This is a genomic window from Limnohabitans sp. Rim8, from assembly GCF_943326455.1.
In the GTDB taxonomy this organism is placed as follows: Bacteria; Pseudomonadota; Gammaproteobacteria; order Burkholderiales; family Burkholderiaceae_C; genus Limnohabitans_A.
In genome coordinates, this window is sequence record NZ_CALPTI020000001.1 from 1 (window position 1) to 55,499 (window position 55,499).

55 protein-coding genes and 1 riboswitch (1 of these 56 running past the window's edge) are annotated in these 55,499 nt (G+C 58.8%); of the genes, 30 read left to right on the top strand and 25 right to left on the bottom strand.

What is annotated here, in order from left to right; translation table 11 throughout:
• From Q1M54_RS00005 to Q1M54_RS00025, 5 genes are all read left to right on the top strand, one after another.
• Positions 1-551 (top strand): AIR synthase-related protein (locus Q1M54_RS00005; RefSeq protein WP_300552168.1); only part of this gene is annotated, 551 nt, incomplete at its 5' end.
• A gap of 14 nt (positions 552-565) precedes the next feature.
• Positions 566-1,246: a cupin domain-containing protein gene (locus Q1M54_RS00010; protein WP_300552171.1), complete on the top strand. Its 681-nt coding sequence runs from the start codon at positions 566-568 to the stop codon at positions 1,244-1,246.
• Positions 1,247-1,248: 2 nt separating this feature from the next.
• Positions 1,249-1,953, top strand: coding sequence for a haloacid dehalogenase type II (locus Q1M54_RS00015; protein ID WP_300552173.1), 705 nt, complete (start codon positions 1,249-1,251; stop codon positions 1,951-1,953).
• An 89-nt stretch (positions 1,954-2,042) separates the two neighbouring features.
• Positions 2,043-2,795 (top strand): ABC transporter substrate-binding protein, encoded by a 753-nt coding sequence (locus Q1M54_RS00020; RefSeq protein ID WP_300552175.1) that lies wholly within the window; start codon positions 2,043-2,045, stop codon positions 2,793-2,795.
• A gap of 61 nt (positions 2,796-2,856) precedes the next feature.
• A complete protein-coding gene (locus Q1M54_RS00025) occupies positions 2,857-3,432 on the top strand; it encodes a carboxymuconolactone decarboxylase family protein (protein ID WP_300552178.1) in 576 nt (191 codons plus the stop codon).
• Positions 3,433-3,459: 27 nt separating this feature from the next.
• Here Q1M54_RS00025 and Q1M54_RS00030 read toward each other — a convergent pair whose 3' ends face one another.
• The 5 genes from Q1M54_RS00030 to Q1M54_RS00050 are packed head-to-tail and all read right to left on the bottom strand — an operon-like array spanning position 3,460 to position 8,150.
• Complete coding sequence (locus tag Q1M54_RS00030; RefSeq protein ID WP_300552181.1) at positions 3,460-3,954, bottom strand: cupin domain-containing protein; 495 nt, start codon at positions 3,952-3,954, stop codon at positions 3,460-3,462.
• 24 nt (positions 3,955-3,978) lie between these two features.
• Positions 3,979-4,827 (bottom strand): alpha/beta hydrolase, encoded by an 849-nt coding sequence (locus Q1M54_RS00035; protein ID WP_300552184.1) that lies wholly within the window; start codon positions 4,825-4,827, stop codon positions 3,979-3,981.
• Between the two features lie 3 nt (positions 4,828-4,830).
• Positions 4,831-6,267 carry an amidase gene (locus Q1M54_RS00040; RefSeq protein ID WP_300552187.1) on the bottom strand — a complete coding sequence of 479 codons (1,437 nt, stop codon included), beginning with the start codon at positions 6,265-6,267 and terminating at the stop codon, positions 4,831-4,833.
• A 3-nt stretch (positions 6,268-6,270) separates the two neighbouring features.
• Complete coding sequence (locus tag Q1M54_RS00045; protein WP_300552190.1) at positions 6,271-7,164, bottom strand: polysaccharide deacetylase family protein; 894 nt, start codon at positions 7,162-7,164, stop codon at positions 6,271-6,273.
• 2 nt (positions 7,165-7,166) lie between these two features.
• Positions 7,167-8,150: a tripartite tricarboxylate transporter substrate binding protein gene (locus Q1M54_RS00050; RefSeq protein ID WP_300552192.1), complete on the bottom strand. Its 984-nt coding sequence runs from the start codon at positions 8,148-8,150 to the stop codon at positions 7,167-7,169.
• Between the two features lie 233 nt (positions 8,151-8,383).
• Here Q1M54_RS00050 and Q1M54_RS00055 point away from each other — a divergent pair, with 233 nt between their 5' ends.
• The 4 genes from Q1M54_RS00055 to Q1M54_RS00070 all read left to right on the top strand — a co-directional run bounded on the left by Q1M54_RS00055 (position 8,384) and on the right by Q1M54_RS00070 (position 12,026).
• On the top strand, positions 8,384-9,226 hold the full coding sequence (locus Q1M54_RS00055; protein WP_300552195.1) for an IclR family transcriptional regulator: 843 nt from the start codon (positions 8,384-8,386) through the stop codon (positions 9,224-9,226).
• Positions 9,227-9,372: 146 nt separating this feature from the next.
• The gene (locus Q1M54_RS00060; RefSeq protein ID WP_300552198.1) at positions 9,373-10,341 is read left to right on the top strand and encodes a tripartite tricarboxylate transporter substrate binding protein; all 969 of its coding nucleotides are present in this window, start codon (positions 9,373-9,375) and stop codon (positions 10,339-10,341) included.
• A gap of 36 nt (positions 10,342-10,377) precedes the next feature.
• Positions 10,378-11,520: an LLM class flavin-dependent oxidoreductase gene (locus tag Q1M54_RS00065; RefSeq protein WP_300552200.1), complete on the top strand. Its 1,143-nt coding sequence runs from the start codon at positions 10,378-10,380 to the stop codon at positions 11,518-11,520.
• Entirely contained in the window at positions 11,517-12,026 is a 510-nt protein-coding gene (locus Q1M54_RS00070; RefSeq protein ID WP_300552203.1) for a flavin reductase family protein, read from the top strand. The genes Q1M54_RS00065 and Q1M54_RS00070 overlap by 4 nt, the downstream gene beginning before the upstream one ends.
• A 356-nt stretch (positions 12,027-12,382) precedes the next feature.
• Here the strand turns inward: Q1M54_RS00070 and Q1M54_RS00075 are convergent, their stop codons facing one another.
• Positions 12,383-13,561, bottom strand: a complete 1,179-nt coding sequence (locus tag Q1M54_RS00075) for an acyl-CoA dehydrogenase family protein (protein ID WP_300552206.1) — start codon at positions 13,559-13,561, stop codon at positions 12,383-12,385.
• Positions 13,562-13,667: 106 nt separating this feature from the next.
• Positions 13,668-14,186: a MaoC family dehydratase gene (locus tag Q1M54_RS00080; protein ID WP_300552790.1), complete on the bottom strand. Its 519-nt coding sequence runs from the start codon at positions 14,184-14,186 to the stop codon at positions 13,668-13,670.
• 147 nt (positions 14,187-14,333) lie between these two features.
• Here Q1M54_RS00080 and Q1M54_RS00085 point away from each other — a divergent pair, with 147 nt between their 5' ends.
• The 5 genes from Q1M54_RS00085 (at position 14,334) to Q1M54_RS00105 (ending at position 19,961) form a co-directional block, all read left to right on the top strand.
• Positions 14,334-15,218 carry a GntR family transcriptional regulator gene (locus tag Q1M54_RS00085; RefSeq protein ID WP_300552208.1) on the top strand — a complete coding sequence of 295 codons (885 nt, stop codon included), beginning with the start codon at positions 14,334-14,336 and terminating at the stop codon, positions 15,216-15,218.
• 171 nt (positions 15,219-15,389) lie between these two features.
• A complete protein-coding gene (locus Q1M54_RS00090; protein ID WP_300552211.1) occupies positions 15,390-16,382 on the top strand; it encodes a tripartite tricarboxylate transporter substrate binding protein in 993 nt (330 codons plus the stop codon).
• Positions 16,383-16,427: 45 nt separating this feature from the next.
• Positions 16,428-17,846 (top strand): MmgE/PrpD family protein, encoded by a 1,419-nt coding sequence (locus Q1M54_RS00095; protein WP_300552213.1) that lies wholly within the window; start codon positions 16,428-16,430, stop codon positions 17,844-17,846.
• Positions 17,847-17,862: 16 nt separating this feature from the next.
• Positions 17,863-19,077, top strand: a complete 1,215-nt coding sequence (locus Q1M54_RS00100; RefSeq protein WP_300552216.1) for a CoA transferase — start codon at positions 17,863-17,865, stop codon at positions 19,075-19,077.
• A 77-nt stretch (positions 19,078-19,154) separates the two neighbouring features.
• Complete coding sequence (locus Q1M54_RS00105; RefSeq protein WP_300552219.1) at positions 19,155-19,961, top strand: CoA ester lyase; 807 nt, start codon at positions 19,155-19,157, stop codon at positions 19,959-19,961.
• A 170-nt stretch (positions 19,962-20,131) separates the two neighbouring features.
• Here Q1M54_RS00105 and Q1M54_RS00110 read toward each other — a convergent pair whose 3' ends face one another.
• Both Q1M54_RS00110 and Q1M54_RS00115 read right to left on the bottom strand, forming a co-directional pair.
• Entirely contained in the window at positions 20,132-20,773 is a 642-nt protein-coding gene (locus Q1M54_RS00110; protein WP_300552222.1) for a 3-oxoacid CoA-transferase subunit B, read from the bottom strand.
• Positions 20,770-21,480: a 3-oxoacid CoA-transferase subunit A gene (locus Q1M54_RS00115; protein ID WP_300552225.1), complete on the bottom strand. Its 711-nt coding sequence runs from the start codon at positions 21,478-21,480 to the stop codon at positions 20,770-20,772. The genes Q1M54_RS00110 and Q1M54_RS00115 overlap by 4 nt, the downstream gene beginning before the upstream one ends.
• Before the next feature lie 184 nt (positions 21,481-21,664).
• Between Q1M54_RS00115 and Q1M54_RS00120 the strand changes: the two genes are divergently transcribed.
• Positions 21,665-22,687, top strand: coding sequence for a tripartite tricarboxylate transporter substrate binding protein (locus Q1M54_RS00120; protein WP_300552228.1), 1,023 nt, complete (start codon positions 21,665-21,667; stop codon positions 22,685-22,687).
• Positions 22,688-22,783: 96 nt separating this feature from the next.
• Here Q1M54_RS00120 and Q1M54_RS00125 read toward each other — a convergent pair whose 3' ends face one another.
• A complete protein-coding gene (locus tag Q1M54_RS00125; RefSeq protein WP_300552231.1) occupies positions 22,784-22,969 on the bottom strand; it encodes a hypothetical protein in 186 nt (61 codons plus the stop codon).
• A gap of 179 nt (positions 22,970-23,148) precedes the next feature.
• Positions 23,149-23,982, bottom strand: coding sequence for an IclR family transcriptional regulator (locus Q1M54_RS00130; RefSeq protein ID WP_300552234.1), 834 nt, complete (start codon positions 23,980-23,982; stop codon positions 23,149-23,151).
• 102 nt (positions 23,983-24,084) lie between these two features.
• Here Q1M54_RS00130 and Q1M54_RS00135 point away from each other — a divergent pair, with 102 nt between their 5' ends.
• From Q1M54_RS00135 to Q1M54_RS00155, 5 genes are all read left to right on the top strand, one after another.
• The gene (locus Q1M54_RS00135) at positions 24,085-25,071 is read left to right on the top strand and encodes a tripartite tricarboxylate transporter substrate binding protein (protein ID WP_300552237.1); all 987 of its coding nucleotides are present in this window, start codon (positions 24,085-24,087) and stop codon (positions 25,069-25,071) included.
• A gap of 93 nt (positions 25,072-25,164) precedes the next feature.
• Positions 25,165-26,037: an amidohydrolase family protein gene (locus Q1M54_RS00140; protein ID WP_300552240.1), complete on the top strand. Its 873-nt coding sequence runs from the start codon at positions 25,165-25,167 to the stop codon at positions 26,035-26,037.
• Between the two features lie 3 nt (positions 26,038-26,040).
• A complete protein-coding gene (locus tag Q1M54_RS00145; protein WP_300552242.1) occupies positions 26,041-27,504 on the top strand; it encodes a class I adenylate-forming enzyme family protein in 1,464 nt (487 codons plus the stop codon).
• Between the two features lie 38 nt (positions 27,505-27,542).
• Positions 27,543-28,688, top strand: coding sequence for an acyl-CoA dehydrogenase family protein (locus Q1M54_RS00150; RefSeq protein WP_300552245.1), 1,146 nt, complete (start codon positions 27,543-27,545; stop codon positions 28,686-28,688).
• Positions 28,685-29,548, top strand: a complete 864-nt coding sequence (locus Q1M54_RS00155) for an alpha/beta hydrolase (RefSeq protein WP_300552247.1) — start codon at positions 28,685-28,687, stop codon at positions 29,546-29,548. The genes Q1M54_RS00150 and Q1M54_RS00155 overlap by 4 nt, the downstream gene beginning before the upstream one ends.
• A gap of 44 nt (positions 29,549-29,592) precedes the next feature.
• Here the strand turns inward: Q1M54_RS00155 and Q1M54_RS00160 are convergent, their stop codons facing one another.
• Together Q1M54_RS00160 and Q1M54_RS00165 are read right to left on the bottom strand one after the other, a co-directional pair.
• Entirely contained in the window at positions 29,593-30,303 is a 711-nt protein-coding gene (locus tag Q1M54_RS00160) for an SDR family oxidoreductase (protein WP_300552249.1), read from the bottom strand.
• Between the two features lie 24 nt (positions 30,304-30,327).
• A complete protein-coding gene (locus Q1M54_RS00165; RefSeq protein ID WP_300552252.1) occupies positions 30,328-31,299 on the bottom strand; it encodes a sodium-dependent bicarbonate transport family permease in 972 nt (323 codons plus the stop codon).
• Between the two features lie 202 nt (positions 31,300-31,501).
• Here Q1M54_RS00165 and Q1M54_RS00170 point away from each other — a divergent pair, with 202 nt between their 5' ends.
• Positions 31,502-32,548 carry a class I SAM-dependent methyltransferase gene (locus tag Q1M54_RS00170; RefSeq protein WP_300552254.1) on the top strand — a complete coding sequence of 349 codons (1,047 nt, stop codon included), beginning with the start codon at positions 31,502-31,504 and terminating at the stop codon, positions 32,546-32,548.
• Between the two features lie 74 nt (positions 32,549-32,622).
• Here Q1M54_RS00170 and Q1M54_RS00175 read toward each other — a convergent pair whose 3' ends face one another.
• The 4 genes from Q1M54_RS00175 to metH are packed head-to-tail and all read right to left on the bottom strand — an operon-like array spanning position 32,623 to position 39,398.
• Entirely contained in the window at positions 32,623-33,387 is a 765-nt protein-coding gene (locus Q1M54_RS00175) for a DUF3047 domain-containing protein (RefSeq protein ID WP_300552256.1), read from the bottom strand.
• Positions 33,384-35,558, bottom strand: a complete 2,175-nt coding sequence (locus Q1M54_RS00180; protein ID WP_300552258.1) for a bifunctional TVP38/TMEM64 family protein/FAD-dependent oxidoreductase — start codon at positions 35,556-35,558, stop codon at positions 33,384-33,386. The genes Q1M54_RS00175 and Q1M54_RS00180 overlap by 4 nt, the downstream gene beginning before the upstream one ends.
• Before the next feature lie 51 nt (positions 35,559-35,609).
• A complete protein-coding gene (locus tag Q1M54_RS00185; protein WP_300552261.1) occupies positions 35,610-36,680 on the bottom strand; it encodes a DUF6352 family protein in 1,071 nt (356 codons plus the stop codon).
• A gap of 6 nt (positions 36,681-36,686) precedes the next feature.
• Positions 36,687-39,398 (bottom strand): methionine synthase, encoded by a 2,712-nt coding sequence (gene metH, locus Q1M54_RS00190; RefSeq protein ID WP_300552793.1) that lies wholly within the window; start codon positions 39,396-39,398, stop codon positions 36,687-36,689.
• A gap of 55 nt (positions 39,399-39,453) precedes the next feature.
• Positions 39,454-39,554: riboswitch (S-adenosyl-L-homocysteine riboswitch) on the bottom strand.
• Positions 39,555-39,654: 100 nt separating this feature from the next.
• Between metH and Q1M54_RS00195 the strand changes: the two genes are divergently transcribed.
• The 4 genes from Q1M54_RS00195 (at position 39,655) to Q1M54_RS00210 (ending at position 44,675) form a co-directional block, all read left to right on the top strand.
• The gene (locus Q1M54_RS00195; protein ID WP_300552264.1) at positions 39,655-41,319 is read left to right on the top strand and encodes a sigma 54-interacting transcriptional regulator; all 1,665 of its coding nucleotides are present in this window, start codon (positions 39,655-39,657) and stop codon (positions 41,317-41,319) included.
• A 248-nt stretch (positions 41,320-41,567) separates the two neighbouring features.
• Complete coding sequence (locus Q1M54_RS00200; protein ID WP_300552267.1) at positions 41,568-42,128, top strand: OsmC family protein; 561 nt, start codon at positions 41,568-41,570, stop codon at positions 42,126-42,128.
• Between the two features lie 103 nt (positions 42,129-42,231).
• Positions 42,232-43,374 carry an acyl-CoA dehydrogenase family protein gene (locus Q1M54_RS00205; RefSeq protein ID WP_300552270.1) on the top strand — a complete coding sequence of 381 codons (1,143 nt, stop codon included), beginning with the start codon at positions 42,232-42,234 and terminating at the stop codon, positions 43,372-43,374.
• Positions 43,371-44,675 carry an FAD-dependent oxidoreductase gene (locus tag Q1M54_RS00210; RefSeq protein ID WP_300552273.1) on the top strand — a complete coding sequence of 435 codons (1,305 nt, stop codon included), beginning with the start codon at positions 43,371-43,373 and terminating at the stop codon, positions 44,673-44,675. The genes Q1M54_RS00205 and Q1M54_RS00210 overlap by 4 nt, the downstream gene beginning before the upstream one ends.
• Positions 44,676-44,746: 71 nt before the next feature.
• Here Q1M54_RS00210 and cynS read toward each other — a convergent pair whose 3' ends face one another.
• The 6 genes from cynS to Q1M54_RS00240 form a co-directional block, all read right to left on the bottom strand.
• Positions 44,747-45,190, bottom strand: a complete 444-nt coding sequence (cynS, locus tag Q1M54_RS00215; protein ID WP_300552275.1) for a cyanase — start codon at positions 45,188-45,190, stop codon at positions 44,747-44,749.
• Positions 45,191-45,230: 40 nt separating this feature from the next.
• Positions 45,231-46,025 (bottom strand): ABC transporter ATP-binding protein, encoded by a 795-nt coding sequence (locus Q1M54_RS00220; RefSeq protein ID WP_300552278.1) that lies wholly within the window; start codon positions 46,023-46,025, stop codon positions 45,231-45,233.
• A gap of 70 nt (positions 46,026-46,095) precedes the next feature.
• The gene (ntrB, locus tag Q1M54_RS00225; RefSeq protein ID WP_300552280.1) at positions 46,096-46,962 is read right to left on the bottom strand and encodes a nitrate ABC transporter permease; all 867 of its coding nucleotides are present in this window, start codon (positions 46,960-46,962) and stop codon (positions 46,096-46,098) included.
• A gap of 6 nt (positions 46,963-46,968) precedes the next feature.
• Positions 46,969-48,375 (bottom strand): CmpA/NrtA family ABC transporter substrate-binding protein, encoded by a 1,407-nt coding sequence (locus Q1M54_RS00230; protein WP_300552284.1) that lies wholly within the window; start codon positions 48,373-48,375, stop codon positions 46,969-46,971.
• 161 nt (positions 48,376-48,536) lie between these two features.
• On the bottom strand, positions 48,537-49,205 hold the full coding sequence (locus tag Q1M54_RS00235) for a response regulator transcription factor (protein ID WP_300552286.1): 669 nt from the start codon (positions 49,203-49,205) through the stop codon (positions 48,537-48,539).
• On the bottom strand, positions 49,202-50,398 hold the full coding sequence (locus Q1M54_RS00240; RefSeq protein ID WP_300552795.1) for a PAS domain-containing sensor histidine kinase: 1,197 nt from the start codon (positions 50,396-50,398) through the stop codon (positions 49,202-49,204). The genes Q1M54_RS00235 and Q1M54_RS00240 overlap by 4 nt, the downstream gene beginning before the upstream one ends.
• Positions 50,399-50,618: 220 nt before the next feature.
• Between Q1M54_RS00240 and Q1M54_RS00245 the strand changes: the two genes are divergently transcribed.
• Entirely contained in the window at positions 50,619-51,386 is a 768-nt protein-coding gene (locus Q1M54_RS00245; protein ID WP_300552289.1) for a tyrosine-protein phosphatase, read from the top strand.
• On the top strand, positions 51,383-52,042 hold the full coding sequence (locus Q1M54_RS00250; protein ID WP_300552291.1) for an aldolase: 660 nt from the start codon (positions 51,383-51,385) through the stop codon (positions 52,040-52,042). The genes Q1M54_RS00245 and Q1M54_RS00250 overlap by 4 nt, the downstream gene beginning before the upstream one ends.
• A 19-nt stretch (positions 52,043-52,061) precedes the next feature.
• On the opposite strand, the gene rsmI is transcribed toward Q1M54_RS00250, so the two are convergent.
• Entirely contained in the window at positions 52,062-52,970 is a 909-nt protein-coding gene (rsmI, locus tag Q1M54_RS00255) for a 16S rRNA (cytidine(1402)-2'-O)-methyltransferase (RefSeq protein ID WP_300552798.1), read from the bottom strand.
• Positions 52,971-52,984: 14 nt separating this feature from the next.
• Between rsmI and Q1M54_RS00260 the strand changes: the two genes are divergently transcribed.
• From Q1M54_RS00260 to Q1M54_RS00270, 3 genes are all read left to right on the top strand, one after another.
• Positions 52,985-53,371 (top strand): YraN family protein, encoded by a 387-nt coding sequence (locus Q1M54_RS00260; protein ID WP_300552293.1) that lies wholly within the window; start codon positions 52,985-52,987, stop codon positions 53,369-53,371.
• Between the two features lie 95 nt (positions 53,372-53,466).
• A complete protein-coding gene (locus Q1M54_RS00265) occupies positions 53,467-54,051 on the top strand; it encodes an SIS domain-containing protein (RefSeq protein ID WP_300552295.1) in 585 nt (194 codons plus the stop codon).
• Positions 54,052-54,678, top strand: a complete 627-nt coding sequence (locus Q1M54_RS00270; RefSeq protein ID WP_300552297.1) for a BON domain-containing protein — start codon at positions 54,052-54,054, stop codon at positions 54,676-54,678.
• A gap of 83 nt (positions 54,679-54,761) precedes the next feature.
• On the opposite strand, the gene Q1M54_RS00275 is transcribed toward Q1M54_RS00270, so the two are convergent.
• Positions 54,762-55,499 carry the 3' portion of an NAD(P)-dependent oxidoreductase gene (locus Q1M54_RS00275; protein WP_300552299.1) on the bottom strand. Its footprint extends 168 nt past the window's final position, so 738 of the gene's 906 nt are visible here — the last part of the coding sequence; the start codon falls outside the window, past its right edge; its stop codon occupies positions 54,762-54,764.

The following is a 55,499-nucleotide window of genomic DNA, read 5'->3' on the forward strand; positions in this document are numbered from 1 at the left end:
CGGGCGATGTGCTGCTGCTGACCAAGCCGATTGGCACAGGCACCTTGTTTGCGGCGCACGCACGCTTCGCCGCCAAAGGCCGCTGGATCCATGCGGCGCTGCAGTCGATGGTGCTGTCCAACCAAAGGGGCGCTGAGATTTTGCGCACCCACGGGGCCACCGCCTGCACCGATTTGACCGGCTTTGGCCTGCTGGGCCACTTGGTGGAGATGACACGCCCCTCTAACGTGGATGCCGAGCTGAACATGAGCGCACTCCCCCTACTGGACGGCGCGGTGGACTGCGTCCAGGCAGGTATCGTCAGTTCCTTGCAGCCGGCCAATGTGCGATTACGCCGTGCCCTGCGCAACGCCGATGAGTTCATCAATGACCCCCGCTACCCTCTGTTGTTTGACCCTCAAACCGCTGGCGGCCTGCTGGCCAGCGTGCCTGCCGCGCAAGCTGCGGCTTGTGTGCAAGCACTCAAGGCCGCAGGCTACGCGCACACCGCCATCATCGGCCGCATCAACGCGCAAGGCGAGGCCATCGAGCCGGTTCTGCTGAAAACCTGAACTGCTCCAACGACATGACCACCGAAAACCTCACACACCCCATCAAACTGAACGCCGACCTGAACCAGCGCTGCATCGTGCACAGCCCCTCGCTCGACTGGGTGGACTCACCCGCATCGGGCGTATCGCGCCGCATGCTCGAGCGCGACGGGGGCGAAGTGGCGCGCGCCACGTCCATCGTGCGCTACGCGCCCGGCTCGGCTTTTGCCAGCCACACGCATGGCGGCGGTGAAGAAATTTTGGTGCTCGAAGGCACTTTGCATGACGAGCACGGTATCTACGGTCCCGGCACTTACATCAAGAACCCGGTGGGCAGCGCGCACGCACCGTCCTCTCCTGAGGGCTGCACCCTGTTTGTGAAGCTGCGCCACCTGGACGCACGCGACAACGAACGCGTGGTCATCGACACACACCGCAGTGAATGGCGTCAGGGATTGGTGGAGGGCCTGAAGGTTTTGCCCCTGAACACCTTCGAGACACAAAACACCGCCTTGGTGCGCTGGGCGCCACAAACTTTTTTCAACCCGCACCGGCATTGGGGTGGCGAAGAAATTTTGGTGGTCGAGGGCGTGTTTTCTGACGAACACGGCGACTACTCAACAGGCAGTTGGCTGCGCAGCCCGCACATGAGCCAGCACCAACCCTTCAGCCGCGAGGGCTGCTTGATCTTGGTGAAAACCGGGCACTTGGTCTGAACATGACATCATCCACAACCCCCATTCGCGCCGTCGTGTTTGATGCCTACGGCACACTGTTCGATGTGTATTCGATCGGCACTCTGGCCGAAAAACTTTACCCCGGCCAAGGCGCGGCCCTGTCGGTGCTGTGGCGTGACAAGCAAATTGAGTACACGCGGCTGATCTCGCTGAGCGACCCCAACCCCCAAGGCAGTCGGCATTACCTGTCGTTTTGGGACATCACGCGCGCAGCGCTGCGCTATGCACTGGCGCGTTTGGGCTTGGTGCACACCAGCCCGAATGAAGACGCGCTGATGGCGCAATACGCCCAACTCACAGCCTTCCCAGAAAACCTGGGTGTGCTGCAAGCCTTGCGCCAACGCGGCGTGGCCACAGCGATTTTGTCGAACGGCAGCCCTGAGATGCTGCAATCGGCTGTGCACAGTGCGGGCATGAGTGAGCTGCTGGGGGCCGTGCTGTCGGTGGACAGCGTGCGCCAGTTCAAGACCACGCCCACGAGCTACCATCTGGTAACTGAGCACTTTGGGTTTGAGCCAGTCGATGTTTTGTTCGTGTCGAGCAATGCCTGGGATGCACTGGGCGCCACTTGGTTTGGCTTCACCACACTGTGGGTCAACCGTCAGGGCCTGCCGCCAGAGGCCATGGGCCCTGCACCGCACCACACGGGACGCGACTTGAGCGAAGTGCTGAAGGTCTTGGGCTAAAGCCTAGGCCAGACAAATGCTGTAAGCCACTTGCACGGCTTTGATTTTGAAGATGCTAACGTGTTTCACTGCCCACCTCCCAAATGTCCATGAACACCCCGATCCAAGCTTCACTCACCCACCTTTTAGCGCCTCATGGCGTCATGCGCGTGGCCATCAACCTGGGCAACCCGGTGCTGGCAAGGCTTGATGCGTCGGGCGAGCCCTCCGGCATTTCAGCCGATCTATCGCGCAGATTGGCCAAACAGCTGGGCTTGAGCATTGAATGGCGTGTCTTCAAAAAAGCCGATGAATCGGTACAGTGCGTTCGCTCTGACGCGGCCGACATTGGCTTTTTTGCCATCGACCCGGTGCGCGGTGAGGGCCTGCATTTTTCACCGCCCTATGTGCAAATTGAAGGGGCCTACATGGTGCGCAACGACTCGCCCCTGCAAAACAACGATGAAGTGGACCAAGCCGGCCATCGCGTGACTGCAGGCGCGGGCAGTGCGTACGATTTGTTTCTCACGCGGCACCTGAAACACGCCACCATCGTGCGCGCACCCAGCTCACCCGCCGTGGTCGACATGTTCATGGCCGAGCAGCTCGATGTGGCCGCAGGCGTCAAGCAGCAACTGCAGGCAGACGCCATGCGCCTGCCGGGCCTGCGCCTGCTGCCCGGCCGCTTCATGGTCATCCACCAAGCCATGGGCATTCCTGCAACACGCAGCGCACAGGCCCGCGAGCACCTGAATGCGTTTGTCGAAGAAGCCAAGCGATCTGGTTGGGTGGCCGAGGCCTTTGTGCGGCACCAGATCCAGGGTGCAGCTGTGGCCCCCCCGGGCTATCCCGCACACGACTGATCGTCGCCAAGTCCGGTGATAAATTGAGACTTGATCTTTCAACCCCCCAAGAGACAGACCGATGACCGCACCCAAAACAGACCGCCTGCCCGAAATTCCCCGCGAACAAATGACCGAGGCCCAGCGTGCGGCGGTGGATGAACTGGTCAGCGGTCCACGGGGCAAGCTCTCCGGACCGTTTGTTCCCTTGATGCGAAGCCCCGAGCTGATGCGCCGCTTGCAAAAAGTGGGGGAGTATCTGCGTTACGACAACACCGTGGGTTTGCACAACTCGGAATTTGCCGTTCTGGTGGTGGCTCGCCACTGGTCTCAACCGGTGGAATGGCACATCCACAAACCGATTGCCATGAAGGCGGGCGTCAGCGAAGAAACCTGCGATGCGATTGCTGAAGGCCGCCGCCCGCCCCGCATGACAGACCAAGAGACCGTGGTCTACGACTTCTTGCAAGAGCTGCTGCACAACCAATCGGTGAGCGATGTGACCTGGGCGGCTGCACACCAAATGTTTGGCGATCAAGGCGTCATCGACATGACGGCGCACTGCGGCTATTACAGTTTGTTGGCCATGGTCATGAACACCACGCGCCGCAGCTTGCCGGACAACGCCGCACCGGGCATTGCGCCGTTTCCGCACTGAAGGCCTGAACGGCGCTTCAGAGCACGCTCAACCAAAGGCGTTGAGCGTTTGCCCCCCCGCCTCCACCGGGTGTGCATGCACCAGCACCACGGCCATCACACAGGTTTCAGTACCCCGGTTGATCCAGTTGTGCACCGTGCCGCGCTGCACCATGACGTCGCCAGCCTTCAGGTGGACTTCCTCGCCGGACTCCAGCTCCATGTCGATTTCACCCGACATGACCACGATGTAATCCACCGAGTCGGTGCGGTGCACCCGTTGCTGAACCCCGGGATGGAAGTCGAGGATGCGGAACACTGTACCGTTCTCGATCACCGAAAATTTGCCCTCACGCCTGCCTGCGTCCACATGGCCGTTGTTGTTGGCGGGGTTGGTGTCGGTGGTCCAGACGTTGCACACAAAGCCGTTGGGGCGGCCTTGGCGGTAACGGCTGCAGACTTCGTCGATTTCAACGATGGCTCTGCCTTGGTCGTCGTGACCGGTGACGACGCGGCGAATGGACGGGTTGATCGGGTTGGACATTCAATGGGCTCCTTGGAAATCGGTTCAGTGCTCATCATGGCCCACGCGGTCCATGAAATCGGTCATGGCTGTCGCCAGGGTTTCTTCATGTGCGGCCCAGGCAGAAAACGGCAAAGCGGGCACGTCTTCGTCCGCCACCGGCAGCTCAAACAGTTCGCAGCCGGGGATCAGGGCCGCCGCTTCGCGGCCGTGGCGGGACACATGGGTTTTGTCGTTGCCGGGCACCAACCAGGCGGGCACACGAATGGCCTGCAGGGCCTCGGTCGTCATGCCCAGCACAGGTTCCCGCGGGCCTTGCAAAAAAATCTGAAGCCAGTGGCGCATGACGGCGGTGTATTGCTGGGGGTCCATGCCCATCAGACGGCCCAGGTTGCTGGGATCGGCGGCGATCAGTTCCTGGTAATAGGGCGTGGCACACACGGCGGCCATGCCACCTTGCTCTGCGGCACGGATGAACTGGCCGTAATAGTTCTCTGGCAAGCGGGCTGCTGTGAAAGCGCCGCCCGTGATGCGCAGCAGCAGCAAGCCACGCACCACCTCGGGGTGACGCAAGCTGGTGAGCAAGGCCAGCCGCGCCCCTGAAGAGCCACCACCCAAAAACGCAGGCACCGCATTCAGGTGCTGCATCAGCTGCACCCAGTCATCGGCCCAGATGTCTTCTTCACCGCGATCGCCTGCGATCAAGACCTGAGAAGCCCCGGTGTTGCGACGATCGTGCAGCAACACCCGAAATCCCCGGGCCGCGATGCGGCGCGCCAAGGGCAGAAATTCTGCCCCACTGCGCCGTCCGCCCGAGACCAGCGCCAACCAAGGGCCTTGGTCGCCAACAAGGTCGTAATGCAGGCGCACGCCTTCGGTGTTCACAAAGTCCATGGCTCAATCCAGCAAAACGGGCAAACGCCAGCCGATGGCCGATTCCACGGCATGGGCCACCTGCAGCAAATGGCGCTCTCCGTGCATGGCAGCGCCCATTTGCAAAGCCATGGGCAAGCATTGGGTCGAGACGCCCATGGGACATGTCAAGGCGGGATGACCGGTCAGGCTGAACAATCGGTTGCAGGCACTGCGCTGCCCGGTGGGGTTGGCCATCAAGGCTTGCATGGTTTCGGGCAAAGCCTCGCGGCCTGGCCACATCAACACATCGACCTGGTCGGCTAGCAAAGCGCTGACCTGCTGTTGCCACACATCGGCCTGCACGCGGGCGGCGTGGTAGTTGTTCAAACTCAGCTGCGCTGCACCCACCAGTTTTTGGCGCAAGCCCTGTCCCAGCTGGTCCGGGTGGTTGCGCCCAATGTGCTGCAGTTGTTGAAATGCTTCGTAAGCAATCAGGGTGTTGGCCACCTGCACCACAGCGGGCTGCGGCGGCCAATCCACCGTCTCCACCGCCACCACGAGGGCGCCTTCCGCTTGCAGTATTTGCAGTGTCTCATCAAAGCAGGCCTGGATTTGCGGGTCGTGCGTGGCCTGGCCGTTTTCGGCGTTGTGCCACAGACCTGCTGGCACCCCGATACGCAACCCCTGAAGCACCGAACGCTGCACATCGGCAGTGCATGCAGTGGTCACATCGCTGCCGTGCCAGGCATCCCAGATCAGTGCCTGGTCCAGCGCGGTGCGCGTCAAAAATCCAGCCACGTCCAGGCTGGGGGCCAAAGCGATCACGCCCGACACAGGGTAAGCATGGCGCGTGGGTTTGAGGCCTACCACACCGCAGGCCGCCGCCGGGTGACGGATCGAGCCACCGGTGTCAGTGCCCGTGGCCGCCATGCACAAACCTGCTGCCACCGCCGCCCCCGAGCCGCTGCTCGAGCTGCCCGGCATGTGTGCCAGATGCCAGGGGTTGCGCGCAGGCGGAAACAAGTCATCTTCGGAGGGCGAGCCAAAGGCAAATTCATGGCAAGCCGTTTTGCCCAAACTGATCACACCCAAACGTTCCAAACCTGTCACCAGCATGGCGCTGACCGTGGGCACCCAGTCGTGCAAATGCCGCGAATGCGCGGTGGTGCGCACGCCTTGCGTGAGGTAAACATCCTTGTGCGCCATCGGGATGCCATGCAAAGCGCCCCGGTATTGGCCTTGTGCGATCTCACGGGTGGCCTGGTGCGCTGCTTGCAAGGCGGTCTCGAGCGTGGGCGTGACGAAGGCATTCAGTTGTCCATCGAGTCGCTCAATGCGGTCGATGTACGCCAGCACCAAGTGCGTCGGCGTGATCGTCTGCTGACGAATCAGGGCACTGGCTTGCGCCAGAGACAGCGCATGCAAAGGCGTGTCGGAAAAGCTTTCAGCGCAAGGATTCAATGGCGTCTGACGGCTCATGCCTCAAGGCGCTGACAATGGGCTGGCTTGCTGAAACCATTGGCTGATTTCCGCGCCGTTCCAGAACACCACACCGGGCTGCTTGGCCAAAAATTCCAACATCATTTCAAAATAGCGGATGCGGTGCGCAGCACCCGAGATGTATGGATGCACCCCAAAGGCCATGATGCGCGCGCTGTGCGCCGACTCAGCATACAGCCGCTCAAACGCATCTTGGGTGCGCAGCAGCATCGCGTCCGAACGCTCGTGCGAGGTGAGCATGATGTTGATGTCGTTGAGCTCGATGGTGTAGGGCACCGACACCAACGGCCCATGTTTTGTATGCACATATTGCGGCTGGTCATCGAGCACCCAGTCGCCAAACCAGGACATGCCCAGCTCCTTGATGAGGTCAGGCGTCTCCAGCGTCTGGCTGCGACCCGGACCCAACCAGCCTTGCGGACGCTGGCCAGTGAACCGGGTCAGCACGTCCAGTGTCTGCTGCATCATGGCCCGCTCATCCGGGATTTTCTGGATCGGAATTTGCTCGTAGCAATGGGCCATGAATTCCCAACCTGCTTCCAGTGCAGCTTGCGTCACACGAGGACGGGTTTCACACACCTTGGCATTGATCGACAGCGTCGGGCGAACGCCGACATTTTTGAAGGCGTCCATGAGGCGCCAAACCCCTACCCGCATGCCGTACTCATGCCAGGTCCAGTTGGGCACATCGGGCACCGGCGCTTGCCCGCCGGGCGGCGGCGAAACCATGCGCGGCATGGGGCGCGCAATGTCCCATTCTTCGATGTTGACCACCGGCCAGACCACCAGCCGCACCCCCTCAGGCAGGCGCAAAGGGGGACGGTCAATGATCGCAGAAAATGGCAGACGGTCTTGGGGGCGCAGTGCTTGGCTCATGTTCAGTTCACCCCGCCAGGAATCGACGCGGCAATCTGGCGCAGCTTGGCGGTTTCGCTGCGGATTTCCTGCACCATTTGCTCTGGGGTGCTGCCGACCAGACTCATGCCCATGTTGTTGAGTCTGCGTTGCACATCCGGATCGGCCAATGCGGTTTTGACCGAAGCATTCAAACGCGCCTGGATGTCGGCAGGCAGGCCTTTGGGGGCAAAGATGCCCACCCAATAGGTCAGGTCGTAACCCGTCAATCCCGCTTCACTCAAGGTGGGCACATCCGGGTAACGCGGGTCACGCACCGAGCTGGTGGTACCCAGGAAATTCACCTTGCCTGCATCGATGTGCGGCTTGGCTGCGCCGTCAAAAATCACCTGGCACACCCCCGCCAGCACATCCTGCATGCCAGGGCCAGAGCCTTTGTAGGGCACATGCACCATGTCAATCTTGGCCATCGCGTTGAACAACTCGCCCGCAAAATGCAAACCGCTGCCCATGCCCGAGGTCGCGTAATTGATCTTGCCTTTGTTTTTAGGGTCACGGGCATAGGTCAAAAATTCCGGCAAGGTTTTGGCGGGCACTGAAGGGTTGACCACCATCAACAAACCATATTTGCCCACCAATGAAATCGGCGTGAAGTCATTCACCGGGTCATACGACAACGACTTTTCCACCACCGCCATGTAGGTCTTGGTGCCGTTGGTGGTCATGAGCAACTGGTAGCCGTCGGGGGCCATTTTGGTCACCGCCTCGCTGCCAATGCGGCCACCGCCACCCGCACGGTTTTCGATGACGATGTTTTGGCCCAGATTGCGCGACATGGCCTCGGCAATGATGCGGCTGGCCTGGTCTGAAAAACCACCCGCCGCGTAAGGCACGATGGCTTTGATGGGCCGCTGCGGGTAGGTTTGCGCCTGAGCAGATGCCATGCCGGCGCTGAACAACAGGCCGCAGCCCAGCCAGGCCAGAATTTTGCGCTTGGATGTCGTCATTGGAATGACCCCTTCAGTTTTCTCTTGGTCGGTTGGATGTTTTGGGGTTTTGGCGACCCCGTGTTGCACAAGAAAAATCAGTATGCGTACCGTTTTTTAGCTTGGCAATCGGGGGATCCCGCTTTGACGCCCGCAACAGGGTTTCTTGCTGCAATATTCCGAATCATGGAATACTTCAGCTGTTTGACCCGCCGGCGACACTTGGGCGCTCAACGCTTGACACCTTTCATGCCATGAATCCTTCCCTGAAAAACGATGGCGCCCAAAGCATCGCGCGAGCCGCCTTGCTGCTGCGAACCTTGTCCACTTTTGGCTCGCAAGGCGCGGCCCTCATGCAAATCAGCACCTTGACGCAATTGCCCAAAGCCACCGTGCACCGCATCCTGTCGGCCATGCTCGATGAGCACCTGGTCGAGCGCCCCTGGGGCACACGCCATTACCGGCTCGGCCCGGAGGTTTATGCCTTGGGGATGTCGGTGCTGGATGTGCACGACATCAAAAGCATTGCCCAGCCATCGTTTGAACGTTTAGCGCAATCCACGGGTGAAACCGTGTACCTGGGCATACGCTGTGGCTACGATGCCGTATGCCTCGACAAGCGTCAAGGCCACCTGCCGCAAAACGCCGAAATTCTGCAGGTACACAACCGCTGGCCCATGGGTATCGGCTCTTTCAGTCTGGCCATTCTGTCGTTTTTGCCCGAGGATGAGACCGCCGACATCCTGGCCTTTAACCGCCTGCGCAGCGGCCAGGACAAGGCCTTCAGCAAAATGGCCAGCGGCATTCAAAAGACACGCAAAAACGGCTACGCCTTGACCAAAACCCGTTCCGGGCGTGGCATATCGGGCATTGCCGTGCCTGTTTTTGACCGTCGTCGCTACCCGATTGCCTCCTTGTGCGCCGTGTCAACGCTCGAGCGCATGACGGGCAGCTACCTCAGCGACCTGGCCGCCACCCTGGCCCATGAGGCCAATATCATGTCGGCACAATATGAGTTGGCCCGCATGAACCCCACTCAGACCGAAACTTGGCGTACGGCCATCAAGGACCCGCAAAGCCTGCGCATCCCCTTTTGAGTACATGCGGCTTCTCCTTGGGCTGCAAGTCAGCCCAAGCATCCCCAGCACAGGTCAGCAATTCCGCATGTCGGAATTTGGGGCTTGGTCAATTCACTCCCCCCACCTAGAATTCGCCCACGATAACCAACGATGGAGACCTGTGTATGCAAAAGTTTGTCCGATTTCTCAAGTGGAGTGTGCTGGCCCCTTTGAGCCTGTGCGCAGGCATGGCCAGCGCGCAGGGCTTTCCCAACAAGCCGATCAAGATCGTGGTGCCCTTCGGGCCCGGCGGTTCGGGAGATATCACCGCTCGCGCCTTTGGCCAATACCTGGAAGCGCAGTTCAAACAAGGCGTCGTGATCGAGAACAGGGCGGGCGCCAACGGCATCTTGGGTACCGAGGCCGTCAAGAATGCGCCTGCCGACGGCTACACACTTTTGTTGACCACCAACACCACGCTGGCAGCGAACCTGAGCCTGTACAAAAAAGTCCCCTATGACCCTCTGAAAGACTTTGAACACCTGGGGCAGTTCGGCACAGCCGCATCGGTGGCCATGGTCAGCAAAGACTCGGGCATCCGCACAGCAGCCGATCTGACGGCTTACGCCAAAGCCAACCCCGGCAAGGTGTTTTTTGGCCACTACAACTCGGCCTCGCAAATGACCGCTGAAATGTTCAGGGTCAAAACCGGTGCGCCGATGACCGGCATCCCCTACAAAAGCATCGGCTCGGCCCTGCAAGACTTTTACGGTGGCCAACTGCAGGTGCTGTTTCTGGAGTACCTGCCGGCCATGGCCCACATTGACAACCCCAAAGCCACCGCCATTGGCGTGACCGGCGCCACCCGTTTCAAGCCATGGCCCAACGTTCCGGCCATTGGCGAAACCTACCCTGGCTATGAATTGGGCTTCTTCTTGGGGCTTGCGGCACCCGCTGGCACCCCGCCCGACGTGGTGCGCAGACTGGACGGGGCCATCGGCTCTGCCCTGAAAGATGAGGCATTTCTGGCGCGTTTGGCGCAATTGGGTCTGGAGCCTTCTCGGGTATCCAAGGCCGATTACCCTCGCTTCATCCAAAGTGAAATCACCCGCTGGTCACAGGTCATCAAGGACGCTGGCATCAAGCCCGAGTGAGTCTTCATTTTCCAAAAATCAACGACAGGATCCATCATGCGCTTAGGCTACTTCACCATGCCCCTGCACCCCTTCGAGCGGGACACCACAGAGACCTTGCATGAGGACAGGCAGACCATCATCCTGGCCGACAAGCTGGGGTTTTATGATGCGTTCGTGGGTGAACACCTCACTGACAAAGCCGAAAACGTGACCAACAGCCTGTTGTTCCTGGCCACTTTGATCCCAGAAACCAAGACCATCAAACTGGGCAGCGGCACCTCCAACTTGTCGCACTCGCACCCCACACTGCTGGCCTCACAGGCGGCCATGTTCGACCATCTGGCCAAGGGCCGTTTCATCTTCGGCATCAGCCCCGGGGCATTGGCATCCGATGCCGAAGCCTTGGGCATCCTCGATCAGGACCGCAACAAAATGTTTGCCGAGGCCATTGATGTGATCCTGGCCATTTGGGAGCGTGAGCCACCCTACAACATCGATTTTCCAGACAACCGCTTCAAAGTCAGCACGCAAGTCACCTCTGTTCCCTCGATCGGTCGGGGCTACTTGATGAAACCTTTCCAAAGTCCCCGACCAGAAATTGTCGGCACGGTGGTGGCACCCCACTCCAAAGGCGTGATTGCCATGGGCAAGCGGAACTTCCACCCCATGTCGGCCAACTTCTTGATGGACCATTGGCTGGCCAGCCATTGGGACAATTACTGCGAAGGCAAGAACGCCGTCAATGAAGTGGCCAACCCTGCCGACTGGCGAGTGGCTCGCACCATTTTCGTGAGCGACGATGCCGCAACGGCCAATCGTTATGGCCGCGCAGACGCCAACAGCCCTTACCGTTATTACTACCGCCAGATGCTGACCAAGATGATGATGTCCAAGCGCCACGTCATCTTCAAAAAACACGCCGACGAGGATGACAGCCATGTCACGCTGGACCGCCTGCTCGATGAGTTGGTGATCACCGGCACCGTCAATGAGGTGACCGACAAAATTCTGGCTTTGCGTGAGAAGGCGGGCCCCTTTGGCGAAATCGTTTACGCGGGCATGGACTTGGTCGACCCCCAGTTGGGACGCCGTTCCATGGAATTGATGGCCAACGAAGTCATGCCCCGTGTCAATGAGGCGCTGGGCCTGGGCTCGGCCATCAACGTGGACGCACCCCTGGAAACTGCCGCGGCATGACCCCTCAAGCTTTCAGACAGTTGATGCGCTTGCACCCGGCAGCGGTGAACATCATCGCCACTGGCCAAGCACCTCACCGCACAGGCATGACGGTTTCGGCCTTCATGTCGTTGGGCGTGGAGCCGCCCACCGTGGTGTGTGCCATCAACCGCAGCGCCTTCACCTACACCCACATGGCGGACAACCAGGTGTTCAGTGTCAACACGCTGGCGGTCGAGCACATCGATCTGGCCAAACTGTTTGCCGGCCAAGTCCCATTGTTTGGCGATGAGCGCTTTGATGCTCAGCAATGGGGCGAGTTTGATTCGGGTTCACCTTGCCTGCACGGTGCCGTCATGAGCCTCGAGTGCCGTTTGATTCGGCAGGTACAAGAGAGCACACACTGCCTCATGGTGGGCGAGGTCATCTCTGGCCGTTACAGGGACGCCGCCTTACCCTTGCTGTACCGCGATGGCCAATGGGTCACCACCAGCGATGACCTGATGATGGTGCCTCTTGAGCGTTGAACAACAGACTCTGGCAAGACCCACCATGTCGGACCTGAAGGTTCAACCACCGCTTTCAAGCACGTCCTGAGCGCGCCGCTCGCTGCGTTCAGGCTGCCGTGGCATCCAGACCTACTGTGTCGAGCCCCATTGCAACTGGCAGCGCGACAGCAACCAGACCTTCAACGGACTGCTACACGAAGACATTTCCAAGAAGCGTCAACCTAGGAGATGTCACCGAAGAGGCGTGGACACGGATCGAAAACAGCTGGAACCACCGGCCCAGAAAGCCGCTCGGATTCAAGACACCCTACGAGGGGTTTCACCCCTCATTAAACCGTGTAGCACTTCGCCCTTGATTCGCCATGCTCCCAGCATCAAATGGGGTTGCGTTCCACCAGTTGCCGGGCGATGATAATGCGCTGCATTTCGTTGGTGCCTTCGCCGATGCACATCAGGGGCGCATCGCGCAACAGGCGCTCGATCGGATATTCCTTAGAGTAGCCATAGGCGCCATGAATACGCATCGCTTCCATGGCATTTTCTAGGCCAGCTTCGGATGCGAAGTATTTCGCCATGCCGGCCTCCATATCGCAGCGCCGGCCTGCATCGTAGGCCTGCGCCGCAGCCTCGACGAGCAAACGCGAGGCTTCCACGCGCGTAGCCATCTCTCCTAGCTTTAGCTGGATCGCCTGATGCTGGGCGATCGGCTTGCCGAAGGTCTTGCGCATTTGGGCATACTTGACGGATTCGTCCAGCGCAGCCTTGGCGATGCCGGCGCCGCGTGCAGCAACGTTGATTCGACCGAGCTCGAGCCCACCTACTGCGCAGTAAAAACCATCGCCCTCGGCTGCAATCAAGTTGTTGGCCGGCACCCGATAGTTATCGAACACCAATTCGGCCGAGTCGATGCCCTTGTACCCCAACTTCTCGAGCTTGCGCGAAACCGTAAAACCCGGCCCTTTCTCCATGATGAACATCGAAAGGCCGCGACGCGCCGGTTCCGCGGCCGCATCCGTCTTGACCAGCACCGCAAAGCAGTTTCCCTCGATGCCATTGGAAATCCAGGTTTTGGTGCCATTGATCACATAGTGATCGCCGTCCCTTACTGCACGGGTTCGAATGCCCGCCAGATCTGTACCGGCATCAGGCTCGGTCAAGCCGATGCCACCGCGCAATTCACCTGTGGCCATGCGTGGCAGCAATCGCCGCTTTTGATCTGGCGTGCCGTACTTTTCGACCAGCATGGCCATCATCAGATGCGAATTGAAAATCCCGGTCAGTGACATCCAGACCGTGGAAATCTGCATCACGATCTTGGCGTAAGTTGACGACGACAGACCAAGGCCGCCCCATTCGGGATCCAGTACCGCACCAAAGAGGCCCATTGCCTTCATGTCCTTGACCATTTCATGCGGGTAAATGTCGTCATGCTCCAGTTTCATGACTTGCGGTCGGACTACCTTGTCTAGCCAGCGTTCGATGGCATCGAGCAAGGCCGCCTCTTCAACAGGATCAGTGTGGCGCATTGGACGTTGTACGGTGGGCAGTGCCATGTGAGTGTTCCTTGGTGTCGTTTGGATTGAATGGTCTAAAGCGAAAGGGCGTCAAAAAACTTAAGTTGGGGAGTGAAGACAGCAAGGTCAACTGATCCCCTATTTTTTAATAATTTGCACGTTCCTCGACGTCATTGCCGCGCTTCATGATCAGCATGGTGCGGCTGAATTCGCAAACCTTGACGTTGTTCTGGTTCAAGCCGATGGTCTTGACTGAAACCAAACCAGCGTTAGGCCGGCTTTTCGATTCACGCTTGTCGAGCACTTCAGATTCGGCATACAGCGTGTCATCCGCAAACAAGGGGTGGGTCAGCTTGATTGCATCCCAACCGAGATTGGCGATGGCCTTCTGGCTCACGTCAGTGACACTCATGCCGACCATCAACGCGACCGTCAAGGGGCTGCAAATGATGCAGCGTCCGAATTCGCTGTGCTTGGCATATTCTTCGTCAAAGTGCATCGGATGCGTGTTCATCGTCATCAACGTGAACTGTATGTTGTCGTACTGCGTGATGGTGCGTCCGGGACGATGCTGATAAATATCGCCCACATGAAAGTCTTCAAAATAACGACCGAAGCTTTCCCTGTAGATGCGCTCACCGACTTGCTTGACTTGACCGGACATAATTGGTTTCTCCGTTTTGTTGGATGCGTCAATTGTACGGACAAAACCAAAAAAGAATAGCGGATGGTTTTTTCGAAATAGGAAATCAAGCCATACTTGCAACAAGTGGATGCTTCTGGTAACAGTGCGCCATCTAGGAATCACCGAATGAAGACCACCAGTACCACGCCGGTCCAGAAAATTTCAAAAGCCGGAAAACCCCCGAGTGCCGCAAAAATTACGAAAAGCGATGCATCCGCAGTCAAAGTGAACGCAAAGGGGAGATTGCCCAAAGATGCTCAAGCGAAGGCGCTCAAGACACGCCCCACGGCCAATGAGGGAACGCCACGCTACCTGCAAATCGCGCATGCTTTACGCGAGGCAATTGCCAGCGGTCGCTACCCTGTGGGCGCGCAAATGCCGACTGAGCACGAGTTATGCGAGCAGCTCAATGTATCGCGCTTCACAATACGCGAGGCCATCCGCGTTCTATCCACCGCAGGTTTGGTGCATCGTAAGCCGCGTGCCGGCACGGTGGTCGCGGCGCTACCCGATGACACCCGCTACACCCAGGGCATCTACTCCTTGCGCGATCTGTTTCAGTACGCCGAGACGACTGATTTCAAATACGTTTACATCGGGCGGATCGCATTGTCCAAGACTCTGGCGGGGCGCGTGTCAGCCCCTACCGGAGAAGAATGGATTTACGCCATAGCGATACGTTATGAGATCAACGGCGAGCGCCCTTTCGGCATAACACGCCTTTACCTGAACCCTATGCTGGAAGGCATAGAAAACGCCCTTCGCAGCAACCGTGGTCCGGTGTATGCGCTCATCGAGCGCGATTACAGCATGCGCATCGATCGGGTCGAACAGGCCATCATTGGAATCATCCTTGACGAACACGATGCAGCCAATCTCGGGGTACCGGCAGGTACGCCTGGCTTGTCCATCACTCGCAGCTATTTCGACACCAGCGGCCGATTGATCGAGCTTACCGACAACATCCATCCAGCCGATCGATTTACCTACCGAATGGTCTTAAGCCGTTAGACGCAGCCATCTTTGTCAACCTGATCTGGCCGGACAAAGCTGGAATCACCTTTAAACGACACGCCTTGAAACGACTGTTGACAGGCGAATTTCTTGGTCATATATTGTCCAGACAAATCGAAAGGCATTGAAAGACGCCTCAAGGTTTCAACAAACATAGGAGACCACGCAATGAAACTGCTTCACACTTTCTCCGTCACCATACTTGCCCTTTTTCTCGGCGCCGTGCTACCGGCTGCCCATGCCCAGTCCAACTCCGCGCAAGATTACCCCAATAAGCCTGTACGGATTCTGCTCGGCTTCCCCCCTGGCCAGGCCACCGATGTGCTGGCGCGTGCTGTAGCAGTCGAACTGACCAAGAATCTTGGTCACCAATTTTTTGTAGACAATCGGCCCGGCGCTGCCGGCATCATCGCCACCGAAATGGCCATCAAAGCAGAGCCGGATGGCTATACATTGCTGGCCACATCCAGTGGCCCGCTGGCAGTCAACCCCGCGCTTTACACCAAGTTGCCTTACAACGTTTCGCGCGATTTGGCCATGGTGTCCGGTCTCGGCATCGTGCCGTATGCGGTCGTGGTCAACACCAAGTCACCGATCAAGGATATCGGGGGACTGATTGAAGCTGCTAAAGCCAATCCGGGCAAGTTGAATTACGGTTCGGGCGGCAGCGGTGTGACCAACCACCTTGCTACTGAGAGTTTCAAGATCGCAGCAGGCATCAACATGCAGCATGTACCCTACAAAGGCGGGCCGGCTGCAATCAGCGACTTGATTGGCGGTCAGATCGACGTCATGTTCGAAACCCTCGCGGGAACCATTTCTTTAATCAAAGACAATCGCCTGCGGCCGATTGCGGTTTCGAGCATTGCGCGCACCGGGGTTCTGCCAGATGTCCCTACCATTTCGGAAAGCGGTGTCAGCGGTTTTTCGGCCGTGCCGTGGGTGGCCATGGCGGCACCGGCAAAAGTGCCGCGCGCCATCATCGAAAAACTCAATTCCGAGATCAACAAAATTCTCAATTCAGCTGAAATCCGTACCCGCTTTCAGTCACTGGGAACCGAACCGATGGTCATGTCACCGGATCAGTTGACTGAATATCTGAAAGCAGAAACCACCAAGTGGGCTGTGGCGGTCAAGGCATCGGGCGCCAAGGTCGATTGAGGTTAAAGAAGTGCGACAGGAACTGGAACAGGAACAGGATCTTTTATGAGCGCCGTATTGCGTCCAGCACCCGAGCCAGTTGCTCCGGCAATTTCACAGCAATTGGCGGAATTTGCTGCCGCTTTGTGCATAGCTGACGTACCGCAAGCCGTCGTCTCACGGGCCAAATATCTGATGCTGGACGCGATCGGTTGCGCTTACGCGGCGCGTGAAGAAGCGTTTGCAACGCGTATTGCCGCATCGGTTGCCAGGCTGGCCGGAGCCGGTTCGCGCGGCGTGATTGGCATGCCGCTTCAGCTGCCCATGCGTGATGCAGCTGTGATCAATGGCATGCTGATGCACGGTCTCGATTACGACGATACGCATGCCGCAGGCGTTACGCACCTGACCGTGAGCACCTTGCCCGCAGCGCTCGCCAGCGCAGCCCAATTCGGCAGCTCGGGCGCGCAAATGTTGATCGCTTACATTGCCGGTGTCGAAGCTGGCGCGCGTCTGGCCTGCGTGGTCAAAGGGGCTTTTCATCAGGTCGGCTTTCACCCGACAGGCTTGATCGGCACCTTTGCCTCAGCGCTGGTTGCGGGGCGCCTGATGCGCCTTACGCCGGCGCAACTGGCTGGCGCACAGGGCATCGCCCTGTCGTTTGCGAGCGGCAATTTGCAGTTCATCGAGGACGGCTCCTGGACCAAACGTATCCATCCAGGTTGGGCCGCCGCCAGCGGCATCACGGCTGCAACACTTGCCGCCGACGACTTCCCCGCACCGAGCGAGGCCTACGAAGGTCGCTTCGGGCTGTATCGCAGCCACTTGCCGCCCGCAGAATTCGCCGCTTCCGATCTGTCGCTCGCGACAGCAAACCTTGGCAGCGTCTGGGAGCTCGACAACGTTGCCATCAAACCCTTCCCCGCCTGTCACTTTGTGCATGGTTGCGCCGATGCGGCCATCGCCTTGCATGAGGCAGGCATCGATACCACACGCATCCGATCGATCCGTGCGCTGATCCCGGCAGGCGTGGTCAAGTCAGTCGCAGAACCCGTTAGCGCCAAGCGCAGACCAAAGAATGATTACGATGCGAAATTCAGCATTCCTTACGCCGTTGCCAGTGGCCTGATGCGCGGCAAACTCGGGCTGGCAGAGATGTTGCCGGCCGCCTTTGTCGAGCCTCGTATCTTGGCTTTGATGGATAAGGTCAACTATGAGATCGATGAAGCATCCACCTTCCCGGTCCATTACACCGGTGAAGTGGTGGTCACGCTCGACGACGGACGCATCATGCGACATCGCGTTTCGGTCAATCGCGGCAATCCGGAACAACCACTCAGCAACGCAGAAATCGAAGCGAAGTATTTTGACAACTGCGCCCTGAACCTGCCGCACGCCCATGCGCTTCGGGTGCGCGACATGGTGCTCAATCTGGAGTCGGTGACCAGCGCCGCGCAATTTGAAGCAGCACTGGCATCGAACTGAATTCCCCTTAAGACCTATGAACACCGGCACCTCAAACACTCGCCCTTTACCCCTTGCCGGGGTTCGCATACTTGCAGTTGAACAGTACGGAGCAGGCCCCTTCGGAACCCTTTATTTAGCTGACTTGGGCGCAGAAGTCATCAAGATCGAAAATCACCGGGATGGCGGTGATGTTGGACGCAGCGTAGGTCCTCATTTTTTCGGTCCTGGTGATAGCCATTTTTTTCAAACATTCAATCGCAACAAGAAAAGCGTCACCCTTGACCTTAAACATCCGGATGGCTACGCCGCTTTTCTGGCATTGGTCACCCAGGCCGATGCAGTGCTCGACAACCTGCGCGGCGATCTGCCGGTGAAACTTGGTCTGACCTACGATGACCTCAAAGCAAGCAACCCGCGCATAGTCTGCACACACCTGTCTGCCTATGGGCGCAATGGTTCGCGTACGGCCTGGCCTGGCTACGATTACTTGATGCAGGCCGAAGCCGGGCACATGTCGCTGACCGGCGAGCCGGATGGCCCGCCGACACGTTACGGCTTGTCGATCGTTGATCTGATGACAGGCCTGGCCGCAGCGTTCGGCTTGCTTGCGGGGGTGGTCAGTGCCCGCAGCACCGGTCAGGGCATGGATGTCGATACATCTCTGTTCGATGTGGCCCTGCACAACCTCAATTACCCTGGCACCTGGTTTCTCAATCAGGGGGTGGTCACCGGGCGTAGCCCGCGTTCCGGACATCCTAGCCTGACGCCCAGCCAACTTTATCGCACCCAAGACGGTTGGATCTTTCTGATGTGCAATAAGGAAAAATTCTGGGGAGTGCTTGTCGACTTGCTGAGCAAGCCCGAATGGAAAACCGACCCCGATTTCGCCACTTTTGCCAAGCGCCTAGAAAATCGTGAGCGCGTCACGCAAATGCTTGACGGCGTGCTGATGCAACGCGCCACAGCCGACTGGATGACACTGTTCGCCGGCAAGGTGCCGGCCTCGCCGGTCTATGACATCGCGCAGGCTCTTGAAAATCCGTACCTGGCCGAGCGTGAGGCGCTGGCCGACTACCTTTATCCTGATGGACGCTCTGCGCGCATGGTTGCCGGACCCATCCGCGTCGCAGGCGTTGACTTACCTCACGTTGCAGCGCCGGCCATGGGAGCTGATACCGACGCCATGCTGCTGGACGCGGGCTATTCTGTCGATCAGATCGATGTCTTGCGACAAGCCGGCGTGATTTAGGTGTGATTTTGGTCTGACTCAGAGGGCATGTCGCTGCAAAACGCCTTGCGTACAGCCTGCATGAATTGGAGATATGAATGAAACGCAGTTATCTGTTCGTACCCGGCAACCGTCCCGAACGCTTCGCTAAAGGCATCGCCTCGGGAGCTGGCGGCGTTGTGTTCGATCTAGAGGATGCCGTGCAACCAGAAGAGAAGCTCGCGGCACGCAGCGTTGTTTGCAATTGGCTGACGCAGCGTCAGGACGATGCACCGAACGTCTGGGTGCGCGTCAACAGCGTCGACACCGAATACTTCGAAGAGGACATGCGCGCCGTCGTCGCAGCCCGGCCTTTGGGAATCATGCTACCGAAGGCCGAATCGATCGCTGACGTCCAACGGGTTGTTAGCTTGCTCGGGGCACTCGCATTGCCCATCATGCCGATCATTGAATCGGCCGCTGGACTTTTGAATGCGCTGGAAATTGCGCGCGGACCGCACGTGCAGCAACTTGTTTTCGGCTCAGTCGACTTTCAGCTTGATACCGGCATCATTGCGGAGGGTGATCCCTTGCTGTTTGCCCGTTCAACGCTGGTGATCGTCTCGGCTGCCGCGCGCATTGCCGCACCGCTCGATGGCGTGACCGTGCAAATCAGCGAAGAAGCGCAATTGCGTAGCGATGTGTCGCGCGCACGCGATCTGGGTTTTGGCGGTAAGCTTTGCATTCATCCGAATCAGGTCCCATGGGTTGAAAGAGGCTTTAGTCCCAGCGCAGAAGAATTGCGCTGGGCGCGCGCCGTGATTGATGCGAGCGATGCCGCGAAAGGTCGGGCGATACGCCTTGAAGGCAAGCTGATCGATCTGCCGGTTGTCCAACGTGCAAGGCGCATGCTGCAGGATGCTTGACATGCTTGGGGCTCTGCGGCCCGCGAGCATTTTGCTTAAGGGACGGACTCCTTCAGCGGGTCTTAACGGATAAAGGGGGGTCTGCCACGCCTGATGACCCTGTTGAGCACACACTCACTTTGTGGGGCCTGATCCAATGCCTCTGCCCTCCGGTCGTTTGAAGGTTCGTTTCATGCAGACAGGGGCAGGCCAATCAAATCAGAAAGCGCTTGCAGGCTCAAGCCCTCCACCATGTCGATCACCGTCAGTCCCTGTGGCGTGCAGGCCAACGTGGCCAGATCGGTGTAGACGCGTTTGACACAGCCAATGCCGGTCAGCGGGTAGCTGCAAGCTTGCACCAATTTGCTTTGGCCTTGCTTGGTCAACAGGTCCATCATGACCCAGGTTTGTTTGGCACCGATCGCCAAGTCCATGGCACCACCCACGGCCGGAATGGCGTCTGGCTCGCCCGTGTGCCAGTTGGCCAGATCGCCCGTGGCGCTGACTTGAAAAGCCCCCAACACACAGATATCGAGGTGCCCGCCGCGCATCATGGCAAAACTGTCGGCGTGGTGAAAATACGCGCCACCCGGGAGCAAGGTCACCGGTTGCTTGCCCGCATTGATCAGGTCGTAATCTTCCAGCCCTTTGGCTGGTGCCGGGCCCATGCCCAAGATGCCATTTTCGCTGTGCAAAAGCACTTCACGGCTGGCCGGGATGTGGTTGGCGACCCAAGTGGGCTGACCAATGCCCAAATTGACGGTGGCGCCTTCTGGAATGTCTTGCGCCACACGGGCGGCCAGTTCGTCTTTGCTGCGTCGGGTGTAAGTCATGCCTTGATGCCTCCAGCCTGAGTGGCTACGCGGTCGATTTTGACCACCGCTTGTACAAAAATACCGGGTGTGATCACCGTTTCGGGGTCCAGCTGGCCCAACGCGACTTGCTCATGCACTGTGGCCACTGTTTTGCGTGCTGCCATGGCCATGATGGGTCCGAAATTGCGTGCCGCCTTGCGGTACGTCAGATTGCCCCACCGGTCGCCTCGCTCGGCCTTGATCAAAGCCAAATCGGCGTGAATAGGGGTTTCATAGACGTACATGCGGCCATCGATTTCGCGGGTTTCTTTGGGCGAACCATCCGCGTGCTTGGCCAACTCGGTCCCATAACCCGTGGGGGTGAAAAAGCCACCAATGCCGGCGCCCGCTGCCCGAATGCGTTCGGCCAAATTGCCCTGCGGTACCAACTCCAGTTCAAGCTGGCCCGATCGGTAAAGGCCATCAAAAATATACGAATCGGCTTGACGGGGAAAGCTGCAAATGATTTTGCGCACCCGGCCCGCTTTGAGCAAAGCGGCCAGCCCTTGCTCGGCATTGCCTGCGTTGTTGTTGACCAAGGTGAGTTCGCGCGCTCCTTGCGCAATCAAACCCTCAATCAGCTCATCTGGGATGCCGGCCGTGCCGAACCCACCGATCATGACAGTGGCCCCATCGGGGGTATCGGCCAGTGCCTCTGCGACTGAATCCACAAACTTGTTGATCATATTTTGCGTACCCTTTTGAACCCTGGAGCATAGTCTGAGCTTATCGGTGCTTTCAGCAACTTGTGGCAAAAAACAGGCACATTGGCGACTGATGACGTCCGAATCACACCCAAAGGGTGTCGCGCACAAGGCAGCACATTTTTGCACTTCCGGTCAGCATTTGACATCTTTGACAGGATTAAATATGTTGCCATTTTCGCAAGCGCTTACACCGAAAAGTCCAGTGAATCGTCGACGCTTTTTGAACCAAACCTTGCTCAGCGGCCTTGGTTTGGTGCTGGCTTGGGGTGGTGCACACGCCCAATCCGCTTACCCTCAACGCCCGATTTTGATGGTGGTGCCCCAAGCGGCCGGAGGCACCAATGACATTGTGGGGCGCTTGGTCAGCCAAAAACTCTCCGAAGTTTTGGGCTCGCCCGTGGCGGTCGAGAATCGCCCTGGCGCCGGTGGCAACATCGGCACCCAGTTTGCAGCCAAAGCCCCCAAAGACGGCTACACCTTGCTGATGACCATCAGCAGCAGCCAGGCCATCAACCCGGCTTTGTATAAAACCCCCGGCTTTGACCCTGTGAAAGACTTCAAACCGGTGGCCTTGATTGGCTCGGTTCCCAATGTCTTATTGGCCAACCCCAGTTTTGCCGGCAAAACAGCGCAAGACCTGATTGCTGCAGCCAAGGCCAAACCAGGCCAGCTGCAATACGCCTCTGCGGGTAACGGCACGCTCAACCATTTGCTGGGTGAAATGCTCAACAGCATGGCGGGCATCCAGTTGCAACATGTTCCTTACAAAGGCGTCGCACCAGCCATGAACGATGTGCTGGGTGGTCAATTGCCCTTCGTATTTGCCAGCCTGCCCGCCTCACTGAGTCACATCAAGGCCGGCAAGCTCAAGGCTTTGGCCGTGAGCAGCCCCAAACGCTCTCCAGCCCTGCCCGATGTACCCGCACTGGCCGAGTCTGTACCTGGTTATGCCGGTACCCTGTGGATCGGTTTGTTCAGCCCTGCCGGCGTGCCTGCAGAGGTGTCAACCAAACTCAACGAAGCCATGGCCAAGACTTTGGGTGCCAAAGACTTGCGAGACAAATTGGAGCAGCAAGGCGTTGAGTTGGCTGCACCCACCACCCCTGAACAATTTGCCGTGTTGTTGAACGAAGACATTGCCCGCTGGGGGCAAATCGTGAAGTCATCCGGGGCTTCCATCGACTGACTCTCACAACAAGCCTGCCCTATTCACGGTCACACTTTGAACACCATGCACTTTTCGAGACAGCATCAAGACTGCTTTTAATGCGCTTGAATCACTTTAGTTTTTGCCTTCGCCACTGCTCAGGCTCAGAACCACGCCATCAGGCCCATCTTCTAAAAGGGCACTAGGCACTCCCGCATCAGTCCTGGCCCAGATCAACACCGCCATGCGCGCTGCCATGGCCGAACCTTCCACCGTGCAACGCCTAGGCAAACTCAGGCCTGAAATGCCATCGGTCGACATGATGACAGGCCTTACTTGACGGCAGACCAGATAGCGGTTGAATAGCTCTTGTGGATTTGGCAAGCCACTTCCAAGAGTTGGTCCACTCGGCGCCCCCATGTTGTGGCTCGATTTGTTTGAAATTAGCAGTTTCTGCTGATGCCCTTTACCCCTCTTGTTTGACTTCTGTCCATGTCGCTTCAATGGAGCATGGGAGACAAGCGCAAGGCCAATTCTTTGAGTGAGGGCGCCACCTCATTGAGCAGCTTTTCCCGCGTCACAGAACTCTTGGCACCACCACTTGTCAATGCCATCACTTTTTTGCCATCCGGAGAGACCACAGGCACCCCTATGGCATGGATGTCTGAATGCGATTGACCCAGATTGAACACCATGCCCAATTGAGCGAACTCTTTCATGGCACGCGTTAAATCGCTGAGCACCCGGGCAAAGTTTTCCGGATCGCGTTTTTTCAGCTGCATCAATGCGGCTTCTCGAGTGGCCTCATCCACTGCGCACAAATAGGACCAACCCAATGATGAACGGCCAAGATCAAGGTTGGTGCCGACGTGCAAATTCAAACTCAAGATGCTGGGGGCTTCTATGCGCTGCAGGATCAACATGTCCGTTGCGTTGCGCTCTGCCAGCGTGACCGATATTTTGTGTCGCTCCGCCACCTGTCGCATGAGCGGTAGCGCAAATGCGCTCAATCCTGTGCGGGTGATCGCTGCATGACCCAGCAGCAAAACCCCTGAGCCCACACGTAACCTGTTTGGCGTGAGCCCCGGCACAAGATAGCCGAGTTTCAAGAGCGTATGACAAAGACGCCAAACGGTCGGTTGCGGCAAGCCTGTCAGCCTGGCTATTTCGCGGCTACCCAAGTCTTCACGGTCAGGCGTAAAACACCTCAGGATGTCGAGCCCCCTGGCCAAAGCCGTGACAAACAGAGGGTCTCGGGCTTCAACACCATCGAGCTCAGTCTCTGTGGCGGCGCTGTCCTGCATGCCCTTGACACTCGAAGAATTGACTTTCATAATCATTTCACGATTCAATTCGTTGATTCATATGGTGAATCATACACAAGCTCGAAGTCCAGCAAAAGCACATTCAATTCACTTTGTCAGAAAGAGCATCCTATGATTTTTTCTCTGCCTCAACACAGGTCACTGCTGCGCCAACTCGGCCTGGGACTTGTCACACTTGCTGCGGGTCTGGCCATGGCTGCCGATCCCTATCCAACCAAAAGCATCACCATCGTGAACCCTTGGGCTGCCGGCGGGCCTTCGGATGCCATCATTCGTCCCATTGCTCAGCAATTGTCCGCGCGACTGGGGCAAGCAGTCGTCGTGGACAACAGGGCAGGTGCCACCGGAACCATTGGTGCTGCTGCCGTGGCCAAGGCCACGCCTGATGGACACACGCTGTTTTTCGCACATGTGAACCCTATTGCCATCAGTCCTTCTTTACCGCAGAAATTGCCCTACGACCCCATCAAGGACTTTGCACCCATCACCTTGATTTCCTCTGGACCTGCGGTGCTGGTGGTGAGAAGCGATTTCCCGGCCAAAAATCTGGCCGAATTCATCGCTTATGCCCGCGCCAACCCTGGCAAAGTCAGCTATGGCTCGGTCGGCATCGGCAGCAACACCCACTTGGCGGGCTCCCTGCTCGGGCACATGTCCAAAACAGACATGCTGCATGTTCCCTACAAAGGCTCAGCCAACATTCAAACCGACATTCTGGGCGGATCATTGACCACCGGCTTCGTGACCCTGAGTGGCGCTCAGGGATTGATTCAGGATGGCCGTATGCGAGCGCTGGCTGTGAGCACCGCCAAACGCTCGAGCGTCTTGCCCGATGTGCCCGCTGTGGCCGAAATGCTGCCGGGTTTTGAAATCAGTGGCTGGTATGGTTTGATGGCCCCGGCCAATACCCCGCCACAGGTGATTCGACGGCTCAACGCCGAGGTGACCGCCATTTTGCGCACCCCCGAAATGTCTACGCGCTTGCGTGATGGTGGCATGGAGTCCACACCCACAACGCCAGAGGCCTTTGGCGAATACATCAAAGCCGAATTGGTCAGGTGGGTCAATGCGATCAAAGTGGCCAACATCAAGGAATGATTTTCAGGGTGTACCGAACTGATGGTTCAAACACCCCCGACTTTTGATTGATGGCCGCACGGATCGACCGTGTGGCCAAACCAACTGACTTCCATGAAAACTTACGACATTCCGGCCATCGATGCAGTGGTCAACCTGTGGACGCCGGAGATGCTGGCCATACGGCCCAATCGTGATGCGTTTTATGGTGGCAAGATGAAGGTCACTGCGCATGACCTCAAAGGTGTGAGCCATGAGGAAATGCTGCGGCGCATGGACGCTGCTGGCATTGAGAGGTCTTTTCTCATCGCCGCCAAAGTCGGGCCCATCATGCACAAGGCCAGTTACCACACGCCCTACGCCATGGTGGCCGAAGCCGTGAACCGCTATCCAGACCGGTTTTCTGGCCTCGCTGGCCTGGACGCAACAGAGGGCATGGACGGCGTGCGTCAACTTGAAAAAGCGGTCAAGGAGTACGGCTTCATCGGGGCCCATTTTTACCCCCACTGGTTTGAGTTGGCACCCGACCATGCCAAGTGGTACCCCTTCTACGCCAAATGCGTGGAATTGAATGTGCCGGTGCAATTGCAGGTGGGGCAGTCCATGCTCTATGACCCTCAGCACAGATTGCGCAGTGTGGGTCGCCCGATCGCACTGGATGCCGTGGCCTGTGATTTTCCTGAGCTCAAGATCATTGGCATTCATGTGGGCATTCCATGGACCGATGAGATGATCGCCATGGCTTGGAAACACCCCAATGTTTTTATCGGTACCGATGCCCACAGCCCCAAGTATTGGCCAGAAAGTTTTGTGAAATACATCAACTCCTATGGTCAGGACAAAGTGATCTTTGGCACCGATTTTCCAGTTCTGGAGTTTCAACGCACACGCGATGAAATCGACAACCTGAACCTTCGCCAGGAACCCAAACGCAAATTGCTGCGTGACAATGTTCTGCGCATTTACGGCTTAAATCCCGAGACCTGAGCCATGCACATCGCCAATATCGCAGACATGCTGGCTCTGCATGGCCGCCAGCGACCATGGCAAACCGCCATCGTTCATGGCACAGACTCGATCAACTACCAAAATCTGGACCTTCAAGTCAGCCGCCGCGCGGCCATGCTGCAGGTTCTCGGAGTTGAACCTGGTGACATCGTCGGCATCGCCTTAGAAGACTCCATAGAACACCTGTTGATGCTGTATGCCGTGGCACGGGCCGGTGCCGTCATCTTGCCACTGGACTGCCGCTGGAAGGCTTTTGAAAAGCAACGCGTCGCCCAGCACTTCAAGCCCATGCTGGTGATGGTCGAACCCGGTCAGGGTTTGGACGAAGTGCCTTGCATTGAAGTCAATAACGCTTGGTCGATTTCCGTTGAAGCCGCACAGATTCCCGATTCGTTTCCGGACGGAAATCGCGGACTTCTGATGTCCTTGTCGTCCGGCACCACTGGTCGCCCCAAAGGCCCCATGCTGACGCACCAGCAGCTGATTTATCGTTTTTACATGCACTGGGCTGAACTCGGTTTGGGCAGCCGTGAGCGCTACATCAACGCCACACCACTTTACTTTGGTGGTGGGCGGGCCTTTTCGATGTCTTCCCTGTATGCCGGATCGACCGTGGTGTTGTGCCCACCACCCTACACACCTGCGGAACTGGTCGCCGAAGTGGCACGCACAGAATCCAGCGTACTGTTTCTGGTCCCCACTTTGTTGCGCCGGTTGCTGGAGGAGGATCCCGCCACACTGGCCCCGATGCGAGCGCTCAAGACACTGATCTCATCAGGCTCTGCCTTGACGCCAGACGATCGACACCAAATTCGCACGCGAATTTGTCCCAATTTTCTTGAGTATTACAGCTCGACCGAAGGCGGTGGCGTGTCTACACTGTCACCCGAAGATCAACTGCGTTATGCCGATTCGGTCGGTCGACCCGCCCTGAGCGTCGAAGTGGAAATCGTGGATGATCAAGACCAACTGCTGCCCAGAAACAGCATTGGCCGCATACGTTATCGTGGCCCTGCCGTGGCCCATGGTTTTTATGCTGACCCCGAAGCCAGCCAGGAGTCTTTCAAACATGGCTGGTTCTACCCGGGTGATCTGGGCGCCATGAACGACGAGGGTTACCTGTTTCTGAAAGGGCGCTCCAAAGACATGATCATCCGAGGGGGCGTGAACATTTATCCTCAGGAAATTGAAGCGACACTGATGGCACATCCGGCCGTTGCAGAAGCAGCAGTGGTCGGATGGCCTTCCAAAGAGTTCAACGAAGAAATTGCAGCTTTCGTCATCCTGAAAATAGAAGTAGATGCAGCCGATTTGATCCATTGGTGCAACGACCGGCTGGCACGCTACAAAGTGCCCAGGCAGATTTACACCCTGAAAGAATTTCCGCGCACCTCACTGGGCAAGGTCATCAAAGCCGACCTGAGCCATCGTCTCGATCCTTTATAAGACAAGCTCATCGTTTACTTAACCGCTTTGATACTGGCATGATCGATTTTGAAATTCCCGAAGAAGACAACATGCTGCTGGCTTCCATCGATCGCATGATGGCACGGGAGTTTCCACCGGAAGCCTACCGCGCAGCCGATCATGCGCACCAAACACCCTGGCACTTGTTGCCCCGCATGGGTGAGTTGGGCTTGCTGGGCCTGCCGTTTCCAAACCGGTACGGCGGCATGGAACAAGACTGGCGCAGCGTGGCCTTGGTGAATGAGCGTCTGGCCTATCATGCGGGCATTGCCTCCACGCTCTTTGCCACCACCGTGAGCTTTGGTGGCATGTCACTGATGACATTTGCGAGTGAGCCGCAACGGCAAACCCTTTTGCCGCGCTTGGTTCAAGGCCAAGCCAGGTTTGCATTGGCACTGACGGAATCAGGGGCAGGAAGTGATGCTGCAGCCTTGAGCACACATGCACAGCGCATCCAAGAAGGGTGGCGCATCAATGGCCGCAAAGTCTGGATCAGCAATGCCGAAGCTGCCGACCACTTGGTGGTGGCTTGCAGAACCACCATTGGCAGCACGGGCACCGACGGCATCTCTCTTTTTCTGGTGCCACGCCACACTGCCGGCATCCACATGAGCCTGCTTGAAAAGGTAGGCCACAACTGTATGCCTTCTTGGGACATCGGTTTTGATGATGTGGTGGTGCCAGAAGATGCGCTTTTCGGACAAGAGGGCATGGGGTTCAAGCACGTGTTGTCAACCCTTCAATACAGTCGCGCAGGACAAGCCGCCAATTCAATCGGTCAGGCTCAACGTGCCGTTGAACTGGCGCGGGATTTCGCCCAAGAGCGCACCCAATTCGGCAGACCGATTGGCAACTTCCAGGTCATTCAGCACAAACTGGCCGACATGCAAGTGCGGGTGAACCAGGCCCGCTTATGCCTGTACCAACTCGCTTGGTTGATTGCCCGCAAACGACCCTGCAGATTGGAGGCCGCGCAAGCGAAACTGGTCGCCAGTGAGGCATTCCAGTTTGTCACACGCGAGGGTTTACAAATCATGGCAAGCCATGGTTATGCCATGGAGAGCGACATGCAACGGATGTGGCGGGATGCCGGTCTGTTCACTTTCGGTGAAGGCTCCAGTGAAATCCAGCGCAATCTCATTGCACGGGAGATGGGACTTTGAAGCACTCGGCCATTCAGATTGTTCGGGGATTTGTGGACATCGCCGAAGGTCAGGTGCACTACCGCCAGACCGGAAGCAGCCAACCGGGTCAACCGCCGCTTGTCATGTTTCACGCTTCGCCAGGCTCAGCCAAGTCACTGGAACCCCTGATGCAGGTCTTGGCCTCCCGTCGCCGCGTGATCGCTCTGGACACCTTGGGCAACGGTGATTCTTGCGCACCCCATCCAGAACACCCTGATTTGGCGTACTTCGCTCAAGCCCATCTGCGCGCGATCACAGCCTTGGGCATTGCCCAATTTGACGCTTGGGGTGCACACACAGGTGCAAACATCGCCTGCGAATTGGCCATTGAAAACCCCGAACGTATTCGCAGCCTGATCATCGATGGCATTGGTTTGTACAGTCCACAAGAGCAAGCTGAGTTGCTGCAACACTATTTACCGCCCGTTCACATTGACCAGCAAGGCAGCCAGTTTCACTTGCTCTGGCATTTTGTGCGGGACGCTTATTTGTTCTGGCCGTGGTACCAGAAAGACAGCCAGCACCGCCGTCCAACGGGCTTACCCAATGCTTCTGACCTTCACGACAAAGCCGTTGAGGTATTCAAGGCTGCCCGTACATTTCAGCAGTCGTACAAAGCTGCTCTGAGCTACCCCAAAGAGCAAAGACTGCCCTTGCTCAAAGTGCCGACATTGCTGACCTGCGCTCAACACGACATGCTGCATGTGTATTTTGAAAAAGTATGCGCATTGGTCAAACCTACCAAGGCAGAAACCACAGCGGGCATGGGAACACCTGAGGCACTGCACGAAACAGCGGCCGTATTTGAGCGTTTTTTAGAAGATTTGGCAGAGCCCTGACGAAGGCATTGCCATCGAATGCCTGCCAGAGCATCGGAAACACATCAAACGATGTGCAAGCCGCCATCCACCACCAAGGTGCTGCCGGTGATGAACGATCCCTCCGAAGAAGCCATCCACAAAATGGGCCAGGCAATTTCTTCGGGCGGGGCCCAACGGCCCAGCAAGGATGTGTCTTTTCGCTCGGCATTGAGTTGCTCCACGCTTTTGCCGATTTTTTGCGCACGCCCCACATGAAAATCCGTCAGAGTTGAACCGGGGCCCACGGCGTTGACGCGAACGCCGTGCACCGCTTCTTCACACGCCAAGGATCGGGTCAAAGCCAGCTGCGCGGCCTTGGTGGCGTCATACAAGGCCATGCCTTTGCAGCCTTTGACGGCATAAGAAGACGACACGTTGACGATGCTGCCGCGGCGGCCGCTGCGTAGGTGCGGCTGTGCAGCATGGCAGTAATTCGTGATGCCCACCAGGTTGACGCCCACGATCGCATGCCATTCGGGCGCGGTCGCTTGGCCTGCCGCCGAATAGTTGCGCATGGCGGCGTTGTTGGCCAGGATGTCCAGGCCACCGAGTTCATTGACACAATGCGCCAGGGTTTGCAGCGCCAGCGCGGGATCGCTCACATCGGCCTGGGCGCACAACACACGGGCCCCGGGCGCAGCTTGAACAATTTTCTGGTGCTTGCGTTCCAAACCCTGGGCATCGGCATCCATCAAAAAAACCGAAGCGCCTTCTTGGGCAAAAGTGCGCGCCATTGACGTTACCAAGACCTTAAATCGTCAACCCAATGCCCATTTGGCGGCGTGGATGTAGGTGGGAATTCCCAGCAAAATGTTCATTGGAAAGGTGATGCCTAAGGACAAGCCAAAGTACAGGGAAGGGTTGGCCTCAGGGATGGCATAACGCAATACCGCAGGCACTACGATGTATGAGGCACTGGCCGACAGGACCATCAACATAGCGGCATCGGCAACAGGCATCTTCAACACCACCGCCAAGCTCAATGCGATGCTGGCATGGACCCATGGCCCCACTGCTGCATAGAGCAGTAAAAAACCAGAAGTTTTGCGCGCCTCGGCAAAATTGCGCGCCACCATCAGGCCCATGTCCAGCAAAAAGAAGGCCAGCAAACCTTTGAACAGGTCGCCTGCAAAGGGCTGCATCATGGTTTTACCGGCTTCGCCGCTGACATAGCCAATGATCATCGAGCCAATCAAGAGCAGATGCGCGCCATCTGTGAACGATTCATGCAATATTTTTCGCAAAGAAAATCCACCGGCTGAACCTTGCCCCTGTTGGGCCAAACGTTGGCGGTTGGCATTGGCCAGCAGCACAGCCATGATGATTGCCGGTGATTCCATGATGACCATGGCCACCGTCATGTGCCCACCAAAATTCAAACCACCGGCCTCCAATAATTGGATCGCCGTTACAAACGTCACCGCGCTGACTGACCCATAAGCCGCAGCCACAGCCGCCGCATCAAATCGCGCAATGCGATTTTTCAGCAGGGCATACCCCAGTGTTGGAACCAAAAAAGCCATGGCCAAAGCCGCTCCCAAGCTGATGGCAACAGACGTGTCCATCCCCGACTTGGCCAAAGCAAAACCACCCTTCAGCCCCAAGGCCATCAGCAGGTACAACGACAAAAATTTAGCAATCGACCGAGGAATTTCCAAATTGGATTTAAAGATTCCTGCGGCAACACCGAAAACGAAAAAAAGAATCGCTGGGTCTAACAATGTGTTCATTTGACACCTCCTTGCAGGAGATCCTATGAACAGAACATTGAATTGTAAAATTGATTTTCAAGTGTTTATATATAGATCTAAGTCTATGTTTTTTGAAGTTGGTCTTGCACTTTTCGACGCTGTCCAGCCCAAAAAAATGCGGTGAGTCGAGCTGATGAATACCCTTAAAAATAGGGGGATTGGCGGAAATTACAATGAAGAAATGAATACATCTGCCCCTGCAAACACCCCCACAGGCACGCCCTTAAACGCCCATACCGCCTGCCCTTGCTGCGGTGAACGTTCAGCACAAGTCATTGCCAACAAGGATGGCAAAACAGGCGATGCCTTGCTCACCGTGTCTTGCAACGGTTGCGGCTTGGGCCGCATAGACCCTCTGCCCAGCGATCAGGAGTTGGCCGACTGGTACGCTAACCAATACCGACAAGCCTACAAATCAGCTGTTCAACCAGCCTTGCGCCATGTTTTGCGTGCAGGTCGAAATGCGCAGTGGCGTTGGCAGTGGTTGTGTCAGAACACGGATGCACGCTGGTCCGACACCGACCTCACATCCCAACGCAGCTTGGACATCGGTTCGAGCAGTGGAGAGTTTGTGTACCTGTTGCAAACACTCGGATTTCAGGCCAAGGGCATTGAGCCGCACGCAGGCTATGCCACCTACGCCCAAAACATGCTGGGCATCCACGTCAACAACAGCACCTTGCAGCAAGGCTTGTCCCATGAACCAGTGGGTGCTTTGGATTTGATTTCGATGTTCCATGTTTTGGAGCATCTGGCTGAACCCGTTTCAGCCTTGCGCACCATGGGCGAAAAACTCAAAGCCACCGGTTTGTTGTACATCGAGGTGCCCAACGCCACGCGCTTGTGCTCACCGGATTACATGTTTTTCAGGGCACACACCTTGTATTTCACGGGCCCCACCTTGCGCAAATTGTTGGAGACCGCAGGCTTCAAGTTGCTGGCTCAAAGCCCTGACGATTCGGACAACCTGAGTGTGGTGGCGCAGTTTGTCGGCGTTGAACGTGCGGAGTCGGGCGCTGAAGCAGGCACCAAGGCAGACACCGATGCCTCCCACTGCCTGGTGACGGCCCATCGCGCGCGCCGCTGGGTGCCCTATTTGGTGCAGCAATTGCAAGATGGCCAACCACTGCGCAAATGGCGAGTCCGTCAAGAAGAGAAACGCAGTGCGGCCCAATACGCGAACGGCTTAGCGCTGTTGGATGATTTGTACGGCAAAAAGGCCGCCTGACACTGGACGCATCCTTTCGGATGCAGGCCCATCAACCCGGCAAAGCCCTCGACCCGTTCAAACGCACCAAACCTTCAGCGTGTCCAGTCCATCGCCTTGACCCAGCCCACACTCTGACTGCCCGTGTTGTCGCTGTCTGCGCCAATCAGCACCGCACGCACTTTGGGCACAGCTGAACCTGCAGGCAACTCTTCGGCAAACAGCCTGGCAAAGTCGGCTGCCACGTCGCGGGTTTCGGCTTGCCATTGGGCCAAGGGCGCATCCTTGCCTTGCAGCGTGATGAAACGCACGCGTTGGGTGTAGGGGTTGGCGCCTTGCAGGCCCGCAGGGTGAACGCCATCCCACACGTAGCACAGCGTGGCGGCTGGCAGGTCTTCGCCACTCACGCTGCGGGCAATGCGCAGCAAAGTGCGCTCCACGAACGGCACACGGTCCAACGGGTGGTCGAACATCACACACACTTTGAGCGCCGCGTCGTCACCCGCTTTGGTCAGGATGTCGGCCACAACTTTGCCGCCTTTGTCTGTGGTGAGCGGCTGGTCCAGACGCCAACGCCATTGCAGCCGACCCGCGTAGACTCTGGGCAGATCATGCACCCAGGTGCCATACGAAGCGCGGGTGCTGACCTTGAGCGCTCGCTCGCCTTGCACCTCGGCCAACTCAAATCGCGTGGCCGGAATGTCGGCCTTGGACTTGGGAAAGCCCACGAAACGCCAAGTCCTGGCGGCTGCGCCATCGGCGGGCACCAAAGGCGACAAACTTTGTGCGAAGGCAGGTGTGGTGGCACAGGCCATGCCCAGCGCCAGCAGCGCAAGAGCCGGATTCAAAAAAGGGTTCATCCGCGCCGCCAATCGTGGAACTTCTTCACCCAAGCCAATAACTTCTGTGGCGCGTGCGCACGCTTCCATTCACCCGCCGCGTACTTGTTGGCCTCGGCCATGGTCGGGTAGGTGTGGATGGTGCCCAGGATCTTGTTTAACCCCAGGCCATGCTTCATGGCCAGCACGTATTCGGCCAGCAAATCGCTTGCGTGTGAGCCCACGATGGTCACGCCCAAAATGCGGTCCTTGCCGGGCACAGTGAGCACCTTCACAAAGCCATGAGCCTCACTGTCTGCAATCGCTCGATCCAAGTTGTCGATGCCGTACTTCGTCACCTCATACGCGATGCCTTGGGCTTGCGCCTCTTGCTCGTTCAGACCGACACGCGCCACCTCGGGGTCGACGAAGGTGGTCCAGGGAATCACCCGGTAATCCACCTTGAAGGATTTGAAATCGCCAAACAGCGCATTGACCGCCGCATACCAAGCCTGATGCGCGGCCACATGGGTGAGCTGGTAAGGCCCAGCCACATCACCTGCGGCATATATATTGGGGTAAAGCGTTTGCAGGTACTCGTTGGTGTCCACCGTGCGGTGCGTGGGCACACCCATGTCCTCGAGGCCATAGCCTTGCAGGCGTGCCACACGGCCCACGGCGCAGACCAAGGCATCAAAGACGATGTCGACTTCTTGTCCTTGCCCTTCTCCTTGTCTGCTGACCACCAAAATTTTGTCCTCACCCCGACGCTCGCAGCGCAGCGCCTTGTGTCCGGTAAGCACCTGCACGCCATCGGCCTGCAACGCGTCACGCACCAACGCAGACACCTCTTCGTCCTCGCGCACCATGATGCGCTCGCCCATCTCGACCTGTGTGACCTGTGCGCCCAGCCGGACGAAACTTTGCGACAGCTCACAACCAATCGGCCCGCCACCCAGCACCACGATGCGCTTCGGAATGTCATCCAACTTGGCAAACTCGTCCCACAGGGTGTCGCTGGTGACGTAGCCCACGTCATCGAGGCCCGGCAAGGACGGCACCATGGGGCGTGCGCCCGCCGCGATCACGATGCTCCGCGCCGTCAGGCGCTGCACCTGGCCGTCGTTCAAAGTCACTTCCACTGTCCACGGGTTGACCAACTTGCCAAAGCCCTGCAGCACTTCCACGCCCAGGCCGTTGTAGCGCGCCACACTGTCGTGGGGCTCGATGGCGCGGATCACGTCGTGCACACGCTGCATCACCGCTTTGAAACTGAAAAGCGGCGTGGTGTCGCTCAGGCCGTACTTCGCGCCGTGGCGCATCTGGTGCGCTATTTTTGCGCTCTTGATCAAGGCCTTGCTCGGCACGCAGCCGTAGTTCAGGCAGTCACCGCCCATCTTGTGCGCTTCGATCAACGTCACCTTGGCTTTGACAGCGGCGGCAATGTAGGCCGACACCAAACCCGCCGCACCCCCACCGATCACGATCAGGTTGCGGTCAAAGGTCTTGGGGCGCACGCTGGCCCAGCGAGCGTAGACTTTGCGCTTTTGCACCGCTGCCACGATGCGGCGCGCGATCAACGGAAAGATGCCCAGCAACACAAAGCTGCCCAAAAGCGCCGGGCTCAAAATGCCCTGCACCGACTCAAGTTGCGCCAGTTGCGTGCCCGCATTCACATACACCGCCGTACCCGCCAGCATGCCCAGCTGGCTCACCCAGAAAAAGGTCCAGGTCTTCATGCGCGTCAGGCCCATGAGCAGGTTGATGAGGAAGAAAGGCACCACCGGGATCAAGCGCAAGCTGAACAGGTAAAACGCCCCCTCTTTGTTCACGCCAGCGTTGATGTCGGCCAAGCGCTGACCGAAGCGGGCTTCGACCCACTCGCGCAGCACAAAACGCGAAACCAGAAAAGCCAAAGTAGCACCGATGGTGGAAGCAAACGAGACCAGCAACAAGCCTTGCCACAGGCCAAAGACAGCGCCGCCCGCTAGGGTGATGATGACCGCCCCCGGTATCGACAAAGCTGTGGCCAGCACATACAACACGACGTAAGAAGCCGCGACCGTGAAAGGCTGCTGCGCATGCAGCTGCACGAATCCGGCCTGGCTGGCCTTGAGTTGCTCAAAGCCAAGGTAATGCCCCAAATCCAGGTGGACAAATGCACCGATGGCCAGGATCAGCAGCAGCCACACAAAGCTTTGGCGAAAACGCATGGATTGACCCCAAATACCTTCGGTTGAAAAATGCCGAAAACCCTGCTGTATTCAAACCTCGTGTGCCAACGGTAAATTCAGCAGCAGGTTTTGCGGCTTGAGTTTGAGCAAACCCTGCTCGTTCATGGCCACACCCAGATAAACCGTTTTGCCACGCACATCAGCGCGCATGTCATCCGGGTTGTCAAAACGCAGCTTGAACAAGCTGATGAGTTGCTGCTGACGCTTGGCGTCCAGCTCAACGCCTTGGTAGAGGTCGTTGAGCAAAGCGGTGGCTGTGGCGTCCAAGCCCACGTGCCAACGCCAAGCAGGGTCGTCCACCTTTTGCACTGGCTCGATGCTGACGGCGACCCCCAAAAAGTGCTGTACCCAGCGGGTCAACACCACCGACAGGGCCTTGAGCCCAGAGCGGGCATTGACCATGCTCAAAATCAAACCGTGCGGCAATTCGTTTTGGAGCTCGTGCGTCATGTCGAGCAAAAACGCGTACCGGCTCAAGCCTTCACGCTGCGCAAAATAACGCTCAGCGTTGTCTGGGTGCAGCACCTTCACGTCCACGGCCTTGAGCGTGGCACCACCCTCCATCAACAAACGCCCCATCTCGCCCAAACCGCCGGTGGCTTTGAGGCTGTCCAGTGTGTCGCTGTCCCCCGACAAAACGCGGCCCCCTTCGATGGTGATGCGCTGGCGGCGAAACAGCAACTCGGCCGCCCGCCAAACCCAAGCATCTTGCACATCACCCAGCACATTGCACACGATCGCTTGCACCACCACGTCGATGAAAAGCGGTGGCATTTGGATGTTGCCGGACTTTTGCCACGCTGTGTACGCCGCCTCCAGAGAACCGGCACTTTCCACTTCGTCTCGAAAACGCAAAAACAACTCGTAGTTTTCACGCGCATCATCGTCCTTGAAGGCCTTGAGTTGTGCAGGCGTCACCTGCAGCAAAGGTGCGTCCAACAGCGCTTGGTGCAAGCGCTTTTCGGCTTTGCACGACTCTGGAACCAGCGCCAGCTCTGGACGCTCTAACCACAAACGCCAGTAGTCGGGCGTGGCAGTCATCCAGCCGCGCTCATTGCGCGTCAGATGCTGATGACCACAGGATGTCCAGAAATTTTGCATGGGGCCTTACAGGTTGGGGGCCAACAAGCGCTGCAGGTCTTTGACCTGCACGCCACTGCGCTCGGCCAAATTGTGCACCTGGTCGTCACCCACTTTGCCCACGCTGAAATACTGCGCATCTGGGTGTGCGATGTAAAAACCAGACACGCTGGCTGCGGGCGTCATGGCCAGGCTTTCGGTCAGGCCCATGCCAATGTCTTCGCATTGCAGCAACTCGAACATGGCCTTTTTGGCACTGTGATCAGGGCAGGCAGGGTAACCAGGTGCAGGGCGAATGCCTTGGTATTTTTCGGCAATCAACTCTTCGTTGCTCAGCGACTCCGCTGCCGCATAACCCCACAGGTCGGTGCGTACCTTTTTGTGCAGACATTCGGCCAGCGCTTCGGCCAGTCGGTCAGCCAGTGACTTGAGCATGATCGCGCTGTAATCGTCGTGCGCGGCTTCAAAAGCCGCAGCGCGTTTGTCGGCACCGATGCCCGCTGTAACGGCAAAAATACCCACATGATCTGGTGCGCTGCCTTGTGGCGCGACAAAGTCGGCCAGGCAACGGCTGGGGCGCATGACCCCATCGATCATGTGCTTCTCGGTCTGCTGACGCAGGCCGCGCCAAGTCATGGCCACTTGGCTGCGCGATGCATCGGTGTACAGCGCGATGTCATCGTCGTTCACGCTGTTGGCGGGGTAAAGGCCCAACACCGCATTGGCCGTGACCCAACGACCATCGATGATTTTTTGCAACATGGCTTGTCCGTCTGCGTAGACCTTGCGCGCCTGCTCGCCCACCACGTCGTCGTCGAGGATCGCGGGGAAAGGCCCGGCCAGGTCCCAAGTCTGGAAGAAAGGGCCCCAGTCGATGTACTTCGCGATCTCGGCCAGGTCGTAGTTCTTGAACAGGCGGCGGCCAATGAATTTGGGTGCAGCGGGCAGGCCTTGCGACCAGTCGATCGGTGTCTTATTCGAGCGGGCCTGCGCCAGCGTCCACATAGGGGTTTGCTTTTTGTTGGCGTGCTGTTCGCGCACCTTGTCGTAATCGGTGTTCAGGTCGGCAATGAACTTGGCCGCTTGCTCGGACAACAAACCCTGGGCCACGCCCACGCTGCGCGAAGCGTCGGGCACATAAACCACGGGGCCGCTGTAATGGGGCGCGATCTTGACGGCCGTGTGCACGCGGCTGCAGGTGGCGCCGCCAATGAGCAGCGGCATTTGGCGCTCGCGGAAATACGGGTCTTTTTCCATCTCGCTGGCGACGTACTGCATCTCTTCCAGGCTGGGCGTGATCAAGCCGGACAGACCAATGATGTCGGCGTTTTCTTGCTTGGCTTTGGCCAAAATTTCGTGGCAGGGCACCATCACGCCCATGTTGACCACTTCAAAGTTGTTGCACTGCAAAACCACCGTGACGATGTTCTTGCCGATGTCGTGCACATCGCCCTTGACGGTGGCGATCACGATCTTGCCCTTGGCCTTCACGTCTTCGCCAGCAGCTTCTTGTGCCAACTTTTCGGCCTCGATGTAGGGCAACAAATGCGCCACGGCCTGCTTCATCACGCGGGCGCTTTTCACCACTTGCGGCAAGAACATCTTGCCTTGGCCGAACAGGTCTCCGACCACATTCATGCCGTCCATCAACGGGCCTTCGATCACATGCAGCGGACGACCGCCTTGGGCCAACAGGTCTTGGTAAGCGGCTTCGGTGTCTTCGTTGATGAAGTCAGTGATGCCGTGCACCAGCGCGTGGCTCAAACGCTGCGCCACGCTCACGGGCACCTCTGCGGTGCCGCGCCACGCGAGTTTGGTGCTCTCGTCTTTGGCTGCGCCTTTGGCGCTGTCGGCCACTTCGATCAAACGCTCGCCCGCATCTGGACGACGGTTCAAAACCACGTCCTCCACACGCTCGCGCAGCACCGGTTCAATGTCGTCATAAACACCGACCATGCCCGCGTTCACGATGCCCATGTCCATGCCCGCCTGAATCGCGTGGTACAGGAACACGGTGTGGATGGCCTCGCGCACCGGGTCATTACCCCGAAAGCTGAAAGACACGTTGGACACGCCACCGCTGACCTTGGCACCAGGCAGGTTCTGTTTGATCCAGCGTGTGGCCTCAATAAAGTCCACGGCGTAGTTGTCGTGCTCTTCGATACCGGTGGCGATCGCAAAAATATTGGGGTCAAAAATGATGTCTTCTGGGGGAAATCCCACCTCGTCCACCAGCACGCGGTAAGCGCGTTCGCAAATCTCCACTTTGCGTTGGTAGGTGTCTGCCTGGCCTTTCTCGTCAAAGGCCATGACCACAGCCGCAGCGCCATAACGCTTGACCAGCTTGGCCTGGCGCTTGAACTCGTCCAAGCCTTCTTTCATGCTGATGGAGTTGACGATGCCCTTGCCCTGGATGCAGCGCAAACCGGCCTCGATCACGGTCCATTTGCTCGAATCCACCATCACCGGCACGCGGGCGATGTCGGGCTCACCCGCCATCAGGTTCAAAAACCGCACCATGGCCGCTTGGCTGTCCAGCATGGCTTCGTCCATGTTGACGTCGATGATTTGCGCACCGTTTTCAACCTGCTGACGCGCCACGGCCAAGGCCTGTTCGTACTCACCGTTCAAAATCATGCGGGCAAAGGCTTTGGAGCCGGTGACGTTGGTGCGCTCGCCCACGTTGACGAAAAGAGACTTTGTGCCGATGGAGACAGGCTCCAGACCGGACAGCTTCATGGGGGCGACAGAGACGGTTTCAGACGCGACAACGGACACGGGCTCACCTTGGATCATCAGGTGAGCGTCGTTGTGCAAGATCATTCAGACATTGAACGGCCCCAAGCCTGACCTGCTGCGCCTTGACGGCGGCGGGCTGCAACGCTCCTTGGGGGTTGGTTAGATTTTAACCGGGTGAGGTCTCACCCCCAACCATCAGGTCATCAAATGGCTAGGCCGCCCTCAGCATGGTCCAAAGTTTGCTTACCCCAAAAGCATGCGCACCACCCCCATTCCAGACCCCACACCTTCCGAGGCCCATTGGCGCGAGCAAGAACTCTTGCTCATGCGCGAGGTCATGAAATGGGTAGGTCGCAGCCTGGCCTCAGACGAGGTGTTGCGCGAGATGCTGCATTTGATGAGCGAGTTGCTGGGTCTGAACCGGGGGCGCATTGTGCTGCGCGACACACCGGCTGTGGGCGCCGCCCTGGGGCCGGCCACCGCTTCGATCCGCCATGCCTATGGCTTGACCGGTATGGAGATGCGCCGGGGGGTGTATGCCGAGGGCGAAGGCATCACGGGGCGGGCGCTGCAAAGCGGTTTGCCCGCGATTGTTCAGGACATTGCCCACGAGCCCTTGTTTTTGTTCCGCTCAGTGGCCGCAGAGCAGTTTCCTGCCGAGACGGTGGCCTACCTGGCCTTGCCCATCACCCTGGGCAATACCACGGTGGGTGTGCTGGGCTGCCACCGCATTCGCAGCCGCCAGCGCCATTTGAACGACGACCTGGCTGTGTTGAAGGTGCTGGCCACCTTGGCCGGGCAAGTGCTGCACATGGAGCAACTGGTCAACGAGCAAACTCGCCACCTGCGGGCCCGCAATGCGGCCTTGTCGCAAGCGCTGAGCACGCACGCCGCACGCTATGGGCTGATCGGCAGCTCACCCGCTTTGTTGCAGGCCTTGTCCGAGCTGGAACGGGTGTCGCAGTCACAAGCCACCGTTCTCTTGCTGGGCGAATCCGGCACGGGCAAAGAGTTGTTTGCCAGAGCGGTGCACCTGGCCAGCCCGCGCTCGACCCAGCCCTTCATCAAGGTGAACTGCTCGGCGATTCCGGACACGCTGTTCGAGTCGGAGCTGTTTGGCCACGAACGTGGCGCTTTCACCGGGGCGCACCAAGCGCGGCCCGGCTGGTTCGAGCAGGCGCATGGCGGCACCATCTTTCTGGATGAAATCGGCGAGCTGCCTTTGTCCCTGCAGTCGAAACTGCTGCGCACCTTGCAAGAGGGCGCGGTGGTTCGGCTGGGCAGCCAGCGCGAGGTCAAGGTGAATGTGCGCCTGGTGGCCGCCACCAACCGCGACTTGGCCGCCCAGGTGCAGGCCGGCCTCTTTCGGCAAGACCTGTATTACCGCCTGAACGTGATCCCGATCCGGCTGCCGTCACTGGCCGAGCGCCTTGGCGACATCCGCGAACTGGCTCTGCACTTTGTCAACCGGGCCAACCAGACGCACCAGAAAAACGTGTACCTCAGCCCTGAGGCACTGGACACCCTGACGCAGCAGCCCTGGCCCGGCAACATCCGCGAGCTGGGTAATTGCATCGAACGCGTGGTGTTGCTGGCCGATCAAACTTTGCTCACCCCCGGGCAGTTGAAGCCCTTTTTGCCTCAAGCTTCGGCCACGCCAGCCCTCACGTCCGCTGCGCCAAAGTCCGCAGTTGCCATGGCAGACGTTCCAGGGCCCACCACGGGTCAGCCTCCGGCACTCGAGCGACCTGGCTCAGCGGCGTTGGGCGTGCGGCCTTACGAAAGCGCGCACTCGCACACGGTGCAGGTGTTGCAGCAAGCCCTGGACCAGCATCAGGGCAACCAATCCCGCGCCGCCCAAAGCCTGGGGCTGACTTTGCGCCAGTTTGCCTACCGGCTGCGCAAAGCCGGTTTGCGCTGATCGGACATTGTGTTGACACATTGTCAACACAATGTTCAAGCCCTCGACCCATGGCAGCCCGGTCATGCCACCACTACACAAAGCTACAAGCCTCTTGAAAGCCAAAATCCCTTGTAAATGAAGCACTTGCGTGCTTCAAATCTGCACCAGTCCGCTGACACACGGCCCTGGCACGGCCTTTGCAAAGTCATGGTCACAGGCATCGCTGCATGCCCTGTTTTACAACCCTCAATGCCCAAGGACTTGCCATGACCGACGCTGCCACCCTCGACAACCCCACCACCATCAAAGCCTATTTGCGGCCCATCGACGCCCAGGGCCTGGCCACATTTGCCGCTGGCGGCAAAGCCAACCCGGCGCGGCGCGGCACCAACAAGGTCCACACCGTCATGGAAGGGCAGTACCGCTCCTTGTCTTCAGTGGGCGACCAACACACCGTGGTGGTCGACGAGCCGCTGCACCTGTTTGGCGAAGACACCGCACCAGCACCCGGCGAGATCGTGCTGTCGGGTCTGGGCGGCTGCATCGCCGTGGGCGTGACTGCCGTGGCCACCTGGAAACGCGTCAAGCTCAGCAAGCTCGAAGTCTTTCTGGAGGGCGACATTGGCAACCCCGCCGCGTGGGGTGCAGGCGGTGCTTTGGAGATGACGCCCCCTCAAATGGGCTTTCAGGCCATCCGCGTGAAGGTGTTGGTGGAAGGTGATGCCCCGCGCGAAGTGCTGGACGAGATCGTGCAACACGCCAACTTCTACTCGCCCGTGGCCAACAGCATGCGCAACCCGATCCCCTTTGAGATCTCGATGGTCTGAGGCGTCCACAACGGCAGGTCTGGCTCTGACGCACCCGCCCATTGATCCTTGTCTTTGACCCTGCGGCCTGTGCAGCAGGGCTCACCTTCTTTCTGGAGCTTTCATGAACCCCGCCGACCTGCCCCCCGAACTTGCTGCCCGACCCAAGCCGCTCATTGAGGCCGTGCGCGCCATTGCCCAAGGCCCGCTGGCACAGCAGGCACACGCCATCGATCGCGGTGCTTACCCAGAAGCTGTTCTGAAACAGCTGGCGGCAGCGGGCGCGATGGGTGCGCATTTGCCCCAAGCCGACGGCACGCCCGGCGACTTTGGTTTGGCCATTGTGGCCATGGCCGAGGCGTCCAAGGTGTGTGGGGCCACCGGCTTCATGATGTGGTGCCAATCCGTGGCCGGGCTGTATATGCAGGCTTCGGGCAATCCGGCACTGGCAGGCGAACGCCTGGCGCGCCATGTGCGCGGCGAGTCGCTGGGCGGCACCGGCCTGTCCAACCCGATGAAAAGCTTCGCGAAAATCGAAGCCTTGCTGCTCAAGGCCACGCCGGTAGAGGGCGGTTACCGCATCAACGGCACTTTGCCCTGGGTCAGCAACCTGGCGGCAGACCACTACTTTGGCGCGATTGCCGCAGTCAGCACGGCAGACGAAAGCGCCAGCCGCGAGATCATGTTCATGCTGCGCTGCGATGCGCCAGGCGTGACGCTCAAAGCCTGCCCGGAATTTTCGGGAATGGAGGGCACAGGCACCTTCAGCGTGCATTGCAAAGACCTGTTTGTCGGCACCGACGACCTGGTGGCCGACCCGGCCAAGCCCTTCATCGCGCGCATTCGCGGCGGCTTTGTGCTGCTGCAATGTGGCATGGCGGCCGGCATCATCCAGGGTGCCATCGCCAGCATGTGGGCCGTGGAAGGCCAGCTCGGCCATGTCAACCAGTACCTCGAAGACCGGCCCGCCGATCTGCAAGCCGAATTCGACGCGCTGCTGGCCCGCATCATGAAGCTGGCCGAAACCCCGTTCGACGCCTCGACCGACTACTTCATCAGCGTGCTGGACGCCCGCAGCCACTGTGCCGAGCTGTCCCTGCGGGCCGCCAACTCGGCCTTGCTGCACCAAGGCGCGCGCGGCTACCTGATGCAGTCGGAGGTACAGCGCCGCGTGCGCGAAGCGCAGTTTGTTGCGATCGTCACGCCCGCCATCAAGCACCTGCGCAAAGAAATGGCCCGCCTGAGTGCCCAGGAGATGCCCGCATGAGTGTCGCCACCCCTCGCGCCAGCCTCGCGCCAGCCGATGGCGCCTGGCAGCTCTACATTTGCCACGCCTGCGGCTACATCTACAACGAGCAAGATGGCGACCCCGACAGCGGCCTGTTGGCGGGTACGCGCTTTGCCGACATCCCCGAAGACTGGGCATGCCCCTTGTGCGGCGTGACCAAGTCGGACTTCGAGCTGTATGTTGCGCCAAACCTGAGCGCCCTTCAAAACAGTTCGGCCAGCATGGCGGGCACGCATTTGGCTAGCCCACGCTCGGCGCCCGGCATCGTGGTGGTGGGGGCGGGCAAAGCGGGCTGGCAACTGGTGCAAAACCTGCGCAGCCAATTGCCCGACACACCCATCACGCTGGTCACCGCTTGCGCTGGTGATGTGTACGACAAACCCCTGTTGTCGGTCGCCATGGCCCGCCAGATCCAACCCCAGGCATTGGTCAAAGAAACCAGCAGCGAAGCCGCAGCGCGCTGGCAAGTGCGGCTGCTGGCGCACACCCAAGCGCTGCACATCTGCCCCGAAAGCCGCACACTGCGCACCACCCAAGGGCCCCTGCGCTACGCCCATCTGGTGCTGGCCCACGGCGCCGAAGCCGCTTTGCCTGCGCCCTTGCGCGCCGACCTGTGCTGGCGCATCAACCACCTGCAGGCCTACCAGCGCTTTCAGGCTGCGCTGGGCACCACGCCCCGGCATGTGGCCATCGTGGGGGCCGGATTGATTGGCAGCGAACTGGCCAACGACCTGGCCCTGGGCGGACACCGGGTGACGCTCATCGACACCCAGGCGCGGCCTCTGGCGCGCTGGCCAGCCGACCAGGCGGGAGAACCCTTGCTGGCCGCGTGGTCTGGTTTGCCCATCCACTTCATGGGCGCGGTGCAACTGCAAGACCTGCAGCGGCAGGGCGACCAGTACCGGCTGACCACCAGCGATGGGCAAACCGTGATGGCCGATCAGGTGGTCGCCGCCACCGGCTTGGTCACGCCCACTCGCCTGGCGCGCAGCGCGGGCTTGGTTTGGCAAAACGGCATTGCCGTGGATGCACAAACCCTGCAAACCAGCGTGCCGCAGATTTACGCCCTGGGTGACTGCATCAGTGTGAATGGCCAGTCCAGCCGTTTCATTGAACCCATCTTGCGCCAGGCCCAGACGCTGACCGCAGCCCTGGTTTGCGCTGCTCAGTGCCAGGCGGACATGCGCGACAGCACCGTGCAGCCCTGCGCCCAGCCTTACGCTGTGCGTGATGCGGTGGTCCGGGTCAAGACCACTTCGTTGCCTTTGTCATTGCACTGATCGGCCCACAACAAAAAGCCGTGGTGACAGTGTTCACCACGGCTTTGGAATGCCCCGCAGGGCACAGCAGCTCAGTACTGTTTGTATGGCAGGAACTTGCCCGACAACACCACATTCACCCGGTCACCCTTGGGGTCGGGTTGGCGCACGATGTCCATGCTGAAGTCGATGGCACTCATGATGCCGTCGCCAAATTCTTCGTGGATCAGCTCCTTGATGGTGGTGCCGTAGACGCTGACGATTTCGTACCAGCGGTAGATCAGCGGGTCGGTGGGCACCTGGCTGGGCAAGGAGCCTTTGTAGGGCACGACCTGCAGCCATTTGATCTCGTCGGCCGTCAGACCAAAGATCTTGCCGATGATTTTGGCTTGCTTGGCGTCAAACGTCATTTGGCCCAGGCAACCTGCGGTGACCCATTCCTTGGACAAGCCGACTTTCTCGGCGACATCGCTCCACTTGATGCCTTTGGCGACTTTGGTGGTGATGATTTTTTCGGTGACTTCTAAACGGTTCATGAAAGACCTCTTGAGGGGGTTGATAAAAAAAGAAATGGCATCAGTGGGCTTTGGCGCGGGACACCAAAAAGTCGACGATGTGGTTGCGCATGTCGTAATAGCCAGGCAAGTGGTGCAGCTGGGCACGGGTGCGTTCGCGCGGCAGTGGGTTGACCACCACTTCGGCCAGACCGCCGGGCACATAGCCGCCGACTGAGTCGTTGCCGTTGCTCATGAGCAGGATGCGGTCGGACAGCAAAATGGCCTCATCCACGTCGTGCGTGATCATGAAAACAGTCTGCTGCGTCTGGCGCACAATGCCCATCAGCTCGTCCTGGATAGTGCCGCGCGTGAGCGCATCAAGCGCCCCAAAAGGCTCGTCGAGCAGCAGCATCTTGGGCTGGATGGCAAAGGCCCGGGCAATGCCCACGCGCTGCTTCATGCCACCCGAGAGCTGACTGGGTTTTTTGTCGATGGCGTGCAGCAGGCCGACCATGCCGACGTGCTTTTCCACATGCGCGTTGACCTGCGAGGTTTTCCATTCGGGCCACTTGGACCGAACAGCAAACGCGATGTTTTGCCGCACCGTGAGCCAGGGCATGAGCGCATGGCTTTGGAACACCACACCGCGCTCGAGGCTCGGGCCTGCGATCTCGCGACCGTCCATGAAGGCATGGCCTGCAGACGCAGTGTCCAGACCGGCCAACACGTTCAGGATGGTGGTCTTGCCGCAGCCCGAATGGCCAATGATGCAAACGAACTCGCCCTTGTCGATGGTGAAAGACACGTCCGAAAACACCGGCTTGTCGCTTTGGTAGGCCTTGCCCAGTTTTTCGATTTGCAGGAAAGCATTCATGGCTTTGGCCTTGGTTGGGGATACGGTGAAGTGGGTCGGCAAAAGTGCCTTCAGCGAGCGTTCCGAGGTGTCACTCCACATAGGTCACCGCCTTTTGCAATTGCGCAAATGCCAGATCCAACAGCATGCCCACCAGGCCGATCACCAAGACGGCAAAGATCACGTTCACCAGCGAGAGGTTGTTCCACTCGTTCCATACGAAATAACCCACGCCTGTGCCACCCACCAGCATCTCGGCGGCCACAATCACCAGCCAGGCAATGCCCATGCTGATGCGCATGCCGGTGACGATGGTGGGCGCTGCGGCAGGCAAGATGACCCTAAAGGCTTTGCGTAACGGAGTGACTTCCAGCGTACTGGCGACATTGAGCCATTCACGCTTGACGGAAGCCACGCCAAAAGCGGTGTTGATCAACATGGGCCAGACCGAGCAGATGAAGATGACGAAGATGCCGCTCACATCCGAGTCTTTCAGCGTGTACAGCGCCAACGGCATCCAGGCCAGCGGGCTGATGGGCTTGAGCACCTGCACAAAAGGATCGAACGCCTTGCGCATGAGGGGCGACATGCCGATCATGAAACCCACGGGCAGCGCCACCAGCACGGCCAGGAAAAAGCCCAGCGCCACGCGGCCCAGCGAGTGCGCCAGCTGAATGCCAATGCCCTTGTCGTTGGGGCCGTTGTCATAAAACGGATCGGCCAGGTGCCCCACGATGGCTTTGCCCACCTCCAGGGGTGGCGGAAAGCCGGTGCTTTTGACGGCGCCCGGATCTTTGCCCATCATCTTCTGGTACTCGATTTCTTCGGCCGTCATGCCTGCCTTGGCGGCACCAGCCACCGTGGGTGCGGTGGCCGACAGCTGCCACGCCCCCAGAAACACCAGGAACATGAGCAGCGAGACCATGGCGGCCCGCAAATTGAGGTGCGTGGTTTTCATGGTGCTTCAACCCATCTTGTGAATCGCAAAGGTCTTGAGGTATTCCTCGGGTTTGGCCGAGTCAAACTCTTTGCCCATGATCTTGTGCTTGGGGTAGGGCGTGGTCGCCGCAAAACTCTGACCCAGCTCTTTCATGTGCTTGCGTGCATCGGTGATCAGGAACACCTTTTCGGCGATCTGCTTATAGTCCACTTGACCCTTGATGTAGCCCCAACGCTTCATCTGCGTGAGCATCCACACGGCCATGCTTTGCCAAGGCATGGGATCAAAGTCGGCGCGGTCGGGCACGTTCACGACCTTGCCCAGGCCGTCGGCAAATTTGCCGGTCAGCACCTGGCTGAGCACGGCTTCAGGCTGGTTCAGGTACTGCGCAGGCGAGATCACCTTGGCGATCAACTCCCGGTTGCCCGGCTGCCGCGCCATGGCCGCAGCGGTGAGCACGGCGCGATAAAGCGCAGCAAAGGTGTTGGGGTTCTTCTGGATGAACTCGGTGCTGGTGCCAAAAGCGCAGCAAGGGTGACCGTTCCACAAGTCCTTGGTCAGCACATGGATGAAGCCGACTTCGTCGAACACCGCACGCTGGTTGAACGGATCGGGGCCGAGGAAACCGTCGATGTTGCCGGCACGCAAATTGGCCACCATCTCGGCGGGCGGGATCACGCGGATCTGCACATCGGTGTCGGGGTTCAGGCCGCTTTCAGCCAGGTAGTAGCGCAACAGGAAGTTGTGCATCGAGTAGTCAAAGGGCACGCCGAACTTGAAGCCCTTCCAGTTCTTGGGATCGCGGTTGTCCTTGTGGCGCAGGCTCATGGTGATGGCCTGCCCGTTGATGTTCTGGATGGTGGCCACGTTCATGGGCGTGGCGTTGGCGCCCAGCCCCATGCTGATGGCCAGGGGCATGGGCGAGAGGAAATGCGAAGCGTCGTATTCCTTGTTGATCATCTTGTCACGCACCAGGGCCCAACCTGCGGTCTTGGTGACTTCAACATTCAGGCCTTGCTTGCTGTAAAAGCCCAAGGGATGCGCCATGATCAGCGGGGTGGCACAGGTGATCGGGATGAAGCCAATCTTCAAATTGGTTTTTTCCAGCGGGCCTTTTTCCTGTGCCATGGCTTGCAGGCTGGCCATGGGCAGCACACTGGCAATGGCGGCCATGGCGGTCTTTTTGCCCACCGCGCGCAAGAACATGCGGCGCTCCTGATCCTGCGGAAACAGGGCCTTGACCAAGGTGGCCTCGATGAATTCCTGACTGTAGGCCTCGAACTCGGCCGTTTCCGAGCGCGCACGCAACTGGGCGGCAGCGGCATCGGCAGCCACCGCTGCGTGGTGGTCGGCAGGCGCATGATCTCGACCGCAGCTGCACTTGAGCATCAGGGGGCGGTCGGCGTTGTACGGATCAAAAAATTCAGACATGGCAACCTCGTTAGTTGAAGATGCCGAGGTCTATGCAAGCAGCGGGCCAGAAAACAGCGGATGTAGGCCATCGGTGCTGCTCGGCTTGATTTAGCGGGTCGCTTATCGACGCCTTGTAGGGCTGGCCCTACAAGGCTCATACCCGTGGCCTGTTCAGGCCTTCAACGAACTCCGCCGGCTTGTCCGCCAACCAGACTTTGCGCGTAAAGCGCCAGCTCCACATCGTTCTTGGTGCCGGTCTTTTCCAGAATGCGTGCACGGTAAGTGCTCACCGTGTTCGGCGCCAGACTCAGTTGTGCACCAATTTCGCTCACGGTGTGGCCTTGCGTCAACAAAATATAGACCTGGTGCTCGCGGTGCGAGAGCAGTTCGATCCCACTTTTGGTGCGGCCCGGGCTGATGAGGCTGGCCAACACTTCGGCCGTAGCGGGTGAAACATGCATGCCCCCCGCAGCCACGCGCCGCAGCGCGGCCGTCAAGGCGTCGGTGTCGGTGCTTTTATTCAAATAACCCGAGGCACCCAGTTGAATGCAGCGCACCGCATATTGCTTTTCAGGATAGGTGCTGAGCATCAGCACGGGCAGACTGGGCCAGTCACGTCGCAGGTTTTGCAACACGTCCAGGCCGTCCATGCCGGGCATGGCAATGTCGAGCAAGACCACGTCGAGGCCTTGCGTACCTTGCAGGGCTTGCACGGCCGCCAGCACTGCAGGGCCAGTGTCGGCCTCGGCCACCACCTGCAGACCTGGGTCGTCAGCCAGCACCATCTTTAGGCCTTCGCGGACGATCTTGTGGTCATCGCCCAGCAGCACACGAACAGGTCCAGTCATGGCGCTTCCTGGTCAAGGGACAAGGCCATGGGTAAGGGCATGGACAAGCGCATGCGGGTGCCTCGGCCGGGTTGGCTGTCGATGTCGATCACGCCGCCAAAATGCCGCGCCCTCTCTCGCATGCCCATGATGCCGTAAGCCTGCGCCGATTCGAAGGCATGCGCCTCGGCGCCGCAACCGTCATCCTCGACCGACAGGTGCAGCCAGCCCTCGCGCTCCACCATATCGACATCGACCGTGCGGGCTCGGGCATGTCGGCCCACGTTGCTCAGCATTTCCTGAAAAATGCGGAACACCGCCATGGCCATGGGCTCGGGCAACACACGTTGCTCATCCACTTCCATGCACCATTTGAGTTCTTGTTCGGCGGACTGCACAAACTCTTGCGCTTGCCATTCCAAAGCACCCCACAGCCCTTGGTGGTCCAGAATGCTGGGGCGCAGGTCGGTGATGATGCGGCCCACATTGACCACCGCGTTCTCGATCAAGCGGCTCATGTTCTGGCACTTCTCGCGCATTTTTCCGTGCATGGTCTCTTGCATGGTTTGCGCCTGAACGGCGGCGCGCTGTTCTTGTTCTGACAAGCGCTTGTCCAACCAGCCCACATCCATCTTGAGCGCCACCAGCAAACTGCCTAATTCGTCGTGCACCTCGCGGGCAATGCGGGTGCGCTCTTCTTCACGCACGGCGTCAGACCAGGCCGCCAACTCGCGCAGTTGCTGCAGGGCGGTTTCGAGCGCTTGGGTGCGTTCGGCCACACGCTGCTCCAACTCGCTTTTAGCTTGGTGCAATGCGTCTTCTGCCCGTTTTCGCTCAGTGATGTCCACAAAGGTGACCACCGCACCGCGCACCTGGCCTTGGTCAAACACCGGGTAGCTTGAGTACTCCACCGGGAAACTGCTGCCGTCTGCGCGCCAAAACACCTCGCTGTCGATGCGGCAAGGCTGGCCTTTTCGAAAAGCGTTGTAAATCGGGCAATCGTCCATCGGGTAGTGTGCCCCGTCCCCATGCGAGTGGTGGGTCAGAACATGCATGTTCTGGCCCAGCACCTGCTCAGACTCAAGACCGATCATGCGGGCTCCGGCCGGATTGATGAAGACGCACAGACCGTCCAGATCCACCCCGAAAACTCCCTCGCCCGTAGAGGCCAGCATCAAGCCCAAAGGGTTGCGCCAAGCGTCGGTGACAGCCATCAGCCCCGGCGTGATGGGCCTAGGGTTCAAGTGAAGCGTTGATTCGGGCTGCATGAGCATCACAAGCAATCCGTGTGCCACCTGTTTGATTTTTTTTCTGGTTACAGCGCTGACCTGGCTTGCCCATGGTGTCCAAAGGCTTGTCGCATCGGGCAACGGATGCCCCTTTGCGGGCACACGACAATAGCGCTTTGATTTACGCGAATTGATCGTTGATTGGATGACCATGAACCCGGTACCCACTGCTTTGCTGCAAGGCGCCTCAAATTTCCGTGATCTTGGTGGTTACCGCAACACCGAGGGTCGACGCGTGCGGCGGGGTCAGGTTTTTCGATCAGACCATTTGGCAGGGCTCACGCCTGAAGACCACCGCCAACTGCAAGCACTGGGTGTCAGGCACAGCTTGGACTTTCGCGGCATGGCCGAATTCACCCTCACCCCTTACGCGATTCCTGGCGTGCAGCGTTTGGCATTGCCCATCGAGCCCACAGTGATCGCACGCATGCAAGCGCTGGTGGCGCAAGGCGTGGTGCCCACCACCGAAGAAACTGTGGACCTGATGCGAGAGACCTACCGGGATTTCGTGAACCGCAATGCGGATACTTTCGGCCGCTTTTTGAAGCACCTGCTGGAACAGCCCAACCCGCAGGTGTTTCACTGCACCGCCGGCAAAGACCGCACGGGTTTTGCCGCGGCACTGCTGCTGTCAGCCCTGGGTGTGGACCGCGCCACCATCGAACACGATTACTTGCTCACCAACCAGCTTTACAAGCGAGATACCCGCTTGGAAGGTCAAGGCCATCCACATGTGATGAAAGTGTTGTGGCGGGTACAACCCGAGTTTTTGCAGGCGGCTTTTGATGCGGTAGATGCCCAGCACGGCGGCATGCGCAACTACCTGCACGGGGCCATTGGCCTGACCCCCCATGAAACCACCGCCTTACAGCAGCTGTTGTTGGAAGATGAAGACGCTGGAGCCAAACCATGAACGAGTCGCAAGCCCGTGAAGACATCTGCCGTGTCGGGCAAAGTCTGTTTGCGCGGGGCTACGTGCACGCCACGGCTGGCAACATCAGCGTGCGCCTGGAGGATGGATTTCTCATCACCCCCACCGACGCCTGTTTGGGCTGGCTGGACCCCGCCCGTTTGGCCAAATTGGACTTGCAAGGCCAGCAAATCAGCGGTGACAAGGCCAGCAAAACAATCGCCATGCACCGCCAAATTTATGGCGCTGCCACAGTGCAGTTACCCACCACACGTTGCGTGATTCACACCCACAGCACCCATTGCGTGGCGCTCAGCTTGACTGCCACCGGGCCAGAGTTGCTGCCACCCATCACCCCTTATTTCGTGATGAAAGTCGGGCATGTGCCGATCGCGGCCTATCACCACCCCGGCAGCCCCGCTGCGGCGCAAGAAGTGGCCGATTTCATCGCCCAATACGCCGCGCGCGGCACACCCATCCGAGCCGTGATGCTGCCGCGTCTGGGCCCCAACGTGTGGCATGACTCGCCGGGTGCGGCCATGGCCACCTTGGAAGAACTGGAAGAAACGGCCCGTTTGATGGTGCTGCAACCTCAAACTACCGCACTGACTGGGCAAGAACTGCAAAATTTGCGTGACACCTTTGGGGCGCGATGGTGAAATAACCTGCCAAGCGGGGTCAGGAAGCTTCCGTTTTTTTCAGACTCAAGGCCAGGTCGTAAAGCTGGTTTTTGGGCTCGCCTGTGATCTCTGCTGCCAGTTTGACGGCTGTTTTCAGGGGCAGCTCGGCCAGCAACACTTGCAAAACCCGATGGCCCTCGCCCTTTGAAGCCACCACTGGTGCATCGTGCAGCACCAACACAAACTCACCGCGCTGGCGGTCGGGTTTTTCAGCCAACCAAGCGGGCAAGTCTTGCGCAGCCAAGGTGTCAATTTGTTCAAACTGCTTGGTCAATTCGCGACCCACGGTGATGCGGCGCTCCCCCAGCACCGACAAGGCTTGGGCCAAGGCTTCAATCCGATGCGGCGCCTCCAGCAGCACCACGGCGCGGCTTTCTTGCGCCAAAGCTTGCACCGCGAGCTGCCGCTCAGCCGATTTGCTGGCCAAAAAACCTCTGAAAACAAAGCCGTCATCCCCCGTCATGCCCGAAGCGCTGAGTGCGGTGGTGACACTGCTGGCGCCAGGCAAGGGCAACACCCGGTAACCCGCTTCTCGTACCACCGAAACCAAACGGGCACCAGGATCGCTGATGGCGGGGGTGCCCGCGTCGCTCACATAGGCCACACGCTCCCCTTGGGCCAGGCGAAGCAGGACGTTTTGCGCAGCTTCGGTTTCGTTGTGCTGGTGCACCGCCAAGAGCTGTGAGCCCGGGCGGTCCAAGCCATAGGCCCGCAACATTTGCTGGGTGTGGCGGGTGTCTTCGCAAGCCACCGCGTCAACCTTGGCCAACACATGAAGCGCACGCAGGCTGATGTCCGCCAAGTTGCCAATCGGGGTGGCCACGACATACAGTGTGCTGGTCGGGTGGTTTTGCGATCCGGCAGCGTCGTGCGCCGCCTCCAAGGCTTTGGCGAACGAGGCAGACAAGGGAGACGGAGTCAATGCAATTCCTCAAAAAAGACGGGCTGGGCCAGACCACCAAGGCCCGCGGTGATGCGGGCGAAGACGAGGCGCTGGCCTATTTGCAGGCGCGTGGTTTGCGCTTGCTGCAGCGCAATTATCGGACGCCCGGCCGCGGCGGCGGCGAAATCGACCTGATCATGCAAGAGAGCGACGGCACGGTGGTGTTCGTCGAGGTGCGCCAACGAAGCCGAACGGACCACGGCGGCGCGGCGGCCAGTATCGGCTACGCCAAGCAGAGGCGCATCATTTTTGCAGCCCAACACTACCTGTTGCGCTGGCGCAGTTTGCCCCCCGCCCGCTTTGATGTGGTGGCCATCGAGGCCCGTGGGCCACAGTGGTTACAGGCGGCCTTTGACGCCAGCTGAAGCACCACTGAAAACAACCAACACACCTTGTTGGGATGGGATTTGACATTAGCCGGGTGAAACAGCATGGAGGTCGGGGTTATCATCGCCAGCGCATGCTTGACCTTCGAATCCAACAACATTTCATTGACAGCGCAGATTTGCACTACCAGGTGGCCGAAACTTTGGCCAAGCCGGTGGATGCGGCTGTGCAAGCGGTTTTGGCTTCCGTCACCGGCGGTGGCAAAGTGTTGGTGGGGGGCTTGGGCCCATCCACCGCCTTGGCCCAGTACTTGGTGAACCTCTTGGTCGGTGGTTTTGAGCGAGACCGGCCGGGTCTGGCTGCTGTGTGCTTGTCCTCTGACGCACTCATGGCCACCCGCTGGAGCGAGGGTCAGGCCATGGCCAAACAGGTTTTGGCGCTTGGCCATACGGGCGACGTGTTGGTGCTGATCAGCATGGATGGCAACGAACCTGCGCTGATTCAGGCCGCGCAAGCGGCACATGAGCGGGAAATGAGTGTACTGGGCTTGACCGGTCACCAAGGCGGCGCGTTGGCTCGTCAACTGCGTGAAACCGATGTTCACGTGTGTGTGCCCCATGAACGGGCAGCACGAATTTCCGAAGTGCAGCACTTGGTACTGCACTGTCTGTGTGATGGTATTGATACCCAATTATTGGGCGAACAGGAGTCTCTTTAAATGAAACGCAATCTTCAATCTCTGGTGTTTTCGGGTGCCGTTTTGGCCGTGGCCGTGACGGGTCTGTCGGGTTGTGCACCTTTGCTTTTGGGCGGCGCAGTCGCCACCGGCATCATGGTCACCGACCGCAGGACCTCGGGTGCACAAGTGGAAGACCAAGCGATTGAAATCAAAATTGCCTCCGCTGTGCGCCAAGAATTGGGTGACCGCATCCATTTGAACGTGACCAGCTTCAACCGCAAAGTGCTGCTGAGCGGCGAAGTCACCACTGCGGCAGAAAAAGAGCGCATCGAAAAAATTGCCCAAAGTCAAGAAAACGTTCAATCGGTGGTGAACGATTTGGCACAGATGCCCGCCAGTTCGCTGACGCAGCGATCGAAAGACACCGTGCTCACCAGCCGAGTCAAGGCCGCCTTCATTGACGCCAAAGACTTGCAAGCCAATGCGGTGAAGGTGGTCACCGAGCGCGGCATCGTGTACCTGATGGGCCGCGTGACCAGCCGTGAAGCCAAACGGGCCACCGACATCGTGCGGGGCATGGGTGGGGTGGTGAAGGTGGTTCGGGTATTTGACGAAATCTCGGAAGAAGAACTCAAGCGCTTGAGCCAACCGACCACCTCGCGCTGAAGCGCTTAATCCCCATCAAAAAAACGACCCTTGGGTCGTTTTTTTGTTTTCAGACCCCACGACGTGTGGGGTGCCCTCAGCGATCAGCGCAAACGGCGGATCAGACTGGATGTGTCCCAACGGCCACCGCCCATTTTTTGCACATCGGCGTAAAACTGGTCCACCAACGCGGTCACGGGCAGGCGAGCACCGTTGCGCTTGGCCTCGTCCAACACCAAGCCCAGGTCCTTGCGCATCCAATCCACGGCAAAACCAAACTCGAACTTATCGTCGGCCATGGTCTTGCCGCGGTTGTCCAGCTGCCAGCTTTGCGCAGCACCTTTGCCAATCACGTCCAGCACTTGGTGCATGTCCAAACCGGCTTGTTGACCGAAAGCGATCGCTTCAGACAGGCCCTGCACCAAACCCGCGATGCAAATCTGGTTGACCATCTTGGCCAACTGACCAGCGCCCGATGCACCCAACAGGGTGAAAGCACGCGAGAACGCCATGGCCGCTGGCTTGACGCTGTCAAAAGCCGCCGCGTCACCACCACACATCACGGTGAGCATGCCGTTTTGCGCGCCCGCTTGACCGCCTGAAACAGGGGCGTCCACAAAATGCAGGCCTCGTTTTTGGGCTTCGGCGTACAGCTCGCGGGCCACTTCGGCCGATGCCGTTGTATGGTCCACAAAAATCGCGCCGGGTTTCATGCCAGCAAACGCACCATCAGGGCCCAGCACCACGCTGCGCAAATCGGCGTCATTGCCCACGCAAGCGAAGACGATGTCCACACCGGCCACGGCCTCGCGCGGGGTTGGCGCTGTGGCGTTGCCAGGGCA

What these genes read in the sequence shown, in the direction of transcription:
- Q1M54_RS00185 (WP_300552261.1), bottom strand. Translation starts at nt 36,680, where the DNA reads ATGCAAAATTTCTGGACATCCTGTGGTCATCAGCATCTGACGCGCAAT.
- Q1M54_RS00115 (WP_300552225.1), bottom strand. Translation starts at nt 21,480, where the DNA reads ATGATCAACAAGTTTGTGGATTCAGTCGCAGAGGCACTGGCCGATACC.
- Q1M54_RS00205 (WP_300552270.1), top strand. Translation starts at nt 42,232, where the DNA reads ATGAACCCCGCCGACCTGCCCCCCGAACTTGCTGCCCGACCCAAGCCG.
- Q1M54_RS00140 (WP_300552240.1), top strand. Translation starts at nt 25,165, where the DNA reads ATGAAAACTTACGACATTCCGGCCATCGATGCAGTGGTCAACCTGTGG.
- Q1M54_RS00030 (WP_300552181.1), bottom strand. Translation starts at nt 3,954, where the DNA reads ATGTCCAACCCGATCAACCCGTCCATTCGCCGCGTCGTCACCGGTCAC.
- Q1M54_RS00010 (WP_300552171.1), top strand. Translation starts at nt 566, where the DNA reads ATGACCACCGAAAACCTCACACACCCCATCAAACTGAACGCCGACCTG.
- Q1M54_RS00120 (WP_300552228.1), top strand. Translation starts at nt 21,665, where the DNA reads ATGTTGCCATTTTCGCAAGCGCTTACACCGAAAAGTCCAGTGAATCGT.
- Q1M54_RS00125 (WP_300552231.1), bottom strand. Translation starts at nt 22,969, where the DNA reads ATGTCGACCGATGGCATTTCAGGCCTGAGTTTGCCTAGGCGTTGCACG.
- Q1M54_RS00165 (WP_300552252.1), bottom strand. Translation starts at nt 31,299, where the DNA reads ATGAACACATTGTTAGACCCAGCGATTCTTTTTTTCGTTTTCGGTGTT.
- Q1M54_RS00065 (WP_300552200.1), top strand. Translation starts at nt 10,378, where the DNA reads ATGCGCTTAGGCTACTTCACCATGCCCCTGCACCCCTTCGAGCGGGAC.
- Q1M54_RS00025 (WP_300552178.1), top strand. Translation starts at nt 2,857, where the DNA reads ATGACCGCACCCAAAACAGACCGCCTGCCCGAAATTCCCCGCGAACAA.
- metH (WP_300552793.1), bottom strand. Translation starts at nt 39,398, where the DNA reads ATGAAGCTGTCCGGTCTGGAGCCTGTCTCCATCGGCACAAAGTCTCTT.
- Q1M54_RS00170 (WP_300552254.1), top strand. Translation starts at nt 31,502, where the DNA reads ATGAATACATCTGCCCCTGCAAACACCCCCACAGGCACGCCCTTAAAC.
- Q1M54_RS00270 (WP_300552297.1), top strand. Translation starts at nt 54,052, where the DNA reads ATGAAACGCAATCTTCAATCTCTGGTGTTTTCGGGTGCCGTTTTGGCC.
- Q1M54_RS00075 (WP_300552206.1), bottom strand. Translation starts at nt 13,561, where the DNA reads ATGGCACTGCCCACCGTACAACGTCCAATGCGCCACACTGATCCTGTT.
- cynS (WP_300552275.1), bottom strand. Translation starts at nt 45,190, where the DNA reads ATGAACCGTTTAGAAGTCACCGAAAAAATCATCACCACCAAAGTCGCC.
- Q1M54_RS00020 (WP_300552175.1), top strand. Translation starts at nt 2,043, where the DNA reads ATGAACACCCCGATCCAAGCTTCACTCACCCACCTTTTAGCGCCTCAT.
- Q1M54_RS00230 (WP_300552284.1), bottom strand. Translation starts at nt 48,375, where the DNA reads ATGTCTGAATTTTTTGATCCGTACAACGCCGACCGCCCCCTGATGCTC.
- Q1M54_RS00070 (WP_300552203.1), top strand. Translation starts at nt 11,517, where the DNA reads ATGACCCCTCAAGCTTTCAGACAGTTGATGCGCTTGCACCCGGCAGCG.
- Q1M54_RS00150 (WP_300552245.1), top strand. Translation starts at nt 27,543, where the DNA reads ATGATCGATTTTGAAATTCCCGAAGAAGACAACATGCTGCTGGCTTCC.
- Q1M54_RS00105 (WP_300552219.1), top strand. Translation starts at nt 19,155, where the DNA reads ATGAAACGCAGTTATCTGTTCGTACCCGGCAACCGTCCCGAACGCTTC.
- Q1M54_RS00265 (WP_300552295.1), top strand. Translation starts at nt 53,467, where the DNA reads ATGCTTGACCTTCGAATCCAACAACATTTCATTGACAGCGCAGATTTG.
- Q1M54_RS00235 (WP_300552286.1), bottom strand. Translation starts at nt 49,205, where the DNA reads ATGACTGGACCTGTTCGTGTGCTGCTGGGCGATGACCACAAGATCGTC.
- Q1M54_RS00045 (WP_300552190.1), bottom strand. Translation starts at nt 7,164, where the DNA reads ATGAGCCAAGCACTGCGCCCCCAAGACCGTCTGCCATTTTCTGCGATC.
- Q1M54_RS00050 (WP_300552192.1), bottom strand. Translation starts at nt 8,150, where the DNA reads ATGACGACATCCAAGCGCAAAATTCTGGCCTGGCTGGGCTGCGGCCTG.
- Q1M54_RS00035 (WP_300552184.1), bottom strand. Translation starts at nt 4,827, where the DNA reads ATGGACTTTGTGAACACCGAAGGCGTGCGCCTGCATTACGACCTTGTT.
- Q1M54_RS00195 (WP_300552264.1), top strand. Translation starts at nt 39,655, where the DNA reads ATGCGCACCACCCCCATTCCAGACCCCACACCTTCCGAGGCCCATTGG.
- Q1M54_RS00260 (WP_300552293.1), top strand. Translation starts at nt 52,985, where the DNA reads ATGCAATTCCTCAAAAAAGACGGGCTGGGCCAGACCACCAAGGCCCGC.
- ntrB (WP_300552280.1), bottom strand. Translation starts at nt 46,962, where the DNA reads ATGAAAACCACGCACCTCAATTTGCGGGCCGCCATGGTCTCGCTGCTC.
- Q1M54_RS00220 (WP_300552278.1), bottom strand. Translation starts at nt 46,025, where the DNA reads ATGAATGCTTTCCTGCAAATCGAAAAACTGGGCAAGGCCTACCAAAGC.
- Q1M54_RS00100 (WP_300552216.1), top strand. Translation starts at nt 17,863, where the DNA reads ATGAACACCGGCACCTCAAACACTCGCCCTTTACCCCTTGCCGGGGTT.
- Q1M54_RS00015 (WP_300552173.1), top strand. Translation starts at nt 1,249, where the DNA reads ATGACATCATCCACAACCCCCATTCGCGCCGTCGTGTTTGATGCCTAC.
- Q1M54_RS00145 (WP_300552242.1), top strand. Translation starts at nt 26,041, where the DNA reads ATGCACATCGCCAATATCGCAGACATGCTGGCTCTGCATGGCCGCCAG.
- Q1M54_RS00110 (WP_300552222.1), bottom strand. Translation starts at nt 20,773, where the DNA reads ATGACTTACACCCGACGCAGCAAAGACGAACTGGCCGCCCGTGTGGCG.
- Q1M54_RS00040 (WP_300552187.1), bottom strand. Translation starts at nt 6,267, where the DNA reads ATGAGCCGTCAGACGCCATTGAATCCTTGCGCTGAAAGCTTTTCCGAC.
- Q1M54_RS00245 (WP_300552289.1), top strand. Translation starts at nt 50,619, where the DNA reads ATGACCATGAACCCGGTACCCACTGCTTTGCTGCAAGGCGCCTCAAAT.
- Q1M54_RS00090 (WP_300552211.1), top strand. Translation starts at nt 15,390, where the DNA reads ATGAAACTGCTTCACACTTTCTCCGTCACCATACTTGCCCTTTTTCTC.
- Q1M54_RS00055 (WP_300552195.1), top strand. Translation starts at nt 8,384, where the DNA reads ATGAATCCTTCCCTGAAAAACGATGGCGCCCAAAGCATCGCGCGAGCC.
- Q1M54_RS00200 (WP_300552267.1), top strand. Translation starts at nt 41,568, where the DNA reads ATGACCGACGCTGCCACCCTCGACAACCCCACCACCATCAAAGCCTAT.
- Q1M54_RS00250 (WP_300552291.1), top strand. Translation starts at nt 51,383, where the DNA reads ATGAACGAGTCGCAAGCCCGTGAAGACATCTGCCGTGTCGGGCAAAGT.
- Q1M54_RS00080 (WP_300552790.1), bottom strand. Translation starts at nt 14,186, where the DNA reads ATGTCCGGTCAAGTCAAGCAAGTCGGTGAGCGCATCTACAGGGAAAGC.
- Q1M54_RS00095 (WP_300552213.1), top strand. Translation starts at nt 16,428, where the DNA reads ATGAGCGCCGTATTGCGTCCAGCACCCGAGCCAGTTGCTCCGGCAATT.
- Q1M54_RS00160 (WP_300552249.1), bottom strand. Translation starts at nt 30,303, where the DNA reads ATGGCGCGCACTTTTGCCCAAGAAGGCGCTTCGGTTTTTTTGATGGAT.
- Q1M54_RS00135 (WP_300552237.1), top strand. Translation starts at nt 24,085, where the DNA reads ATGATTTTTTCTCTGCCTCAACACAGGTCACTGCTGCGCCAACTCGGC.
- Q1M54_RS00130 (WP_300552234.1), bottom strand. Translation starts at nt 23,982, where the DNA reads ATGAAAGTCAATTCTTCGAGTGTCAAGGGCATGCAGGACAGCGCCGCC.
- Q1M54_RS00175 (WP_300552256.1), bottom strand. Translation starts at nt 33,387, where the DNA reads ATGAACCCTTTTTTGAATCCGGCTCTTGCGCTGCTGGCGCTGGGCATG.
- Q1M54_RS00085 (WP_300552208.1), top strand. Translation starts at nt 14,334, where the DNA reads ATGAAGACCACCAGTACCACGCCGGTCCAGAAAATTTCAAAAGCCGGA.
- Q1M54_RS00180 (WP_300552258.1), bottom strand. Translation starts at nt 35,558, where the DNA reads ATGCGTTTTCGCCAAAGCTTTGTGTGGCTGCTGCTGATCCTGGCCATC.
- Q1M54_RS00060 (WP_300552198.1), top strand. Translation starts at nt 9,373, where the DNA reads ATGCAAAAGTTTGTCCGATTTCTCAAGTGGAGTGTGCTGGCCCCTTTG.
- Q1M54_RS00210 (WP_300552273.1), top strand. Translation starts at nt 43,371, where the DNA reads ATGAGTGTCGCCACCCCTCGCGCCAGCCTCGCGCCAGCCGATGGCGCC.
- Q1M54_RS00240 (WP_300552795.1), bottom strand. Translation starts at nt 50,398, where the DNA reads ATGGCTGTCACCGACGCTTGGCGCAACCCTTTGGGCTTGATGCTGGCC.